39 protein-coding genes and 1 other RNA gene (1 of these 40 running past the window's edge) are annotated in these 57,671 nt (G+C 34.3%); 15 read left to right on the plus strand and 25 right to left on the minus strand.

All coding sequences use genetic code 11. The features are described from left to right. The coding region (locus ACYSNV_RS07610; protein WP_461761967.1) for a transposase at nt 1-210 on the minus strand (210 nt) is incomplete at its 3' end. 93 nt (nt 211-303) lie between these two features. Continuing rightward, nucleotides 304-623, minus strand: an RNA gene (gene rnpB, locus ACYSNV_RS07615) — RNase P RNA component class A. A gap of 201 nt (nt 624-824) precedes the next feature. On the opposite strand from rnpB, the gene murQ reads away from it, so the two are divergent. From murQ to ACYSNV_RS07635, 4 genes are read left to right on the plus strand one after another with little or no spacing between them, the layout of a single operon-like run. After that, complete coding sequence (murQ, locus tag ACYSNV_RS07620) at nt 825-1,640, plus strand: N-acetylmuramic acid 6-phosphate etherase (RefSeq protein WP_461761968.1); 816 nt, start codon at nt 825-827, stop codon at nt 1,638-1,640. 2 nt (nt 1,641-1,642) lie between these two features. After that, nucleotides 1,643-1,873, plus strand: a complete 231-nt coding sequence (locus tag ACYSNV_RS07625; protein ID WP_461761969.1) for a DUF6095 family protein — start codon at nt 1,643-1,645, stop codon at nt 1,871-1,873. 8 nt (nt 1,874-1,881) lie between these two features. Next, entirely contained in the window at nt 1,882-2,268 is a 387-nt protein-coding gene (locus tag ACYSNV_RS07630; RefSeq protein WP_461761970.1) for a DNA topoisomerase IV, read from the plus strand. 11 nt (nt 2,269-2,279) lie between these two features. Continuing rightward, nucleotides 2,280-3,074: a TerC family protein gene (locus tag ACYSNV_RS07635; RefSeq protein ID WP_461761971.1), complete on the plus strand. Its 795-nt coding sequence runs from the start codon at nt 2,280-2,282 to the stop codon at nt 3,072-3,074. 138 nt (nt 3,075-3,212) lie between these two features. Here the strand turns inward: ACYSNV_RS07635 and ACYSNV_RS07640 are convergent, their stop codons facing one another. Then, on the minus strand, nt 3,213-3,938 hold the full coding sequence (locus tag ACYSNV_RS07640) for a TrmH family RNA methyltransferase (RefSeq protein WP_461761972.1): 726 nt from the start codon (nt 3,936-3,938) through the stop codon (nt 3,213-3,215). A 40-nt stretch (nt 3,939-3,978) separates the two neighbouring features. Between ACYSNV_RS07640 and ACYSNV_RS07645 the strand changes: the two genes are divergently transcribed. Next, complete coding sequence (locus ACYSNV_RS07645) at nt 3,979-4,683, plus strand: Sir2 family NAD-dependent protein deacetylase (RefSeq protein ID WP_461761973.1); 705 nt, start codon at nt 3,979-3,981, stop codon at nt 4,681-4,683. 107 nt (nt 4,684-4,790) lie between these two features. Here ACYSNV_RS07645 and ACYSNV_RS07650 read toward each other — a convergent pair whose 3' ends face one another. The 3 genes from ACYSNV_RS07650 to ACYSNV_RS07660 all read right to left on the minus strand — a co-directional run bounded on the left by ACYSNV_RS07650 (nt 4,791) and on the right by ACYSNV_RS07660 (nt 6,996). Further along, complete coding sequence (locus ACYSNV_RS07650; RefSeq protein WP_461761974.1) at nt 4,791-5,366, minus strand: YceI family protein; 576 nt, start codon at nt 5,364-5,366, stop codon at nt 4,791-4,793. A 244-nt stretch (nt 5,367-5,610) separates the two neighbouring features. Beyond that, entirely contained in the window at nt 5,611-5,844 is a 234-nt protein-coding gene (locus ACYSNV_RS07655; RefSeq protein ID WP_461761975.1) for a hypothetical protein, read from the minus strand. Nucleotides 5,845-5,850: 6 nt separating this feature from the next. Then, on the minus strand, nt 5,851-6,996 hold the full coding sequence (locus ACYSNV_RS07660) for a THUMP domain-containing class I SAM-dependent RNA methyltransferase (RefSeq protein ID WP_461762086.1): 1,146 nt from the start codon (nt 6,994-6,996) through the stop codon (nt 5,851-5,853). 110 nt (nt 6,997-7,106) lie between these two features. Between ACYSNV_RS07660 and ACYSNV_RS07665 the strand changes: the two genes are divergently transcribed. Together ACYSNV_RS07665 and ACYSNV_RS07670 are read left to right on the plus strand one after the other, a co-directional pair. After that, nucleotides 7,107-7,838: a class I SAM-dependent methyltransferase gene (locus ACYSNV_RS07665; RefSeq protein ID WP_461761976.1), complete on the plus strand. Its 732-nt coding sequence runs from the start codon at nt 7,107-7,109 to the stop codon at nt 7,836-7,838. Nucleotides 7,839-7,842: 4 nt separating this feature from the next. Continuing rightward, on the plus strand, nt 7,843-8,562 hold the full coding sequence (locus ACYSNV_RS07670) for a ZIP family metal transporter (protein ID WP_461761977.1): 720 nt from the start codon (nt 7,843-7,845) through the stop codon (nt 8,560-8,562). A 522-nt stretch (nt 8,563-9,084) separates the two neighbouring features. Here the strand turns inward: ACYSNV_RS07670 and ACYSNV_RS07675 are convergent. Then, entirely contained in the window at nt 9,085-12,264 is a 3,180-nt protein-coding gene (locus ACYSNV_RS07675; RefSeq protein ID WP_461761978.1) for a cytochrome c biogenesis protein, read from the minus strand. Nucleotides 12,265-12,470: 206 nt separating this feature from the next. Between ACYSNV_RS07675 and ACYSNV_RS07680 the strand changes: the two genes are divergently transcribed. Continuing rightward, nucleotides 12,471-13,670, plus strand: a complete 1,200-nt coding sequence (locus tag ACYSNV_RS07680; protein WP_461761979.1) for a pyridoxal phosphate-dependent aminotransferase — start codon at nt 12,471-12,473, stop codon at nt 13,668-13,670. Nucleotides 13,671-13,810: 140 nt separating this feature from the next. After that, nucleotides 13,811-15,181, plus strand: coding sequence for a Gfo/Idh/MocA family protein (locus ACYSNV_RS07685; RefSeq protein WP_461761980.1), 1,371 nt, complete (start codon nt 13,811-13,813; stop codon nt 15,179-15,181). Between the two features lie 91 nt (nt 15,182-15,272). On the opposite strand, the gene ACYSNV_RS07690 is transcribed toward ACYSNV_RS07685, so the two are convergent. The 3 genes from ACYSNV_RS07690 to ACYSNV_RS07700 all read right to left on the minus strand — a co-directional run bounded on the left by ACYSNV_RS07690 (nt 15,273) and on the right by ACYSNV_RS07700 (nt 22,673). Further along, the gene (locus tag ACYSNV_RS07690) at nt 15,273-15,728 is read right to left on the minus strand and encodes a PaaI family thioesterase (protein ID WP_461761981.1); all 456 of its coding nucleotides are present in this window, start codon (nt 15,726-15,728) and stop codon (nt 15,273-15,275) included. Nucleotides 15,729-15,820: 92 nt separating this feature from the next. After that, nucleotides 15,821-17,302 carry a hypothetical protein gene (locus tag ACYSNV_RS07695; protein ID WP_461761982.1) on the minus strand — a complete coding sequence of 494 codons (1,482 nt, stop codon included), beginning with the start codon at nt 17,300-17,302 and terminating at the stop codon, nt 15,821-15,823. A 34-nt stretch (nt 17,303-17,336) separates the two neighbouring features. Beyond that, on the minus strand, nt 17,337-22,673 hold the full coding sequence (locus tag ACYSNV_RS07700; RefSeq protein WP_461761983.1) for a beta strand repeat-containing protein: 5,337 nt from the start codon (nt 22,671-22,673) through the stop codon (nt 17,337-17,339). A gap of 671 nt (nt 22,674-23,344) precedes the next feature. Between ACYSNV_RS07700 and ACYSNV_RS07705 the strand changes: the two genes are divergently transcribed. Further along, the gene (locus ACYSNV_RS07705) at nt 23,345-23,983 is read left to right on the plus strand and encodes a nitroreductase family protein (RefSeq protein ID WP_461761984.1); all 639 of its coding nucleotides are present in this window, start codon (nt 23,345-23,347) and stop codon (nt 23,981-23,983) included. A gap of 475 nt (nt 23,984-24,458) precedes the next feature. Here ACYSNV_RS07705 and ACYSNV_RS07710 read toward each other — a convergent pair whose 3' ends face one another. From ACYSNV_RS07710 to ACYSNV_RS07765, 12 genes are all read right to left on the minus strand, one after another. Next, the gene (locus ACYSNV_RS07710; RefSeq protein ID WP_461761985.1) at nt 24,459-24,977 is read right to left on the minus strand and encodes a methylated-DNA--[protein]-cysteine S-methyltransferase; all 519 of its coding nucleotides are present in this window, start codon (nt 24,975-24,977) and stop codon (nt 24,459-24,461) included. 181 nt (nt 24,978-25,158) lie between these two features. Next, complete coding sequence (ilvA, locus tag ACYSNV_RS07715) at nt 25,159-26,403, minus strand: threonine ammonia-lyase IlvA (protein ID WP_461761986.1); 1,245 nt, start codon at nt 26,401-26,403, stop codon at nt 25,159-25,161. A 3-nt stretch (nt 26,404-26,406) separates the two neighbouring features. Next, nucleotides 26,407-27,453: a ketol-acid reductoisomerase gene (ilvC, locus tag ACYSNV_RS07720; RefSeq protein WP_461761987.1), complete on the minus strand. Its 1,047-nt coding sequence runs from the start codon at nt 27,451-27,453 to the stop codon at nt 26,407-26,409. Nucleotides 27,454-27,474: 21 nt separating this feature from the next. Next, on the minus strand, nt 27,475-27,993 hold the full coding sequence (gene ilvN / locus ACYSNV_RS07725) for an acetolactate synthase small subunit (protein ID WP_461761988.1): 519 nt from the start codon (nt 27,991-27,993) through the stop codon (nt 27,475-27,477). Between the two features lie 14 nt (nt 27,994-28,007). Beyond that, the gene (gene ilvB / locus ACYSNV_RS07730) at nt 28,008-29,705 is read right to left on the minus strand and encodes a biosynthetic-type acetolactate synthase large subunit (protein WP_461761989.1); all 1,698 of its coding nucleotides are present in this window, start codon (nt 29,703-29,705) and stop codon (nt 28,008-28,010) included. 13 nt (nt 29,706-29,718) lie between these two features. Beyond that, complete coding sequence (gene ilvD / locus ACYSNV_RS07735; RefSeq protein ID WP_461761990.1) at nt 29,719-31,401, minus strand: dihydroxy-acid dehydratase; 1,683 nt, start codon at nt 31,399-31,401, stop codon at nt 29,719-29,721. A 1,316-nt stretch (nt 31,402-32,717) separates the two neighbouring features. Next, the gene (locus tag ACYSNV_RS07740) at nt 32,718-34,685 is read right to left on the minus strand and encodes an OmpA family protein (RefSeq protein ID WP_461761991.1); all 1,968 of its coding nucleotides are present in this window, start codon (nt 34,683-34,685) and stop codon (nt 32,718-32,720) included. 14 nt (nt 34,686-34,699) lie between these two features. Beyond that, nucleotides 34,700-35,623, minus strand: a complete 924-nt coding sequence (locus ACYSNV_RS07745) for a PorP/SprF family type IX secretion system membrane protein (protein ID WP_461761992.1) — start codon at nt 35,621-35,623, stop codon at nt 34,700-34,702. 12 nt (nt 35,624-35,635) lie between these two features. After that, the gene (locus ACYSNV_RS07750; protein ID WP_461761993.1) at nt 35,636-36,952 is read right to left on the minus strand and encodes a gliding motility-associated C-terminal domain-containing protein; all 1,317 of its coding nucleotides are present in this window, start codon (nt 36,950-36,952) and stop codon (nt 35,636-35,638) included. 19 nt (nt 36,953-36,971) lie between these two features. Then, a complete protein-coding gene (locus tag ACYSNV_RS07755) occupies nt 36,972-37,613 on the minus strand; it encodes a hypothetical protein (RefSeq protein ID WP_461761994.1) in 642 nt (213 codons plus the stop codon). 101 nt (nt 37,614-37,714) lie between these two features. Then, nucleotides 37,715-39,013, minus strand: a complete 1,299-nt coding sequence (locus ACYSNV_RS07760) for a hypothetical protein (protein ID WP_461761995.1) — start codon at nt 39,011-39,013, stop codon at nt 37,715-37,717. A 25-nt stretch (nt 39,014-39,038) separates the two neighbouring features. Continuing rightward, nucleotides 39,039-46,904 carry a COG1361 family protein gene (locus tag ACYSNV_RS07765; RefSeq protein WP_461761996.1) on the minus strand — a complete coding sequence of 2,622 codons (7,866 nt, stop codon included), beginning with the start codon at nt 46,902-46,904 and terminating at the stop codon, nt 39,039-39,041. 1,632 nt (nt 46,905-48,536) lie between these two features. Between ACYSNV_RS07765 and ACYSNV_RS07770 the strand changes: the two genes are divergently transcribed. Next, a complete protein-coding gene (locus ACYSNV_RS07770; RefSeq protein ID WP_461761997.1) occupies nt 48,537-49,784 on the plus strand; it encodes a response regulator transcription factor in 1,248 nt (415 codons plus the stop codon). 281 nt (nt 49,785-50,065) lie between these two features. Here the strand turns inward: ACYSNV_RS07770 and ACYSNV_RS07775 are convergent, their stop codons facing one another. Beyond that, nucleotides 50,066-51,151, minus strand: coding sequence for an AI-2E family transporter (locus ACYSNV_RS07775; RefSeq protein ID WP_461761998.1), 1,086 nt, complete (start codon nt 51,149-51,151; stop codon nt 50,066-50,068). Between the two features lie 388 nt (nt 51,152-51,539). Here ACYSNV_RS07775 and ACYSNV_RS07780 point away from each other — a divergent pair, with 388 nt between their 5' ends. Then, complete coding sequence (locus tag ACYSNV_RS07780) at nt 51,540-52,814, plus strand: MFS transporter (protein ID WP_461761999.1); 1,275 nt, start codon at nt 51,540-51,542, stop codon at nt 52,812-52,814. Here ACYSNV_RS07780 and ACYSNV_RS07785 read toward each other — a convergent pair whose 3' ends face one another. Further along, nucleotides 52,815-53,417 carry a hypothetical protein gene (locus ACYSNV_RS07785; protein ID WP_461762000.1) on the minus strand — a complete coding sequence of 201 codons (603 nt, stop codon included), beginning with the start codon at nt 53,415-53,417 and terminating at the stop codon, nt 52,815-52,817. It abuts the gene before it with no gap. Between the two features lie 182 nt (nt 53,418-53,599). Here ACYSNV_RS07785 and ACYSNV_RS07790 point away from each other — a divergent pair, with 182 nt between their 5' ends. Then, nucleotides 53,600-54,091: a GNAT family N-acetyltransferase gene (locus ACYSNV_RS07790; protein ID WP_461762001.1), complete on the plus strand. Its 492-nt coding sequence runs from the start codon at nt 53,600-53,602 to the stop codon at nt 54,089-54,091. 48 nt (nt 54,092-54,139) lie between these two features. Here the strand turns inward: ACYSNV_RS07790 and ACYSNV_RS07795 are convergent, their stop codons facing one another. Beyond that, nucleotides 54,140-54,679 (minus strand): YceI family protein, encoded by a 540-nt coding sequence (locus ACYSNV_RS07795; protein WP_461762002.1) that lies wholly within the window; start codon nt 54,677-54,679, stop codon nt 54,140-54,142. A 379-nt stretch (nt 54,680-55,058) separates the two neighbouring features. Between ACYSNV_RS07795 and ACYSNV_RS07800 the strand changes: the two genes are divergently transcribed. Beyond that, the gene (locus tag ACYSNV_RS07800) at nt 55,059-56,048 is read left to right on the plus strand and encodes a diaminopimelate dehydrogenase (RefSeq protein ID WP_461762003.1); all 990 of its coding nucleotides are present in this window, start codon (nt 55,059-55,061) and stop codon (nt 56,046-56,048) included. A 715-nt stretch (nt 56,049-56,763) separates the two neighbouring features. After that, nucleotides 56,764-57,671, plus strand: partial view of a BCCT family transporter gene (locus ACYSNV_RS07805; protein WP_461762004.1) — the 5' portion only. Its footprint extends 712 nt past the window's final position; only the first 908 of its 1,620 coding nucleotides appear in the window; the start codon lies at nt 56,764-56,766; its stop codon lies off the right edge, out of view.

Genomic DNA, 57,671 nt, shown 5'->3' on the forward strand with positions numbered 1-57,671 from the left:
TAATTTTTCTTCCGTATTAAAACTCTTAGAAACAGAAGGTTTTTCCAAACCTTTTGCTCCATGATAGTGATATTGCTTACACCAAAAGTCAAAAGTAGCAGCGGAGACTTTATATTCTCTACAAACCGAATGAGCTGTGTACCCTTGCTTAACGACTAGTTCCACTAGTTTAAGTTTAAAATCAAACTGATAATTCTGTTTTCTACTCATAAAAAATGCCCAAAAAAGTGTCTAACTTTTTGGGGCATGTCTATGAAGCTTTTTTTTGTTTTTAACTTATAAATTATCTTTATAGGTATATAAAAAAAATGCAGATCTATAAGCCGGATTCTGTATATGCCAAAGGCATATCCTTATCATTTATCTAGGCCATCAATTACTTGATGGCTCAATCTGCCTACCCCTTAAGCATCGGACGAGTAGCCCTTAAACGCTAAATATACATGGCATTTCACTGTATAGAGTTTACCTGGTTTCACTACAGCATTACCTGTACATACTTTCTGTTGCACTTGTCCTCATATCTAGAAGATACGGATGGGCGTTACCCATTATACCACTCTGTAGTGTCCGGACTTTCCTCTGATCTTTTAATAAAAACCAGCGATAAGGCGATCTGCACCATGGGGCAAAAGTAAGCTTAAAATAAGTAATATAAAAGAATCTTTTCTTTTTATTATTTCTGTTTCTTTTAAAAAAATTCCCTGGATTGAGTTCCAAGGTATAAAACATCGTTAAAGCCTCTATATTACTGTGCTTTAAGTTGCGTAAAGCAAAGATTTTTACTTATTTTTGTCTGAACAATAACCTATTGCTATATAACCGTGGACTTCACAAAAACAACCGAGCAAAGCTCCCTTTATGACAATTTACAACACGCTAATGCCTTACAGATACTTACTTGGATAAATCAAGAAGATCAAAAGGTCGCAATAGCCGTAGAAAAGGCAATTCCACAGATTAATGTAGTTGTACAAAAGATAGTTGAGATTATTCAACAAGGTGGCCGCTTATTTTATATAGGTGCCGGTACCTCAGGGCGTCTTGGAGTGTTAGATGCCTCGGAATGTCCTCCAACCTTTGGGGTAGATCCCCAAATGGTTATTGGTATTATTGCCGGGGGAGATACTGCACTTCGTTATGCGGTTGAAAATGCAGAGGACAATATGGAGCAAGGTTTTTTAGACCTTCAAGAGTTTAAAATCACATCCAAAGATTTTGTAATTGGTATTGCAGCCTCAGGCACAACTCCCTATGTTTTAAACGCCGTTAAAAGGTGTCAAGAAAACCAAATTCAAACCGCTTGTATTACTTGTAATTTAGGTAGTCCCTTGGCTAAAATTGTCGAGTTCCCCATTGAAGTTGTCGTTGGTCCAGAGTTTATAACGGCTAGTTCTAGAATGAAGGCTGGTAGTGCTCAAAAAATGGTATTAAATATGATTTCTACCTCTGTGATGGTTTTACTTGGAAAGGTTCAAGGAAACAGCATGGTTGACATGAAAATGACCAATAATAAACTAAGGGAAAGAGGAATAAGTATATTAATGCAGGAATTAGATATTTCATACAAAAAAGCAAATCAATTATTAAATCAATACAAAAACGTACGCCAAGCCTTAACAGGCTATAAAAATAAATAAACATGCAAGAACATACCACAGATCGAAAATTATTATACAAAGGGGTTCGCTTTTTATTATTTGCTCTACCTCTATTTTTTATAGGTCCTATTATTTTTTACAGTTCTTTAAAAAATCAAAATCACCCTTTATTTATACCCGTATTTGCCCTGGCTTGTTTTTTAATGCTAGGTTCGATGTTTTTATTATTCAAAGGGCTACAAACCATTATTAAATCACTTTTTTCAAAATAAGTATTTTTATGAAAGCTAAATTATTTTATTTTCTTCCCGTATTAGCCTTAGTTGCTACATCTTGTTATAAACAAGAAAGAAATTGTCAAAATTTTAAAACTGGGAATTTTGAATTTGTCGCAACCATCAATGGAGAGGAGAAAATTTCTCGATTTACGCGTACACCAGAATATGAAATAGAAACTTTCGAAGGCAAAACAGACACCTCTTCTATTCGATGGGTGAATGATTGTGAGTACGTCCTTCAAAAGTTACATCCAAAAAACATGGCTGAGAAAAAAGCCGTTAGTATGAAAATAATTACCACCGATGGAGATCAGTGTGTATTTGAATACGGAATTTTAGGAGATTCAAGACGAGAACGTGGAACCTTAACCAAAGTTTCCGATCTATAACAAACTACCTCATGGAAGTATTATTTACCCCAGATGCCATTGTAGCGTTTTTAACCCTAACTTTTCTAGAAATTATTCTAGGAATAGACAATGTGATATTTATATCTATTGTAACGGGAAAACTACCTGAACATCAAAGAAAAAAAGCCACTAGAATAGGATTATTCCTAGCTATGTTTTTACGAATTGCCCTTTTATTTGGAATTACTTGGTTAACCAAAATGGAAAAAACACTTTTTAGTGTACACTGGAAATGGTTCAGCGCAGAGTTTAATGGACAAGCATTAATCTTACTGGCCGGGGGAATATTCTTAATATATAAATCTACCAAAGAAATCCATGAGAAAGTAGCTCATGTTCAAGAGCAACAGCCCGAAAAAACGGCAAGTAGCCTTAAAGGAGTTGCAACAAAGAGCTTTGCTAATATTTTAATACAAATCCTAATGATTGACCTTATTTTCTCCATTGATAGTATTTTAACTGCTGTGGGAATGACAAACGGGCTTCAAGGAGCATTGTATATAATGGTGGCTGCAGTAATAGTTTCGGTGGGTGTTATGATGGTCTTTGCTGTGCCAATTGGCAGTTTTGTAAATAATAATCCTACTATTCAAATTCTTGCCCTTTCTTTTTTAATCTTAATTGGCTTTATGCTTACCACAGAAAGTATGCATATCTCTAATGCTGTGCTTGCCGGACAACATATCGGAGCTGTACCAAAGGGATATTTGTATTTTGCAATAGCTTTTTCCTTAATTGTAGAGTTTATTAATATGAAAATTAGAAAAGGCACTAAAAATCACTAACTAGAATTTTTAGTTTTAAACTAAAAATAACCGTAAAATAGTTTGTTTTAAAACAGCGAAAAAAAAACAGGTATCTAAAAGCTAAATATTTGCTATTAGTTACCTGTTTTTTTTATCTAAGTTCTATGTTTAATTGTATTAAAGTCTTGGAAAATCACAATTGCTTTTTGTAATTAATTCTCCTTTTTCTTTAGCCTGTAGATATCTTTGGGTAACAAAATCGATATCCTTAATGGTCTTTCGAGCCCAATCAATTCTTTTTTCTATAATTTGTTGGGGTGTTAATTTCCAATTCAAATCACTTTTTCGAATACGCGAGGTTAAATTCTGAATTACCAAAGCCGCAGAAACCGAAATATTTAAACTTTCTGTAAAACCTACCATCGGTATTTTCAAATAAGTATCCGCATTTTGCATGATGTAATCCGAAAGTCCTGTTTTTTCTGTTCCAAAATAAATAGCCGAAGCTTTGGTAATATCAAAGTCCTCTAAATAACAGGCATCAACATGTGGTGTGGTGGCAACGATTTGATATCCTTGTTGTTTTAATAGCTCTACCGACTCCTGGGCGGAGTTATAACGTTTTATATCTACCCATTTTTGCGCGCCTAATGCTATTTCCTTATCTATGGTTCTTCCAAACTTTTGCTCTATTACTCCTAGGTTTTGAACCCCAAAAACCTCACAACTTCTCATAACTGCACTTGTATTGTGCATTTGGTAAACATCCTCTGCTACAATGGTAATATGATTGGTACGGTTTTGCAATACTTGTTCAAAACGCTCAATTCTATTTGGAGTTAGAAAAGTTTCTAAGTACTCTAGATATTCTAGATCTTGAAATAGCTTTTGTGAATTATTCATTTTATCTTTCGTTTTTTCAAAGTGCAAAGGTAACAATAATATGGAAAAACGTTTAGTTGTGCTCTCTGGAGCTGGAATTAGTCAAGAAAGTGGTATAAAAACCTTCCGAGATCTCGATGGGCTTTGGTATGGACATGATATTATGCAAGTGGCATCTTTACAAGGCTGGTTAGATAATAAACAAATCGTACTGGATTTCTATAATCAAAGAAGAAAACAAGTACTTTGTTGTAAACCAAATTTAGCCCATAAACTTATTTGTGAACTAGAAACATACTATCAAACTACCGTTATCACCCAAAATGTAGATAACTTACATGAAAAAGCAGGAAGTAAAAATATAATCCACCTCCATGGTGAACTACTAAAGGTTAGAAGTACACAAGATTCTAATTTAATTTATCCCTGGGAGAAAGATTTACTACCACATCACACCAATGAACTAGGCCATTACTTAAGGCCGCATATTGTATGGTTTGGGGAAACGGTACCGTTAATGGACCTGGCTATTGAAAAAACCCAGCAAGCCGATATTATTCTAATCATAGGGACATCCCTGCAAGTTTATCCTGCAGCTTCCTTGGTAGAATATGCAAAAAAAGGTGCTAAGATATTCTATATAGATCCCAATGCTAGTTTAACTACAAATAGCAATCAACCTATTAGGCTAATAAAAGACAAAGCAACCAGTGGTTTAAAGTCCTTAATGCCTGAGTTAATACAAGATAGTCAAAGTACAGATTAAAAATATTTTAAAACAAGCACAAACGCCCCGAAAAGTTTGGTACTTTAAGGGGCGTTGTTTTCACCTTGTTTAACAAAGCTTATTTTTCTTACTTAAAAGAGTTTAAATTATTTTACTTGATTAAACTCTAAATTAACTTGTATCTGAACATCTTTTGCTATAGCCTGTCCGGTTGGATCGTAAGCAATATCAAAATCAAATCGGTTAATTGTTGTATTGGCTTGAAAACCTATCTTCGTGTTTCCTTGTCCATCATCGGCTAATAATCCACCATAAACTAACTCGAAAGTTACCGGTTTTGTAATTCCTTTTATAGTTAAGTTTCCTTTTAAAGCATACTTATCTCCTGCGATTTTTTTAATGGAAGTACTTTCAAACTCCATATTAGTGTACTTTGCCGTGTCAAAGAAATCAGCACTTTTTAAGTGATCATCACGCATAGAAATTCCAGTGTTTACACTGTTTAAATCTACCGTAAAATTAAAACTTCCCTGGGTTAAATCCTGGGGATTACCAGTAAATTCACCTTGGTAAGAATCAAATCTTCCATCCACATAAGAAATTCCTAAATGTTTAACCGAAAAGTTTAAAAAAGAATGATAGGTATCTACATTCCATTTGTCTTGTGCGAAACTAGCCACTGAGAATAAACCAGCAACTAAAAGTAATGTTAGTTTTTTCATAATCTATATTTGTATTTTTAAATTCTATTGCAAAGATAAAGCCACAAAAACACAAACCCCTTAACCTACATTAAGAACGTACTATTTATAAAAACAATCCTGGATATTATGGGAATTGATATAAATCACAAAAGTTAGCCTACCCTTTTTTATTTATAAAATGCGTCAAGGGCTTGATCAAGTCAAAAAGTCCAAGATATAAAAACAAAAAAGCTATCACTAAACGCGATAGCTTTTTGGGAAATTAATTCCATACTTTAACTTTTTTCATAAAGATCCATTTCATACAAACCTTTTCTCCCTTATCGGTTTTAAAAACTTTAAATTGAGGAGCTAAAACCGTTGCCACAATCCCACTGACAATAGATAGCCACACGCCTTGTAATTGGGTCAAATTAGCCAGTAATACACGAGCTATTATAAAAAACACTGCAAAACTGCAGAACTGTAATAGTAAAGATTTTGTACTTGCTTTCATGTTTACTTATTCTTTAGTTAAATATTTTCCTTTTTTACTTCCTTGGTAAAGCTCGTATTTTACAAAACGAGACTCTAATTTACCATTAAATAATTTAATTTTCCTAGAGGGTCTTAAACCTACAAACTTTAATGCCTCCACATTACCGGTAATAAACCATGCCTGGGTACCTGGATAACTTTGTTTTAAAGTATCCCCTATCTCACGGTAAAAACGCTCCAGATTAATATCTAAGCGCTCTCCATAAGGAGGGTTAAATACCATATGTAATGGCCCTTGGGTGGTTTTCTGGGTGTCAAAAAAATTGACCTCCTGTATATCTATATAATCTTGTAAATTAGCATTTCGCACGTTATCTCTGGCCTTAGATACCGCAGAGGGAGCTTTATCATAACCTTTGATTGTATAGTGAAATTCACGAACCTTTTTCATTAAAGAGTCTTCAATTTTTTCATATAAATCGGCATCCCAATCTCTCCAACGCTCAAAGGCAAACTCTTTTCGATTAATATTAGCAGGAATATTACATGCAATCATAGCCGCTTCGGTTAGCAAAGTACCTGATCCACACATGGGATCTAAAAAATCAGATCGCCCATCCCAACCACTCATTAATAACATACCGGCGGCAAGCACCTCGTTTATCGGTGCGATGTTTGTGGCAGTACGATATCCTCTATGGTGTAAAGAAGCGCCGGAGGAATCTAAAGATACGGTACATAAGTCTTTTTGAATATGTACGTTAATTCTCAAATCTGGATAATCCTTGTCGATGTTTGGCCTTTTTCCGGTATTCTCACGAAATTGATCCACAATAGCATCTTTACTTTTTAAAGCAACAAATAAAGAATTGTTGAAATTATCCGAAAACACGGTCGCATCAATTACAAAGCTTTGATCAGCAGTTAAATACTGACTCCAATCAATACTTTGGATCCCCTTGTATAAATTAGCCTCATTATATACCGCAAATTGGTGGATAGGTTTTAATATCTTTAAAGCAGTGCGCAAAGCTAAATTTGCCTTGTACATAAAACCTTTATCACCCTGAAAGCTTACCATACGTACCCCAGGTTTTACATGCATTGCTCCTAAGATTTGCAATTCTTTAGCTAAAGTTTCTTCAAAACCGAAAAAAGTTTTAGCAACCATCTTAAAATTTTCCATCTCTATAAATATATTTAGGAATAATTTGTTTACTCGTTTTAATCCACAAAAATAAAGTAAATTTGTAGGCTAATAAAAGATTATAAAACAAAAGTATGCCTAAACATGAAAAAGCATGGTATAAGAGTTGGTTTGACACTCCATATTACCATACTTTGTACAAAGATAGAGATCAAAAAGAAGCTGAATTATTAATTGATAACTTAACACATTATCTAAACTTAGACCCTGGGGCGAAAGTTTTAGATTTAGCCTGTGGTAAAGGAAGACACAGTGTTTATTTAAATTCCTTAGGTTATGATGTAACGGGTATGGATTTATCCACCAATAGCATTGAATCGGCCAAAGAATTTGAAAATCCTACACTTTGTTTTCAAGTCCACGATATGAGAGAGCCGGTAGATCAAAAATTTGATGCTATTTTTAATTTATTTACAAGCTTTGGCTATTTCTGTGAACCAGAAGATAACCAAAAAACTTTACAAGCAATGGGCAGCGGTCTTAGTCCATATGGATTAGGGGTTATTGATTTTTTTAATGTAGAGAAAGTCTTGGCTAATTTGGTGGAAAAAGAAACCAAAACAGTACAAGGAATAACTTTTGATATTACCCGTAGATATCAAGATGGTTTTATTTACAAGGACATTAGCTTTTTTGCCGATGACCAACAACACAATTACACGGAAAAAGTCAAAGCTCTACAAGTAAAAGACTTTGAACAAATGATGCAAAACCAAGGATTGTACCTTTTAGACACCTTTGGAGATTATAAACTTGGTAAGTTTCATCCTAAGGAATCCGACAGACTAATTATGATTTTTAAATAAGCTAATGGTTTACATAATACCCTTTATTTCGGTTATAGCTGGATATTTAATAGCTATACTTATCCAACCTAAAAACAAAAAACACATCAAGCTACTTATGGCTTTTAGTGGTTCGTTTTTATTAACCATCACCGTGACTCATTTACTTCCTGAGGTATATGATTATCAAAGCGCACATCAAATAACCCACGATCTAAGTAATCATAACCATTCAGATCACAAGAGTTTTATTGGGTTTTTTATTATGCTTGGTATTGTGTTTCAAATTGTTTTGGAATATTTCTCCAAAGGTGCCGAACACGGGCATGTACATTTACATAAAAAACTGGATAAAATCCCTTGGCTTTTATTCATTAGTTTATGTATTCATGCTCTTTTAGAGGGAATGCCTTTAAGTAAGCACCAAGAGCTTGCCTGGGGTATTGGTATTCATCATCTGCCTATATCGGTTATATTAACCGTATTTTTTATTCAAGGTCAAATGAAAGCAAAAGCAATTTTGTTTTGCATGGTGGTGTTTTCTCTTATGACGCCCCTTGGTACTTTGCTCTCGACAAATGTGCAATTTTTAAATCATTACTACCCACAAATTTCTGCGGTAGTGGTAGGAATATTATTCCATATTTCCTCCACCATTATATTTGAAAGCAATGAGGACCATAGTTTTAATATCAATAAATTACTTGCTATTATAACCGGTGTTATCTTAGCTTATTTTATATAATTAAAATCTACTGATAGAAAAACCAGCGGTGTAGAATTAATACTATAAACTAACAAAACAGTAGTAGCTAGGCATGCCCCAAAAAGTTAGACACTTTTTGGGGCATTTTTTATTGCTATAGCCTGTTTGTTTTGTATAAATTATCGCGCTACTAGTAACAGTTTTTGCAGCCAAGATGCTTTTAAAGGTACCTATCTTTTTCAGATCCGATACCAAAACTTAATTGAGTATAATAGTCTTTAACCTAGAAACTATTTGTGTTTTTTTATGTTTTTAAAACAAAGAAACAGTCCTTATCAAAACATCTGTCTTTGTAAATATTCCCTAGGTGTATAAGTAATGGTGTTTACCGTGTAAACACCCTATAACTCCTGTGATTTAACAAGTAGTATAGTTAAACAAATAACAGACTCCTCCATTTTTTTATCTGCCTTTTCATCTGCCTTTTTATAGCCTTGTAAAACGAGAAAAAGGCCACTTTTTTTAAAAGTGACCTTTTTTTTATATTTTTTAAATATTTAATTATTTTTTCAAATATTTACGATAACCAAAATAAGAAGCTGTACTTAATAAGATACAGAACCCTAAAGAATACCACACTATCGACGGGGTGATTACCTGTTCACCTTGCGCATAAGAGTGTAGACCACTTAAATAGAAGTTTACTCCAAAGTAAGTCATCATAATAGAGTAAAAAGCAAAAACACTAAATACATTAAAAATCCATGTTCCTCTTAAAGCAGGTACAAAACGAGCGTGGATTACAAAGGCGTAAACCATAATACTAATTAAAGCCCAAGTTTCCTTTGGGTCCCAGCCCCAGTAACGTCCCCAACTCTCATTGGCCCATTGACCTCCTAAGAAGTTACCAATGGTTAAAAGAACAAGTCCTACTGTTAATGCCATCTCATTGATATAGGTAAGTTCTTTAATATTAAGATCCATTTTCTTTTTATTCTTACTGTTAGTTAGGATCATCAAGATTAAAGAAACCACCCCTAGAATCATCCCAAGGGTAAAAGGACCGTAACTAGCCACAATAACCGCAACGTGAATAATCAACCAATATGAATTTAAAACAGGTTGTAGATTAGCAATAGCTGGATCCATATAATTTAAATGCGCTCCCCAAAGAATCATTCCTACCACAAAGGCAGTAGAGGCAATAGTAAGCTCACTTTTTCGACCAAAATATAATCCAAATAATGCCGTTGCCCAAGCCACATAAATTACCGATTCATAAGCATCACTCCATGGAGCATGTCCTGAAACATACCAACGAACTCCTAATCCTGCTGTATGGATAACAAATAAAACAACTACAGCCCAAGTGAAAATTCGGATAAATAACCTACTAATTTTAGTAGACTTGATAATATCTGCAATAATGAAAACAAACATAAACAAGGCCACCAACATATAATAAGAATATAGAGTCTTGAAGATGTCATATTTATTATACTTAATCTCAAATTTAATCTTATCGGCAGAAGGCATCACTTGCTTACCCATGGTCTGTTGATAGGTTTTTATATGAGATAAAAACTCATCTGCTTTGGTGTAATCTCCCGTTTCTTTGGCTTGAAACAAGGTAGGAACATACATTCTTGGTAGAATACTTTTTGTAAAAACAGAATCCATACCTGTTATTTCCACGTCATTTAACTCAAGTGGAGATACCCATTTATTATTCTCATCGCCTGGAATTGGAAAAACAGTCAGAATACGAGTCGTAAAGGCTGCATTTAATAGCGCCATTTTCCCATCCATATCCAAGAAGTCTTTATCAAATTGATTTTTAATCGGTGAGTGATTTGCATCCTCAACCACTTGTGTCAACTTATAATTACCTTGATCGTCGAAAAAGTCCATAAAAGCGGCATGCTTTGTTCCCTTGGACAGACCTAAGATATCGGTCATCTTCTCATTACCTCTTGGTAGAGTGATAATAGGAGCATAATACCAATAGTTAGGAGCTCCTTGAATTTGCTGAGCGACTGTAAATTGAGTCATGGATAAGAAAACTTGATCGGGATTTAACCCCTGATAAGTTTCTTTTTTATACACCTTTCTTAAGAGTTCAGAAGCGAAGGTATTAATGGGTTTCATACGTCCTCCGTAATCTTGAATAACAAGCTCTCCGAATTTAGCGGCATGCTCGGCAGATACAGCTGTACTTTTAACAAGTGAATCTATCACAGCAGGTGCTGGTCGTGAAGGAGTCTTGTGCTCATGTTGTGCAAAAGCACTAACAGAGAAAAGCAAAACTAAAACACTTAATAAAGAGGCTTTCTTGGCTCTAATTTTATCTAGTTTGCTTCTTAAATCACCAAAACGTGTGTTTTTATCAAATAAAATTGCTAACATACCAATGTATAAAAAGAAATATCCTACATAAGTAACCCAAGTTCCCCAAAAGTCATGATTGGCCGAAAGAATAGTACCTTTCTCATCTCTATCAAATTCTGCCTGGAAAAATCGATATCCTTTGTAATCTAAAATATTATTCATGTAAATTCTAGCATCGAAAGATTCGCTACCATCAATAACTGTAACCTGACTCTCAAAAGAAGAGTAACTGGTTTGTGTTCCAGGATATTTCGCTGCAATGAATTTATTTAATCGTATTTGAAATGGAGTTTGGTAAATCTTACTACCAAACATAAGGGTAAATTCTAAATCTCCTAGTTCAATACTTTGCGGCTCTCCTACTCTTCCTGCCTTACCAATTAAAGTTACATCTTGCTCTAAACCTTGACTTTTTACCGTCACTATTAAAGCATCTGTGTTGTGTCTGTTTTTGTAATCTCCATCGGAAACCAAAATCATATTTCCTTTCACCGGTAGCTCCGGAAGTACAAATTGAGTACCAGCAACCGAATATAAAGAACGGAAATTTAAAGGCTGCTTCTCTCCTGCAAATACATCTCCTGTACTTTGATCGGCCATAACCATGTAATTACCACCAAAAGGAGATTCCATGTAAAAACCATCGGAATCTTCCAAAATATTAATGGCTCCATCTGTAGGTTTATTATAGGCAAAAAGCACATTGTGAATACTAACTACCTCTCCTTCTTTTAAAAAGTGTTCATGTCTATCGCCATCCCCACTCTCTACAAGTTTTAAAAACTTAGTACCATTTTCATCAGGCTGAATCTGCTCGACGGCTCCCATAATAAAGTCTTTGTAAACTACTTCAAAAGGAACTCCGTTGAACTCTTGATTGATGGAGAAATCATTTTTCCTAGGAGTTTGATCTGAAAAGAGTTTTTCTTTTTCAAAAGTTCTCCTTCTAACCTCTCCCTGATATTCACCATCGGTCATAACGGTAACAAAGGTGTCTTGTGAGTAAATGCTATCAGCGGTTTCCCCTTCTCTAATTGGCATCATTCCCTCAAAACTAATATAACGCGTGATAAACGCTCCAAGCATAATTAAAATAAATGCTGCGTGAAGCATTAATGTTGCCCATTTCTCTTTCTTCAATAGTTGGTATCGTTTAATATTCCCAATGAAGTTTATAAGAAATAACAACATAATCATCTCAAACCATTTGGCGTTATAAATTAGTATACGTGCAGTGATTGTGTTATAACGGTCTTCTATGAAAGTCCCGATAGCTAGAGCCACTGCAAATACAATAAATAAAACAGCCATTAATCTTGTAGATGAGATAAAAGATATAATTTTTTTGTCCATGAGTTGTTAATACATTGTTTTACAATGCAACAAAAATAACCAAAAACACAAGTACTACGAGCAATTTAACTTATTATTTAGTTATGATTTTATTGTGAGCGCACACTAAAATGCTATACATTTGCATTATTCAAGAATTTTTAAAGAGCAGAAAAAATATTTTTCTGTCTTTATATTATGATATTCTAAAATTAATCATATTAACTATGCCAAAAATTTCTCAGAAAGGCTTAAATATGCCAGAATCACCAATTAGAAAATTGGTTCCTTTTGCTGAAATTGCCAAACAAAAAGGAAATCATGTTTATCATTTAAATATCGGACAACCTGATATTAAAACACCACAGGTAGCATTACAAGCTGTAAAAAATGCTGATATTGAAATTTTAGAATACAGTCATTCGGCTGGTTTTGAAAGTTATCGAAAAAAATTGGCAGCATACTACCAATCACATAATCTAAATGTCGATGCTTCAGATATTATAATCACAACCGGAGGATCCGAGGCATTAATGTTTGCTTTAGCTAGTACCTTAGATCAAGGGGATCAAATTATTATTCCTGAACCTTTCTATGCAAATTATAATGGATTCTCGACAAGTAACGGAGTAGAGATAGTACCTGTTACAAGTAAATTCGAAGATAATTTTGCACTACCTCCAATTAGTGAATTTGAAAAGCTGATTACTCCAAAAACCAAAGCTATACTTATTTGTAACCCAGGAAATCCTACCGGTTATTTATACTCTGAGCAAGAAATGGAGCAATTAACCCAATTGGTTATAAAACACGATTTATTTTTAATTGCCGATGAAGTTTATCGCGAATTTGCCTACGATGGATACAAACATATCTCTGTGATGAGTATTCCAGAATTAGCACAGCACGCCATAATGATTGACTCGGTTTCTAAAAGATATAGTATGTGTGGAGCTAGAATTGGATGTATTGTTTCAAAAAACAAACAATTAATTCAAACAGCCATGAAGTTTGCACAAGCTCGCTTGTCGCCACCTACTTTTGCCCAAATTGCATCTGAGGCTGCCCTTGAAACTCCTGCATCCTATTTTGAACAGGTAATTGGCGAATACAAACAAAGAAGAGACATCTTTGTTAAGGCCTTACAAGAAATACCAGGAGTAAAGGTAGCGGTTCCTCACGGAGCTTTTTATTGCGTTGCTCAATTTCCGGTAAAAAGTGCAGAGGAATTCTCTAAATGGTTATTAGAAGAGTTTGAATTAGACAAACAAACTGTAATGCTTGCTCCTGCCGCTGGATTTTACAGCACACCGGGTAAAGGAGAAAATGAGGTTCGTATGGCTTATGTTTTAAAGCAAGAAGATTTACTTGCCTCAGCTAAGATATTAAAAAGAGCCTTAGAGGTTTATAAAGACATAGAAAAATAAGTTAAAATTTAACATAGAATAGAGGTCTGTTTTTCAAACATTTACAATTAAGCATTGATATTTAATCAATGCTTAATTTTTTTATACCAACTATTACTTTAAATTTGAATAAACCTAACCTTAAAAACTCATTATAAATAATGAACAGACGAAATTTCATCCAGACCTCTGCCGTAGCCGGATTTGGTTCTTTAATTCTACCCAATTCTTTATTTGCGTTTAATAAAGATGCTAAAAAAGTTAGAGTTGCCATGATTGCTGTGGGTATGCGCGGACAAGTACACCTAGATGAATTACTTAAACGTGATGACGTGGAGGTAATTGCCATGGCCGATCCCGAGCCTAGAATGATAAAAAGAGCACAAAAAATTGTGGACAAGCACAACAAAAAACAACCTGTAGTTTATGCAGACGGTGATTATGACTACCGTAAAATTCTACAAAGAGACGATGTTGATGCTGTTATTATTTCCTCGCCTTGGGAATGGCACGAGATTCAAGGTATTGAATCCATGAAAGCAGGAAAAATTGTTGGTATGGAAGTGTGTGGAGCTATGACCTTACAGGAATGTTGGAACTACATTGATGCCTATGAACAAACAAAAGTGCCTCTTATGATGCTTGAGAATGTATGTTACCGACGTGATTTAATGGCCATCTTTAATATGGTTAAAAAAGGAAAGTTTGGAGAAATGATTCATGCCACAGGAGGATATCAACACGATCTACGAAATGTACTTTTCAACGACGGGGAACAACCCTATGGAAATGGTGTTGAATTTGGAGATAAAGGCTTTAGTGAGGCCACCTGGAGAACGGACCATTATGTAAATAGAAACGCAGAGCTTTACCCAACACATGGACTTGGTCCAGTTGCGGCTATGTTTGATATTAACCGCGGAAATCGAATTACCTATTTAACTTCCATGGCCTCTAAGGCTAGAGGTTTAAATAAGTATATTGTTGATAACGGTGGGGCAGATCATCCTAATGCTAAAGTAGAATTTAAACAAGGAGATATTGTAACTACAACCTTAAAATGTGAAAACGGAGAAACAATTGTTTTAACACATGATACCTCTTTACAAAGACCTTACAACTTAGGATTTAAAGTACAAGGAACCGAAGGGATTTGGCAAGAATATTCCACTGGAGGTTTTGATAAAGGATTTATCTACTTTGAAAAGGAAATGGATCATTCACATCAATGGGCTAATGCCCAGGAGTATTTAACAGAGTACGATCATCCACTTTGGAAAAAAAATGAGGCCAAAGCTGTTGGCGCGGGTCACGGAGGAATGGACTACTTTATGATTAATGCTTTTATTGAAAGTATTAAACAAAATGTCGAATTCCCTTTTGATGTTTATGATATGGCCACTTGGTATGCGGTGACTCCTCTTAGTGAAAAATCAATTGCCGAGAATGGTCAAGTACAAGAAATGCCAGATTTCACAAAAGGCAAATACAAAAACCGTAAAACAATTTTCGGATCTAACGATCAGTACTAAATATAAATAGTTTTACTTGAAAACCTATCTAATACAAAACCCTGAGTCAAATGATTCAGGGTTTTATATTATATATTAAAATTAATAATTCTTATAGTGTAATGGCCAAAATCTCTGCCGTGGCACAAAGTGTGTTGTTTGCATACAATTCCATGCAAACCGTTACTTTACGTCTTTCAATGGACTTGAGTTTACCTTGTATAACAAGCTCCTGTCCCATAGGAGTTAAAGCTTTAAAACTTACATTTAAATTTCCAGTAACACAACGAAATGCTAAATTTCCATCTTTCAAATCATTTCCCTTATCTAAACTAGCAAATGCAGCTGCAGAGGCTGTACCGTGACAATCTAATAAAGAGGCAATTAATCCCCCATAGACACTACCGGGTATGGCTGTATATTTTAAATCAGGAGTAAAATAAGAAACCGTTGTATTGTCATCTTTTAAAAAAGTCTTTAACTGATGTCCCTGTGGGTTATTTTTACCACATCCATAACAATGTGCTAAATCCTCTGGGTACATATCCTGTATGGCGGTTTGTATCATATTTTTTTATTTTGGTTGATTTGCCAATATAATAATTACCTAATTAATAGCAATGCAAAGTACAGATAAAATCCACCTACTTTCTTTTTTTATTACTCGCCCCCAGGGCTTCGCACATTGGTATTTATAAAAGCACCACAGGCTAGGGCTTGTAATTCAATACTAGAGGCACTTGAGGTTTCTCCTGAGGTATTATCAACTATATAATTAACCTGCAGGGTTGTCTGGGGCGATACACTTGGGTTAGAAACAACTAAAGTAACAAGATTCTGGGTAGGATCATACCTCCAAGTCCCTACATAGTTTTGTTCATATACCATTCCCACCGGATTATTTGACGCGTCCAGGAAATTAAATGTACTAACATTAATATTATCCTTGTCCTTATCAAACGGCGTAATTTCTGCGGTAGCTCCTAGACTATTACCCGAATCACTTACACAAACCTGCTGGGCAACTGGTGGTAGATCAAAACCATTTCCCGAAGTAACTTTTAAATTCCCTATCATTACTTTTCCTTGGCTAGTTAAAGTAGCTGAGGCTGAAAAACCAATGCGAACTGCCTTTGGTATTATAGCACTCCCGGTGTAAATATTTCCATTTTGATCATAAGTTTGATAAGATTGCTGATAAATAAAGTTGTCTAATAAAACAGTAGTTTTTCCCTTATCATCCGTTGCTTCTATAAAAATTAACATAGCCTGATTGCCATCACTATCTTTTATTGGAGACATATCCACAGTAATTCTATTAAATACCGGCTGGGTGGACGTCCAGGCGCTACCAATGTCAAAATCAACAGAATTGGGATTGGCTTGAAAATTATACTGACCTGTATTATAATCTAAAGTTCCCATGCTAATTTGATCATTAGCCGTTTTCATACCTGGATAACTTTTTGTCACTAATACTGCCGTACCCCTATAATAGTTTCCTTTTTTTGAATTTAAAGCACCTCTAAGAGTTAAATGACTACCTGCAAATGGCCATTTAAACTGTTCTAATCCGGGATAACCTGCTTGTGTGAAGTTTGTAGCGGTTATTCCTTCACGGTGTTCGTAGACTTTACTTAATTTATCAGCTCCTAGATAAAACCTACCTGCAACATCCAAGGCAATTCCCAAATAGCCTCCTTGTAAACCATCGTGAAAGCCAACACCTGTTTGTTCATTATAACTATAACCAAGAGCTGAATCGTGATAACCTAACTGAAAGTTCACTTGAGAATCATACATGAAAAAAGTTAATCCCGCGCCTAAAGGAAATCCGTTTTCACCTTGGAAAATGGAATAATCAAACTCAAATCTGGCCCCTTTTCGAAGATCAACCAATAAATCATTAATCATAAAACCACCATAGGTATTTCTTGTACTAGTTAAAAGTATTCCATCGGGTGTGTATCTCTGTCGTCCTGTTGGTCCATTATTGTTTATTGCTGCAGCTTCTGTAATATAAGTAGGCTTTGATCCATCAGAGGAAGTAAAGCTGTATTCTTTGGTAGAATTTAAAGTCTCTTGTCCGTAGACAGAGAATACAAAAAAGGCACTTATTATAAAATATTTAAGTTTCTTCATATGTGTTGTTGTTACATCAGATTTCAAACAATAATTACTTAAGTTCTAAAACAATAGAGAAAAACGTCCTTGCTGTAGGCTTGGCGCCAGTTACAGTGGTATATTTCATGGTTCCATTTTCATCCACCGTAACACTAGTAAATACATTTTGATCATAATAAAGAACATGATAATTAAGGTTTTCTTTACTAGCTACAGGTAAAGCATTTTGGGAATTTGTGCTACTAACCATTGGTTTTCCAAATTGACTTGCATAGACCCCATATAAATCTAATTCACCACTAGCACCCGAAACTACATCTACATAAACTGGTGGCATATAAAAAAGCTTAGAAAATACATTTGTACTACCTGTAGAGGAAGGTGGTAAAAACTCAGCCCCTCCTTGACCATCTGAGGTTAAAATATAGCCTGTGGTACCAATTTCCGTTAAGAATTTATCTTGGGTAATGGTATTGGTGAGAATTTTCTGTCCCGTTACAGCATTATCGGCTATTTTACTTGTTGCCACCGACTTATCACTAAGCTTACTGGTTGTCACTGCCAAATCCATTAACTGGTTGGTTGCCACTGCTCCCTGATCTATATTAATAGTTTTAACTGCTGCATTTGCCAGATAACTAGAAGTTATACTTTTTTGGGCCAAAGACACGGTAACATCCTTGAATGTCGCATTTTCTCCATTAACTACAACAAGCGGACCGTTGACTCCGTCACCTATTAATTCACCACTTCCTTGCGATATGCCAGAGGCAGGTTTAAAACTAGCTGTGCCATCTCCCTCGGCCGTTAATACAAAACCGGAATCGGCATTTTCCGAACTAATCTTATTACTTGTTACAGCTAAATTTTTAATCTTAGATGTTGTAACGCTAGAATCAATAATCTTATCTGTAGATACAGAAGAATTAGCAATCTTATCACCAGTTACGCTATTTGTTGCTAAATTAATAGTTTTTACTTGTCCTCCTGCAATTTTTTCGGATACAACGGCGTTATTGGCTATTTTACTGGTGGTAACAGCATTATCACCAAGCTTATTGGTAGTTACAGCTAAATCCCCCAATTTATTTTCTAGCACGGCACTATTAGCTATTTTTGAACTACTAACGGCTAAATCTGCTAACTTTATTTCCGTTACTGCCTGATCTGCTAACTTAGTAGTTAAAACTGCTTTATCGCCAATTTTTGAGCTACTAACTGCCCCATCTATTATATTGTTTGTTGCCACTGCTTGAACAGCAAGTTTACTATTAACAATAGAGCCATCTAAAATCTTATCACTAGTCACCGCATTACTTATAATATTTGTACTATTTACCGAATTCTCAGCAAGTTTATCATTAGTAACAGCTCCTGTGGCAATCTTCTGGGAAATTACCGCTCCACTGGCCAGTTGCACAGAGCCAACTCCACCATCACTAATACTTACTTCTATATCTTGTAATACCGCACCGCTTCCATTTGAAATAGTAATACCTGTACCTCCTGTAGCACTTTTTCCCGTAGCAGTTATAAACGAACTTGGGTCAATATATTTGGTAGCTCCAAATCCATCGGCAACTAAAACATAGTTTTCAAAGACATCTTGACTTTGTGAAGAAATTTGATTAACATGAACAGCTTTATCACCAATATGTTTGGTTGTAATCCCCCCAGGAGCTACAACTATTTGAACATCTTGCAACACTGCTTTATTATCTGTGGCTACAAGTAAGGAATTATCTGTAGTTATTGACTTACCTTGTACAGAAGCGATATCTTGCAAACTAGAAAAGGTAGTATTACCTTGTCCATCGGCCGATAACACATAACCATTGGCTATATTTGTAGCAGAGGGTAATTTAGAATTTATTTGTGTATACCCCACCGCATTTAAATCAATATGCTGGGTTTTAATACCCTTTTGAGCTACTCCAATAATAAGCTCAGAAAGTAAAGCTTTATTATCTGGGTCCACAGAAATTGAACCGTCGGTATTTAATAAATCTTTACCTTGATCTGAAAAAACGGCAGGATTTAAAGGTTTAAACTCGACTTGACTGTTAGATGTAACACTTAAAACGCTATTCTCTAAGGCAGATTCTGGATTAATTTTAGCCACAGTAACAGACTCTTGAGCAAGTTTCTGTGTTGTAATACCAGCATCTTTCACATCAATAGTAATAGGAACCAAAACTGCTTTATCCGCATTTCCTTCTAACGATAAGGCATCCCCCAATGTTAACTTTGCACCATCGGCTTGTATAGCATCCAAGGTAGTATATTCAAATCCCCCCTGTCCATTTGTAACAAATACTAAATTAGCATCTTCTGACTCAGAACTCAGCTTTTGTATTGTAATGGAATGATCCGTAATACTTAATTCAACATCCTTTAAAACCGATCCATCCCCATTTACAACGTTAATAATTTCATCTCCATTTAAATTGGCCCCCATATTTGGAAGACTTTCTGCTATAGGTGCCCACTTAACTGTAGAGCTAGTACCATCCCCGAAACTTGTTAGTACCATTCCCTGAGTAGCACCGAAAGAGGATAGTTTATCGGCCGATATTTGTTGGGTACCGATTTTTTGATTAGTAATACTATTATCTATAAGCTGGGTAGTTCCTATACTATTATCGTTTAAAGAAATCGTTACATCACTTAACACAACACCATCTTTTTTTGACACCTGTATGATGCCATCTGTGGATACTTCTCCCACTGGTAAATCAGAAACTAGTAAAGCTCGGTAACTCACCTCTCCTTGGTCATTAGAAACTGCCACTCTATTATTATCCCCTAGTCCCCCTGTTAGTTTTAAGGCGGAAACAGAAGAGTTTTCTATAGATAAATTAACTTCACTTAATACCGAATTATCTCCACCTTCTATTTTAATAATACCATCACCTTGTATGCTTTTGGCAGAGGTTAATAAATCTACAGACAAGGGTTGGTAACTCACGTTGCCTTGTTGATCTGCCAAGGCAATACGCGTGCTATTTGTGTTATCTTGTCCTGCAAATAATTTATCCGAAGTCACAGCAAGAGGTGCTAGTTTATCCTGGGTTACTGCCTGAAAAGATATATACTTTTCTTTAATTCCACCCTCACTAATATCTACGGTTGTCGTTGCATTTCCAAATAAAACATTTGATCCATTATTAACCACAATAGGACCTGGAGAAGCTCCTTGTAAATCGCCTTGAGCTACGGCCTGGACTATGCTATTGGGAGCAATAAAACTTGCTAATCCACTACCATTAGATACTAATACTGAATTTTTTACTGCATCAACTCCATCAAGAGTTGAGCTAATTTTATCGGTAGTAACCCCTAAAGGTGCTAAATGTTTGTTTTGTATTCCAGAATCTTTAATTGATAAAGAAACCTCGCTTAATAAAGCCGTATTTACATCCCCTGTTGCTAAAAAAGAATCTCCCAGGGTTAATCCCTTTTTACTTATAGTAGAGTTTATATCCTTATAAACTACACTACCATCTTGTTGGGCCACAGGTACAAAATTTTCTTTGTTCAAACCAGCCGACATTTTCTCTTGAGTAATGGCACCATCGGCTATACTTAAAGTCACATCCTTTAAAACGGCTGCCTCTCCATTAGAAGCACCTCCTATAACAATACCATCACCTTGTAAATTACCGTTTTCTTGTTTTTGATTCTCTAATGATTCAATTCGATTAATAATGTCAGTAATAGCATCTTGAACATTGTCATAAACTATGGTATCTCCCTCAAAAATAATACTATTGGCTCTGGTATCAATAATTGCAAGGGGCGTGGTACTATCCATATCAGTAAAAACATAGATATTATCTTGGTCTTGGCTAATTGTTAATGTATTTGCATTAAAAGTTATCCCACCTATAGGATTTCCTTGAGAATCCACCGATGATTGCTCATTAAAATAAGTAAAAGTACCATTTGAATTATCTATTAAACGAGTAACTGTTTCATTGTTACGAATAATTTCCTCCCAAATTGGATTATTTTGCCCCACCCACTGTACCCTTGTCTGTCCGGTGGTTGAATTATAGGTGGTTGCCAAAACAGCATTGTCATTGTAGGGAATCATATTGCGAGTATCCACTGCCTGGTCTGCAATTTTTGAATTACTAATTCCCTTGTCGGCCACGGTGATATCTAATGGTTTTAGAAAAACTTTATTTGGATCGCTAAAAGCAATTGATTGATCTTGCGAACTGGCGTTTTTCCCATTTTCATTAACCAAGTTAACGATTTCATTTTGAACCGTTTCCGATTTCAAAATTGTCTCAACCTTATTGTTAACCACCCCTGGTATATCTATAATGGCAAGAGGAGTTCCATCATATCTACTTTGTCCATCATTGAAAACAAATACATCATTTAAATTATCTATTTGTAACGTATTTGAATTAATAGTAACACCAGGTCTATAAATATCTCCTTCTTTATTGATCGTTGCTTCATTGTAATATGTAAACTTACCATCGATTTCTGGATCGGGAATTAAAAGAGTTATTTTTTCCTGACTATTAAGTCCCCATCTTATAATATCAGAAACAAGCCTTACCCATCTTACCTGTCCATTGGTGGTTGCTAAAATATAATTCCCATTTTGATAATTTTCTTCAAATTGGGCCGGCTCAATTTTTATAGGTGCTATTCCTTTGTCTAATACATCAATGGATAGTTCAGACAATAAAGCAGTATTGTTCTGGGGCATTATACTTAAAGAAGTACCTGAGGTTTGTAAAGGTCTTCCATTACTTGCTATTATGTTAAATAGGTATTGCTGGTATTGAACAATTTGATTTTGGATTTCTGTTATAACACTTTGATCATTTAAAATCTCTGAAATATTATTAATCACATCCCCCGGTACATCCACCAGGGTTTTGGCACCACTCTCATCCGTGTAGAGATAAACCCCGTTGGGCTCTTTGGTTAAAGTACTTAAAATATTAATTTCCGATAAGGGTATAGATACACTTTTGCCATCTGTATCAAAAAGCTCTAGACTTTGGGTTTTAAGATTTACAACAAAGCGTTCATTAGAAACACCCCCAGAGCCAGTGGTATCCTCTGAGTTTATTAACCGAACCCATTGTTTACCGAACCAATAATAATATCCAGGTTGTAATACACTATTTGAAGTTGTATTATAGATTAACAAACTCTCGGAGTCACCATTAATAGAAATAGTGGTGGTATCTGTATTGGACTCCAATGGTATACGAGGAAGCAATACCCCTTTGTAATCTTTATCCTCTACTTTCACATCTAAAAGTGCCGCCGCATTAGGCTTAAGGGTTCCTATTCCAACTTGGGCTAAAAGACCTGTTGAAATAAACAACAAACCAACAGATAAAATTTTTTTTTTCATAAACCTTTTCTTAATATTTATTTTGCATTTTTCCTTCTCTAGAAAATAACCATCCTAAATTTTTACCAGTATTTAAAGAGCCTTTTTCATTTTTTATTTTTGATTCTTATAATTTATAAAACCGTTTTTCCTTGTTTCATTTACCGTGAAAAATGGCTTTTGAGGTATTAACCAAATTTAATCATTTTGAAACTCTTTTTAACATTAATTTTTTCTAATTTAACAAACTAAAGTAAAAATATCAAATGAAAATCGAAAAAAATCATATTCTTTAACAAATTTTAATGTAAAAAAACATATAACAAACATGGGGTTTTAAGAGCTATTAATAGAGTGAGAATAGCTTTTTTTTAAAAAAAAGTAAAAAGGCAAGTACCTGTAAATTATACCACTAATAGACATTTAAACATGAGGGTTAAATCCTATTATCTAAAGTTTTTTATTTATTTCAAATTAAAAAGTCTTTCAAAACTAGCTAAAGTGGCCTTTAAAACGGGTAAGTATCCTCTGTAAATGATTGTTTTTTAAGGTTAAAGTAATCCAAAGTATGTACTAAAAGTTTCTAAAATTTCAATTAATCGAGATAAATATTTCTAAATAAACGCTAATCTGAAAAAAAACTATTTATCTTTAAAATATAAAGTGAACAAAATTTAATTAATAAGTCGATTATGAGTTTAATTGAAGATTTAAAATGGAGATTTGCTACAAAGGCCTATGATCCAACAAAAAAAATAAACCAAGAAGATTTAAACAAAATTCTACAAGCCATAAATTTAGCACCCAGCTCATCGGGCTTACAACAATATCGAGTTGTTGTTGTACAGGATCAGAAAACAAAAGATTTACTAACCCCTGGGGCTTTAAATCCTGAATGTATGAAAGATTGTTCGGCCATTTTAGTGTTTGCTGCTTGGGATAAATACACCGATCATGCAATTGATCAGGTATATGATCAAACAACCGATGCTAAAAATTTACCAAGAGGTAGATTTAATTCCTACACCGATGGTTTAAAAAAAGAACTTGCAACCTGGGAGGTTCAACAACAGATTGATCACGCAGCAAAACAGGCTTACATTGGTCTTGGCTTAGCCATAGCGCAAGCAGCTGAACTTAGAATTGACAGTACCCCGGCTGAAGGTTTCGATCCCCAGGTGATAGACAAAGTATTAGATTTACCTGCCAAGGGACTTCGCAGTACTGTATTGTTGTATTTAGGTTACAAAGACCCTGAAAAGGACTGGAATTCTCAATTGCCTAAATTTAGAATTGGGGTGGAGCAATTAGTAGTGGATTATAAAAAATAGTAAACTTTATTAAAATAAAGTTTTAGTACCCTTTTTAATTTAATTGTAATTTAAAAAGGGTATTTTTTTTATTCAAATAGCCAAATCTCCAATACCTATGATAAATACAAAGTAACCTATTAAAACTATTGGTTTTGTTTATCTATATAAAAGCTAATTGTTATAACTGCTTTTTTTGACTAATTATCTATAAAAAAAAAGTTCCCTAAACAGAATTGGAAGCCTGTCTAAGGAACACATCAGCAAAAATAACAGTCTTTGCTAACACTGCAATATTACAACAAAATAAGGCTAGTTCAACCCATTTTTATATTACAAGACTACCATTTAATACTATAAAATCATAACCGTCTGCTTTTAAAACTAGTATGAAAATTATTTAACACAATAATTAACATTACAAAGGTTTAAAAAACCTAGTAATTAACTGGTAAATCCCGTTACACAAGCTTATTTATTAACCAAGATGGTTATTTTAAAGATCTAAAGTGAAAGAATTACTCTCTAAATCTATCAAGTATTTTTTTCTACCAACCCCACCGGCATAACCACTTAATTGTCCATTGGAACCAATAACGCGATGACATGGAATTAAAATCATAATTCTATTTCTAGCATTACAACTAGCCACGGCTCTACAGCCCAAGGGCATACTTAAATCTAAAGCTTGTTTTTTATAAGAAATAAGTTTTCCACTGGGTATTTTTTGTAATTGATTCCAAACTTTTAATTCAAAGTCGGACCCCGTAAAATCTAAAGGAGTTTTAAAAAAAAACAACTCTTTATTGAAGTATTTATTTAATTCCAGCCTTAAATTACTTATATGATCATTATCTTTTTTTAAAAGCTTTGTGTTATATCTATTTTCTAATTTTTCAAGATCTTCATTTAAATTTTTCCAATCTGAAAACATTAAATAGCAAATACCTTGTTTGGAGGAAACAGCTGTTATTTGCCCTAAAGGACTTTCTAATTGAACCAAGAACAAAGCCATGAGAATTGATTTTAAATTTACAATTAGGTAAATATCTTAAAAACATTTTTAACCAAAAAAGTTGTTTATCTTTTTTTATAACATTTTGAAAATAAAAAATAAGGTTAACTACATCAGTAATTAACCTTATTGATTATATAACAACACTAAAATTATTTTTTCTCTAAAAAACGCAGCTTTCCTAGCCTATTAAATGGGTAAAGAGATCATCATTTTGATTTAAATATTGATAACTATATTTAAAGTAAGTCAATTGAGACTCAATATGTGCGAAATCTTGCTTGTTCTTTAATTCTATTCCCACCACAGCAGGTCCACTTTCTCTATTGTTTTTCTTAGAAAATTGGAAATAAGTAATATCGTCATTACTACCTAAAACCTGGTTAACAAATTGTTTTAAGGCTCCTGGTCGTTGGGGAAAGTTTATGATGAAATAATGTTTTAATCCTTGATAAAGCAATGCTTTTTCTTTAATTTCTTCGGTTCTGGTGATATCGTTGTTACTTCCACTTATTATGCAAACTACCGTTTTACCTTGAATTTGACTTCGATAAAAATCCAAGGCTGAAATAGTTAATGCCCCTGCGGGCTCTACCACTAAAGCTTCTTGATTATATAAACCAATTATAGTACTACACACCTTACCTTCTGGGACTAAAATAATATCTTCTAATGCATCCTTACAGATTTCAAAGGTTAAATCCCCAACTCGCTTGACAGCCGCACCATCCACAAAAGTATCTAGGCTTTGCAAAGGCGTATTAATTCCTTTATCAATTGATGTTTTCATGGAACAGGCCCCAAGAGGTTCTACTCCAATAATTTTGGTTCTCGGACTTAAATGTTTAAACACAGTACATAATCCCGCAGCTAAGCCTCCTCCTCCTATGGGCACAAACACATAATCAATATCACAGGGCATATCTTCCAAGAGTTCTAAGCCAATAGTGGCTTGTCCGGCAATAACCAAAGGATCATCAAAAGGATGAATAAACACCCCTTGGGTTTGCTGACAAAACTCTGTTGCTTTATTGTAACATTCATCGAAGGTATCAGCATGTAGGATAACATCTACATTGTTTTTGCCAAAAAGCTTAACTTGTTTTACTTTCTGCATTGGGGTGGTTTTAGGCATAAAAATCGTTGCCTTTATACCAAGTACACTACACGCATAAGCTACACCTTGGGCATGATTTCCCGCGCTAGCACATACTACTTCCTTGCTCATTTGCGATTTAGTTAAACTAGAAATTTTATTGTACGCTCCTCTGATCTTATAGGAGCGTACAGGTTGTAGGTCTTCGCGTTTTAAATAAATGTTTGCTTCAAACTCACTGGACAAATTAGTGTTTTTAACCACAGGGGTATGTAAAACTACTTGAGATATATTTGCTTTGGCCTTATATACTGTATCTAATAAATTCATATTTTATGATTTGGATGGTCTAAGTTTTCGAACCTCGACTCCGGTTTGCCAGATTTCACTCTCACGAAGTTCTTTTAATTCTTGTTCTAATTTTTCACGGTAATCCGCTTTACTATTGGCTTGAATGGTTATTTGAGCCTCATTGCCACTAGCCACACTATTGTACAACTCCTCTAATACTGGAGTATTGGCGTCTCGGAATTTATCTTTCCAATCAAGAGCCCCTCTTTGAGCAGTTGTTGAACAATTAGCATACATCCAATCCATACCGTTTTTTGCCACTAAAGGCATAAGGCTTTGGGTTAGCTCCTCTACGGTTTCATTAAAGGCCTCACTTGGAGAATGGCCATGTTTACGCAAAACATTGTATTGGGCTTCAAAAATTCCAGCTATAGCTCCCATTAAAACACCTCGTTCTCCAGTTAAATCACTATAAGCTTCTTTTTTAAATGTGGTTTCAAAAAGATAACCTGACCCAATTCCAATTCCAACTGCTATGGCTCGTTGTTTTGCTCGACCTGTAGCGTCTTGCTCGATAGCATAACTAGAATTCAAGCCACATCCTTCTAAGAAAAGCGTGCGCAAAGAAGTTCCCGAGCCCTTTGGCGCAACTAAAAACACATCGATATCATTTGGTGGAACAATCCCAGTTCGCTGGTTAAAAGCAATTCCAAAACCATGGGAAAAATAAAGAGCCTTTCCTTTGGTTAAATGCTTTTTCATATCTTCCCAAGCCTGAATTTGCCCAGCATCGGACAGTAAGTTCATTACAATGGTTGCTTTCTCACAAGCCTTTTGTATATCAAAGAGTGTTTGATCTTCCACCCAACCATCTTGTAGTGCTTTATCCCAACTTGCTGATCCTTTTCGCTGACCTACAATAACATTAAATCCATTATCTCGTAGATTTAATGCCTGTCCGGGTCCTTGAACTCCATAACCAATTACTGCTATTGTTTCGTCTTTTAAAATCTCTTTTGCTTTGTCTAAAGGAAACTCTTCACGTAAAATCACGTTTTCAATTACTCCTCCGAAATTAATTTCTGCCATTTTTATATACTTTTAAGTTAGTTAATTTAATGTTTGTAAATAAGTACTTATTTCATTCATGGGTCTGGTTATAGCTACCCTACCACTTCGGGTAAACTCCAAAATCCCAAAATCATATAAGTCTTCAAATAATTTTTGGGTATCGTTTTTATACCCGGTCTTTTCAATTACCATGAATTCTTTGTCAATAGATAATACACGAGCATGATTAAGTCTAATTACACGTTCAATTTTAGGATAATCCAACTCACTTGTTTTTATCTTATAAAGGGCTAATTCTTGAAAAACAATATCTTTATCTTGATAATAGAATACTTTTAAAACTTCGATTAATCGCTCGATTTGATGGGCCACCTTCTCTACCTGTTCTTTGGTTGTTTCCAGTACAATTGTATAGCGATAAACATCCTTAACTTCAGATTCGCAAGCTGTAATACTATTGATATTTAAATGTCTTCTGGTAAAAATATTTGTTATACGAGTTAGCATCCCTACACTGTTTTCTGTAAAAACAGTTAGAGTAAACACTTCTTTTTCCATTTGCTTGTAATTTGTTATTCGCTTAATCTAACTTGAGATACACATGCTCCAGCAGGTATCATAGGAAACACATTCTCTTCTTTGGTAACCATTACCTCCAATAAATAGGGGCCTTTGCTTTGTAACATAAGATCAATTCCTTGGTTGATTTGGTCTAAATTATCGATACGTTGACCTTGGATATTATAACTTTTTGCCAAAGCAACAAAATCTGGACTACTAATATTAGTATGACTATAACGCTTATCAAAGAAAAGTTGCTGCCATTGTCTTACCATACCTAAAAACTTATTGTTTAAAATCACTATTTTAACATCCACATCATTTTGCATGATTGTTCCAAGTTCCTGTAGAGTCATTTGAAAGCCCCCATCGCCAATAATTGCAATTACTTGTTTTTTGGGTGCTCCATATTTTGCCCCAATACAGGCAGGAAGCGCAAATCCCATGGTGCCTAAGCCGCCACTTGTAATATTATTATTACTAGTATTAAAACCATAGTACCTAGCCGTAATCATTTGATGCTGACCTACATCTGTAACAATAACAGCTTGACCGCTAGTTTTATCAGATAAGTACTTCACCACTTGATTCATCTTTATTTGTTGGGGATCGTACCCTTGATAATTTTGATTTAAACAAGCAACTTCATATTGTTTTTCATTTTTAAACTCCTGTAACCAATCTAGATGACTATTGGGTTTTACTAATGGCAAAAGCGCGGTTAAGGCCTGTTGGGCATCTGCATGAATTCCTAGGTGAGTCTTGACATTTTTATCTATTTCTGCTTTATCAATATCAATATGAATCACCTTTGCTTGCTTGGCATAAGTTTGTAGGTTTCCTGTTACTCGGTCATCAAATCGCATTCCAATGGCAAGTAAAACATCACATTGATTGGTTTTGATATTTGGGGCATAATGACCATGCATACCTAAGAGTCCGACATATTGCGGATGAGTACTAGCTAAAGCACCTAAACCCAAAAGTGTACTTGCCACAGGTATTCCTGTTTTCTCAATAAAATTTTTTAATTGATCTTCAGCCTTAGAGAGTATAACCCCCTGACCTATAATTATAAAAGGTTTCTTTGCATTATTTAATAAATCACTAGCTAGTGCTATTGATTCCATATTAATTTGGGGAATTGGCTTATAACTACGAATAAAATCACATTTTCCTGTCAAATAATCTACCTTTTCAAACTGAGCATCCTTTGTAATATCTATTAATACTGGACCTGGTCTACCTGAGCTGGCAATATAAAAGGCTTTGGCTAACACAAATGGAATTTCACTGGCCTTGGTTATTTGGTAGTTCCATTTAGTTACCGGCAGGGAAATACCAATAATATCGGTCTCTTGGAAGGCATCTGTCCCTAATAGGGCGGAAGATACTTGCCCGGTGATACATACCAGTGGGGTAGAATCAATAAAAGCATCGGCTAAACCCGTAATTAAGTTAGTCGCCCCTGGTCCACTAGTGGCAAAGACAACTCCAGGTTTTCTACTTGTCCTTGCGTAGCCCTGAGCTGCATGAATAGCACCTTGCTCATGGCGCACTAAAATATGCTCTAAAGAGTTTTGATAATCATAAAGGGCGTCATAAATAGGCATAATAGCTCCTCCTGGATACCCAAAAATAGTTTTAACTTTCTGTTCTACAAGTGTTTTAACTACTGCTTGGGCTCCACTAATTCTAGTTGGTTCCATATTTTTTTGGTTATTAGGGTTGGTAATCAGTTATACATCCTAAAGAGGCATCGGCAACACTCTGCATATATTTATACAATACGCCTTTGGTTGCTTTTGCATCGGGTTTAATCCATTTTTGCCTTCTTTTTTCCAGCTCCTCCTGGCTCACTTGTAATTCCAGTGAATTTGTAACGGCATCTATTCGAATAATATCGCCATTCTCTACAAGTGCAATAACACCACCCTGATAAGCCTCGGGAGCTATATGGCCCACTACAAAACCATGACTACCTCCCGAAAATCGCCCATCGGTAATTAGAGCTACGCTATTGCCGAGTCCTGCTCCAATGATGGCCGAAGTTGGCTTTAACATCTCTGGCATTCCTGGACCTCCTTTTGGACCGCAGTAGCGAATAACAATTACTTCACCTTTTTTAATTTCCCCATTTTTAACGCTTGCAATAACAGCGTGTTCATCATCAAAAACACGTGCTGGTCCTTGAAAAAAATCTCCCTCCTTACCACTAATTTTTGCCACACTACCCCTTGGGGCTAAGTTGCCAAATAAAATTTGTAAATGTCCGGTTTGTTTAACGGGATTCTCTAAGGTTTTTATTACTTTTTGACCTGGACTCAGATCATCTAAATGCGCTAAATTCTCTTTAAGGGTTTGTCCTGTAACGGTTAATACATCGGGATGCAATAACCCTTTTTCTAAAAGATATTTCATCACCCCTGGAACACCACCTACTTTATGTAAGTCTTCCATTAAGTATTTCCCAGAAGGTTTCAAATCCGCTAAAACTGGAATACGATCGCTAATTTCTTGAAAATCCGAAAGATTAAGGGTGATATCCACTGAGTGGGCCATCGCAATTAAATGTAAAACAGCATTGGTTGACCCCCCTAATACACTAACAATTACCATAGCGTTTTCAAAGGCCTTTCTTGTCATAATATCTTTGGGTTTGATATCCTTAACAAGTAAATTTTTTATGGCCTTACCAACTTGAAAACACTCCTGTTGTTTTTGCGGACTTAAAGCTGGGTTGGAAGAACTATAAGGCAAGGACATACCTAATGCCTCGATGGCTGCGGCCATCGTGTTTGCCGTATACATTCCTCCACATGCTCCTGCTCCAGGACAAGCATTTTTAATAATCCCTTTAAAGTCTTGTTCAGAAATACATCCTTTTAGCTTCTTACCAAGAGCCTCAAAGGCCGATACAATATTTAAATCTTCACCTTTGTATTTACCCGGGTGAATGGTACCTCCGTAAAGCATTATCGAGGGACGATTAATTCTACCCATAGCCATAATAGAACCCGGCATGTTTTTATCACAACCAGGTACGGCAATAATAGCATCATACCATTGTGCACCTGCGACAGTTTCGATAGAATCTGCAATAACATCCCTTGAAACAAGGGAATAACGCATGCCGTTAGTTCCGTTAGATATACCATCACTCACTCCTATGGTATTGAAGATAAGACCAACAAGATCTTGGTCAACAACGCCTTGCTTGACAGATTTTGCAAGGTCGTTTAAATGCATATTGCAGGTGTTTCCTTCATAACCCATACTTACAATACCTACTTGTGCCTTATCAAGGTCACTTTCACTAAGACCTATTCCATAGAACATGGCCTGGGCGGCAGGTTGGGACTTGTCTTGGGTAACAGTTTTACTGTACTTATTTAAGTTTTCCATTATCAAACCGAATGTTTAATTATTTACTCTTTATTTAGTTATTTTATAGGGATCTCCATATAGTAAAAGGCTTTATTTGGGGAATAAAGTGGTATTACTACATGTTATTGTTCTACAACAAAACTTACTTATCTTACTTTTTATTGGCAACTAAAAAGTTTCTTGTTTTATAATATCATTCTAAAAAATTGATTTTAATAACAAAGTAAGTCTTGGGTTTGCTTGCTTAAAGAATCTTTCAAAGCAAAGCACTAGCTCATCTATGGAGCGTTAACTCGGTGGTACAAATCGGCATAAACTTGTAATGTATATATATTCATGGTTCTAAAAATGGGGTTTAAAAAAAGCCTTACTCACATAATTTGAGAAAGGCTGCTAAAAATTTTTCAATATATAACCTAACTCAATATGGTGAGCAAATAATAATAAGGACAATCATAATGATGTTAGATAATACTTTCATAGTTTAATTAACAGTAATATTTTATTTAAAAAAAAGCCTCCTTAAACAAGGAAGCTAGATATTTATTTATTTAAAAAATAGTAACAAGCTTACCTTATTGGTTAATGAATAATCACCAGCACAATAATAATAGCAGCAAGAAGGTTAACTATATTTTTCATTTCTTTTCGTTGTTTATACTGGAACAAATATAGGCATTCATTTAACAAAACAAACCAAAATTGAAAGAAATTTTTAAAATGCATTAAAAAAATAAATAATCGCAATACCTATTTTAACATAAATTTCACACAATAATATTACCTATTTATTTACCCCTAATTTTTAAAATAAATCATAAAATACTCATTAACAATTCTTTATATATCACAACCAAATACTAAGCCACAATCCTTAAAAAAAAAGATTTGCTAGATTAAAAAAAAGAAGATTTTTTTAAAAAAAATAGTATTAACTAACCAAAAACAAGCTACTTTCTTGTATTAAATAATAAAAAAACACTATTAACAAGTCAATTACACCATACAAAACACCATTAATTGTCTTATACTAGGGCTAGGTAAAAGATAAACTTTAACCCTGGTTTAAAAACATACTGTTTTATCAGATACTTTTTTAAGAAAAGATTGACTCTTAAATACGCCATAGTTAGATTTCTAACTGCTTTGCTTTTTTAAATAACTACTTTTTGATTATCTTTTTACTATCTGATTAATACAGAGTTAAAATGCAGTTTACACCCTATTACAATATGATTAATTAAAACAAATAAGCATAAAAAAAGGGCCGTTTAGCATATGCTTCACGACCCCTTAGATAATAAATAAATTGTATAATATAAAGCTCTATTACATTAGATTTCTAATATAATGAATTCGCTACGTCTGTTTTGTTGGTGCTGCTGAATTGAGCATGGAACATTGTTCTTGCAATCATTCACAAGCTCCGTTTCTCCATATCCCTTACCTGAAACACGACTTGCATCAATACCATTGTCAATAATCCACTTCATGGTTGCTTTTGCCCTACGATCTGATAGTTTTAAATTATAGGCATCACTACCACGGCTATCTGTATGAGAGCGTACATCAATCTTAATTTGTGGATACATATTAAGAACCTCCACTACTTTGGCTAATTCCACTGCAGCATCGCTACGAATATTGGATTTATCAAAGTCGAAATAAATTGGATCTAAATTTAATTTTTTAAATAAATCATCCTCTTTCTCAATAATTTCCAGAACCGGATCTAGTCCAATATTTAATTCTTGAATATCATTAAATACTCGACCTAAAACTATAGATTCTTCACTTGTGTGGTAATCTGGCGCCTCCACCTTTAAACGGAATTTTTGATCACAGTCCAAAGCCATTGTTTGATAGTTCCCTTGTTGGTCTGTAGATAGGGTTTGTAGAACATTATACGAATTATCATATAAAGTAACCACGGCATTTGCAATTGGTTGATTTGTGCTTTTATCAAAAACATATCCCTTAATTACCTGTTTGCAATCCACAACTTGGAAGAAATAAATATCATCCCCGCCAACTCCAGGTTCTCTGTTAGAGGATATAAAACCTTTACGGTTTTTTTGATCGATATAAAACGCGAAATCATCTTCCGGACTATTTAAAGGAGCCCCAACGTTAACCACTGCGCCAAGCGAACCGTCGAAATTTAATTTAGCCATAAACACATCTAAACCACCTAGTCCAGGGCGGCCATCACTTGAGAAATATAAATAACCATCATTAGATACAAAAGGAAATGTTTCTCTACCTTCTGTATTAATTCTAGCCCCCAAGTTTTCAGGCTCGGAATAAGTTCCGTCCTCATAGATAGCAACTCTAAAAATATCAGAGTTACCTATAGTTCCTTGTCTATCGGACGAGAAATATAGCCATTTCTGATCTGGTGAAAGTGCCGGATGAGCTGTATTAAAATTATCTGAATTAAATGGTAGTTCCTCTACATTACCCCAAGAATCATCATTTTGATTTTTAGTTGCTTTATACAACTTTAATAAAATAGAATAGTCTTGGTTATGCCTTTTTTTACCATTAACCACATTATTACGAGTAAAGTACATTGTCTGTCCGTCTTTTGTAAACACAGCCGAAGCCTGATTAACCTTCGATACAGATTCAATAGGTAAAATAACTGGCTCACTAAAGGTACCATCACTTAAAATGGTAGAGCTATACAAACTCGTGTAAGCCTCGTTAGTCCATTTATGTAGCTTTGCGTTTCTTGTATTTTCAGTTTCCCTAGCAGAGGTAAAAATTAAATTATCTCCTAAAATACTTGAACCATAATCAGAATACTCACTGTTTATAGATAAAGGTTGTAGTTCATAACGTTGAACACGATCTGTGATATCTTTCAAATAAGTGGTCTTATTATCTTGAAACAACCTTGCACGATGATCCTCTTCTTCCATTTTTGAAAACAAATCCATATAATGATCTGCCAATTGGTAATCCTGCATGGATTTTAGAGTCTGCGAATATCTGTAATAGTATTCCGAGGCTAACTTATCACCGCTTTGCTGAGCATAATCAAAAAGCTCCGCATACCATTTATTTGCATCGGCAAATTTGGCATTAAAGTAATAAGCATCACCAAGTTTTGAAAGGGTATTCACACTTTTAAATCCCTTTTCTGCTATTTTTTCGTAAATCTCAATAGCATTAACGTATTCGTATAATTCAAATCTACTATCTCCTTGTCTTTCTTTACCACTTTGTGCTAAACTTGCACTAGAAATAAAAAACAGAGAAGTTATTGCAAAAATACCTTTTACTATTTTCTTCATCATTTTTCATTTTTTTTTTAGAAGAACCTTGGTGTATTAGTCTTCTTTTGGTGGTTAAATAAATCAAATCTCAATAAAAACTCATGAGATCCTGAATTGTAGTTTCTTAACTTAGTGGTCTCTGCGTCATAGGAATATCCGATAAATAGATTCTCATTGATTTGAAAACCTGCTAATCCACTCACAGATCCATTCCAGCGATAAGCCGCACCTAGGGTAAACTTATTCATAAACAAGGCATTTGCCGTTAGGTCCATTTGTAAGGGCGCACCTGCAACTGCCTTAGCTAAAAAGGCTGGCTTTAATTTCACATTATAACTCAAGTCAAACACATAGCCTCCCATTAGATAAAAATGTGCCTTTTGTTCTACCGTTAAAAACTCATTATCATCGTATCTATCGGTAGATAGAATATGAGGTACAGATAACCCTAAATAACTTCTATCGTTATAAAGGTAAACCCCCGCTCCGATATTTGGGGTAAACTTACTCTTTATGTCAGGATAATTCTGTGGTCTCTCGAAAATATTTAATTCACTGTATTTTACATCTAACAAATCACCAGTTGCCTTAATACCAAAAGCTAATTTATATTCTCGATTTAAATCAATTGTATAGGATAGATCCACCTCTAGGGTATTATCGCTCATTGCACCTATTTTCTCATTTCTAAAAGAAGCTCCTAATCCCAATCCTGAATATCCCAATGGTGTATTCATAGAAACCGTAGCCGTTTTTGGAGCTCCATCTAATCCAACCCATTGCGTTCTATACTGCCCAAAGAAACTCATATGACCTTTACTACCAGCATATGCAGGGTTTATCACCGTGGTATTATACATATACTGGGTAAACTGAGGATCTTGCTGTGCTAGGGCATTTAATCCGCCTATTGTAAATAAGCAGATTGTTACTTTGTTTATAATTCTATTAAAATTCATTTACTTCTTGTTCTAATTGTTTTCTAAATGCAAGTAACCTGCCTTTTTCACATTTTTCATTACACCATCCTTTTGATACTGATAGGTAATAACATAGTAATAAGTTCCCGTTGGAAGCTTAGCATCTTTATCCACTGTAATTTTTCCATCTGAATATCCTCTAAATACATTGCCATTAGAGTTATAATTAGATGTTTCATACACTTTAGATCCCCAACGGTTAAAGATCTCAACTCTATTATTAGGGTAATGCTCCAAGTGCTCGATTCTAAAGTAATCGTTGTTACTTCCGTCATTAGGAGAAACTAAGTTATAAATCACCACGCCACCCTCAATAATATCTTCAACCTCTACCACACCAAGGGTAAAATAACCATATCCCCTTACTTTGGTTGGTGTTGTAATTGTTTTATTGGCCAGGTCAACAATACCTCCCTCATTAAGCCATATTTGTAAATTAGGGTCCCATCTTAGAATTGCAAATTCACGGTCATCATTGGATTTTGGAATAAACTCTGCTGGGGTGATTCGATCATCCCATGTCAAACTTAAGATGATATTGGTTTGGGTATCTTTAGAACTCTCGATAATCCAGTACTCTTTATTATCAATATCTTTAATAATTCCCTCTGTATTATCTTTGGTTGCAAAGACCTCTTTTGCATCAGCTGCCCCGTAGTATCCACTAAACAAATCCGTATACTTCCCTTGGGTTTCTGCTGCTATCATAGCAGGACGATGAAAGTTATTTTGCTCGCCGGTAACTTCATTCAAAAAAACATCTCCAAAAGGATACGTAAAAGTATTACTACCTTGTTTATCTACCCTTCCTTTAACATGTCCTTCATCGTGAACATAATTCACTTTTGAACCATGTAAAAAAGTAATCGATCCGGTTTCTTGTTTAACAACAACAATTCCATCTTTAAACTCTGCTGCTCCTTGAATATCTATATCAGAAAGAATTTTAAAGGCTTCTTTATCAGTTGTATTATCAAACACAATATCGTTAAACTTCATATAATCACCCGAGATATGCTGTAGTTTATTACCTTTAAAAATAGTAACCCCTTGAGGCAGTTCTCCTTTATAATCAAAGAATTCTCCTTGATTTTCTAAATTTTGATATACGTGAAATTCACCATTGTTACGAAAATCTCCTCCTTGTTTATTAACAAAATCGTATTTTGTAGAAAGCACCCCATTAGGGCTTATATATAATTGCCCCTTATTATTGGCCAAGGGAGCTGAAGTACTCCCAGTATCCTGCCCAAAGGCAGTAAAACCAGATATACCAGCTAGCAATAAAAGTGTTTTATAATTTATCATATCAATACACTTTTAAAGGTTATGGTTTAACCACAAACACAATATTGATGATTGACGCGTCTGTAGCTGCTGCTTTAACATTATAAGTCATTACTCCTTGTTCACTAAGAGATACTATTTCAAAAACTTCTGGATCTAAATCCGTTACATAGTAATAAAGATCTGTAGGGTTTTCAAAATAAGGAATAAAATTAGGTGCACCTTCACTTGCAAAATAGGTTTTAGGTTCACCAATAACAGACATTCTACTTTGTAGGTCAAATTGTCTTTTATATTCTGCAAATAAATCAATCACTACATTTTCTTTATCCTCCGAGGTATCAAAGACAATACTAGGCATGTAGAAGAATTTAACAGCCTTATTATCATTGGTTACCATTTGAGACCACTTTTGTCCATCATTGTAATAAAACCCTGGAACTATATCCCCGTTAGTTGCCGTGTTGTAAACAGTCATACCAGCCACGTGCTCCTTTAAAGGGGCGTGATCATCTAAGGCTACTAATTCTACACGAGGTAATAAAAGTCCTTTATTTGTTTCTGAATCAATCTCTAGCATAGCCGAAGGATTAATATCAGGACTATTTCCACCGATTTTACTTTGAGCAAAACCAAGGCTAGTAATTAAACCAAATGCTAATGTTAAATAAATCTTTTTCATTGTTGAGTTTGTTTTTTAAATAAAAGTACGGGCCTAAAGTTAGACCTTACAACGACCCGTACTAGTGAGTTTGAAAATATGTTGTTTGTTGTTGCTCTTAATTATGGTTGTTGTGTTACAGGAGTTGAAGGCCCTAAAATAGTAGCAGGCACATTAGAACTTGTAAATTCAACAATCACATTATATTCACCCTGTGGTAAAGCTGTATAATGATTACCTGTACCAATATTAAAGGCGATGTTATTACCGGTAACCACAACATTAGTAGCATTTGTTGCTACAACGTTTTTATTAGAATCCAGTAAGGTAATACTAACAAGACCTGTAGCATTAGAATCTGCTGGTAAACCAACACCCGATGTAGCTGCAGATGGAACCCCAACTTGACTTCCTACTTGTGTTTTACCCATATATTTAAATACCCATTCTCCATTGATTGTATCACCGGTATTTATAATAGTATCACCATCTACTTGAATTTTATCTCCCAACATATTTTTAATGCGTTGGATATTTTTTTCAATTAGTTTTAAAATAAATGAATCTGGGAAAACGATTTCCGTTTTATTTCCATTATCATCAATTGTATATAAAACATCCCCTGAGCTTGGGTTATTATCATGGTCGCCATAGTAAACATTACCACCCTCACTTAAGAACTTAGTAAATGAATTTCTTAATTCTTCATTGTTCTCAATGGCAAAAATAATATCATCTGTCATGTTGATATAATCTTTACGGTTAGAATCTTCACTAGTGTATTCATAGAAAATCTCCCCTTTTTTCACTGCACTTGGATCTGGGGCAACACTTGTTTGTTCAAAATCTACCCAAACACCATCGGCCTGTATTTCACTGCGCTTTAACTGAGTGATTGTTTCTAAAGAATTGAAATCTATTTCTTCTGATTCGTATACATTGGTAACCGAATTATAAGTAACTGTTTCAAATTTCTTAGTAGTTGTATTATACACTACAGTTGTATGCGGAGGTTTTTGCTGGTCATCCTTATCGTTATCAGGATTTGATGGCAAAATAAAGTCAATTATGTTTTGAATATTTGTAATATCTCCTCCTATTTCCTCTACAATAATGTTAAGTTCATTTTTGTTCACCACACGGTTCCACATATTATCCTCCCAATAGTAAAATCCTGGGGCAATATCTGTGTCCTTAACCTGTGTGATATTATAGATTAATAAACTTTGTTGGGCATCTCCAACAATTGGTTTATAAGAGGTTAAATCAGTTAAAGCTACTCGAGGAATTAAAATACCTTTTGAATCACTTTTAACCTCTAATTCCGCTGACAAAGCAGGATCGGGAGTACCGATACCTACTTGCGCATTAGCGAAATAAACTGATCCTAATAAGGCTGCTACGATTGTTAATTTTTTCATGTCTTAATATATTTATTATTGTTGTTTACTTAATTTGTTGAGTCACATTTAAATTCGATTTTACATTCGAACGTTTTGCTATTTCTACTTGAATAATATCACCGTAAGTTGAACACTGGAAATTTTTTCCTTCTTCTTTAGAAATTAATAATGCTCGAACCTTTACGATTTTACCACTATAATCTACCCCATCTATGCGACCGTTTCTAGGGATATTCATCGTTAATTTTCCTTGTTGGTCTACATCTGCAAAAGCAACCGGTACCCAAATCGTATTGTTTTGATCTTGCGGATCTACTGTTTCCATTTCCCAAGCAACACTTGTTGTCTGACTTGGAACAGGCATTACATCAAGAGTTGATTTTTTATCGCCTCGGTGTACCTTAATGGCATATTCTTCATTAACATCTTTTGTTAACTCTTCACCGTTGAATAAGTAATGATTAAACTCTGGACTCTCATTGATATAAATATTGAAAGCAACTCGAGGTCCAACCTCACATCCATTACGAATACTTTGTACCCATAGGGTGTGATTACCTAATGCTAAAGCTGATATATCAAATCTATTTCCTGAATCATCACTCTCTGGCAATAAATCCGTACCATCTTGTGTTGTATAAACTTGGAAAGTAGTACATCCATCAAATGGTGTTAGATGTAAAACACCTCCATCACAAAGCTCATAAACGTCCTCTGGTTCTTCATTACCTTCATGGAATCTAGGTACCAATCTCACATCATAGACCTTGGTGAAATCTCCTAGAACACCCACCACACTTCCGTAAGAAATCTCAACACGATCGTATGGTTTATCAAATGGTGCTACAACAATCTTCATACGATTATTATAACCTCCAAGTAATCCTAATAACTTTAAATTTAATATGCCACTATTGTGATCCAATGCAGGGCCAACTTTTGTGTCTCCCAAATAACGCTGGATTGTAAAACCTTTTATCAGTTCTAAACTAAGTACTGGGTTAAGTGGTTTTTCAATAACAATCTCTAACTGGTCACCCGGAGTTGCTTGTTGTTTAAAAACAACATTTAAAAAAGCTTGATTTAACACCGCTACCCCACGTGATATCATAGCGTAAGATTCCATATCATTATCAACGGCATTCCATGGATTAGACACAGAGGCCGTGGCACTAGCCACACCTAAACCTATATCTTTTACCCCGTGTAAGACATCTAGCACATTGGATGCCGTATTTTCAGTTACAGGCTCACAATTAATTGGTCCTTCTTTGGTAACATAAGCTCCATAAACTTTTGCATTTTGAGCAACACCTAATAACGAACCTTGAGAAATACGAACTCCTTTGTATGGTTTTGGTCCGCTAGAATTGGAAGGTACAAAAGTAAACTCCACTACGTTATCAGCTGCTAGTAAATCTAATAAGCCTCCTTTTACTGGTTTAATTACCCCTATATCTAAGTTATTCTCACCAATACCTACCACAGACAATCCTCCGGCTAAAACCAAACCACTATATTCTTTTCCAAGTTTAATAGTTACTGGAGTTCCTGCAGGCATAGTCTCAGGAAAATATAAATTCAACCAAGTTGTTCCTATTCCTAATAGCCCTACACCTGTTGTAATTGTCGCGTACGTATCAGGTCTCCCATCTACAGCACGATCTTTGTTGGAAACACCTCCAGTTAGAATTGATCCCGAACCATAAGTAGTTGCATATTCCCTTACCATTGTCGGTGGACAACTAGCAGGATCAAAAACAGTTACATTAATCTGTTCGATTGTTTGACATCCACCATTAGTGGCAGTAGCGATAACATAGAAAATAAATGTTCCTGGTTCATTAAATTCCAAGGTACGATTACCAGCGCCGTCGCTTGGAATCTCTTCATATTCACCACTACCGTCTTGCTTTGCTCTTAAGTATTGAATAGTAGAGTTACTTGCAGAGGCTTTAGGTAGAGAAATTTTACTACCCACATTAGTTAAGATATTTTTCTCATTATCAAAGGTTATAACAGGAGCAGGAAGCTCACTAATCACTATTTCGTTTGAAAACTCACTTAAACATAAATCTCCTGATTTAGCACGAACCTTGTAAGTTCCAGCAATTGATGTGGTTACTTTTGATTGGGTTGCAACCTTAGTAACATTTCCATCTTCATCTAAATCATTAAACATATTTGTTTCTTCCCCATTAAAATACCACTGGTAAGAGTCTGCACCTGGAGTAACTTCAAATTCTAGGCTACTACCAGAACATAGCTCTAAAGAACTAGATGTTAATGTAGGTTTACTTGTTGTAGTAGTTGAATCAAAGCTTATATCTACCTGCTTGGGCTCACCTACAAAACAATATCCATCTGCTTCCATAGTAACATAATAAGAAACACCCGAGAAAGCAACTGCTTTGAATTCATTTGCTGTTTCTAATAAATCAGTCATTTCTTTATCACTATACCATCTGTAAATTGCATTGGCATACTTGGAGTCTGCACTGGCGGTAAAAATAAATTCTTCACCTGGACAAACACCCTCAGAGGTTTTACTTACCGTAAAACTCTCGTTTGTTATAAGCTCACAAGAAGTTTGGAATCTATATTGATCAGTTGCCTGAGTTAACTCCCCATTTATTGGCGAGTAGTATTCTACTTTTGCGAAATTCAAAATTTCTCCCTCTCCGCTAGAAGGAACATTTATCACTTTTGCTGAAAGAGTTACCTCTTTGGATTCTCCAGCTTTTAATTCTCCAATGAAATAAGTTACAACATCACCGGCAATTACCCCTTGATCTGCTTCAATAATCGCTACACTTACCTGATCTGTATTTTGAATTTCATCTTCTATCTTAAAATTACGAATAGTCTTATTACTTTGATTTGTAACAGTAATGGTATAGGTTAAAATATCATCTAACCCTGCAAGACTATTTGCAGTTGAATTATTACTAACACCAAGTTTTTTAATACTAACCTTATCAGTTGCTTTAACAGCAATACTTGTTCCAGGCACTTTTGAAGTATCGGGCTGGGTTAAATCCGCTGTATTGTCCACAGGTGGGTAACTATTTGTTACAGATCCCAAATCCCCCTGAACCTGGGCTATGTTTACAATTTGATCAATACCATCTAAATCTTGATTAACTGTTGCTTTAAAAGTAAATGTTTGCGTCTGACCTGCTGCCAAAATAGCTGGGTTAGTGAAAGTAACAATGCCATTTTCAAAAGATGGGCCTGTTTGTCCTGAAACAAAAGTTAACCCCGCAGGTAATACATCTTGAATTGTATACTGCTCTATATCAGAATCTCCTGTGTTTTTAACATGGATTGAGTAGGCTATTTCTTCACCTCCTGTAACAGAATCAACTTGCTTATCTCCATTTATAGTATAAGATTTCCAAGAAACAAACTGCTCGTCTAAATTTTGACACGTGCGACTTACATCATATATCTGTAATGCAGCTCCAACATTCACCCCTACTAAGGATTCCAATGAAATTGAAATACGGTCATAACTTGCCATTGGAGAAAAAGGTAAATCAACTACCTGACCATTTTGAATTAGATCTAAAACATTAACTCCATTAACTATTCCATCTCCACCAAATACAACCTGATCTACTTGGGTATCTCCTTTATAAGCAACTATCTTTAATTTACCTAATAAATCTAGATTAGCAGTCCCACCATTGGTTTTAAACCTAATATTTACAATTTCGTTAGGTGCAGAGTCCGTGTTAAAATAAAACCATTGGGTAACTTTACTTCCCACACCTAAAGTACCAACACTCAATTGCGAGAAATTAGTAGAATTATCATCTATAGCTCTCTCTGGGTTTGTAACACCTGCATTTCCAATACCTTCTAAGCCAAGATCAACACCTTCCAATTCATAAGAAGTTGCAAAAACATCTTGACAAGTATTGTTAACAGATTCATAGCACATTCCATATACATTCATACTATTAGATGTCCCTAAACCTATAGCTGCATTTGTCTTTGTCACAATACGTACAGACTTATAATCTTGACTAGGGGTAACAGCCAAATAGCTACGACCTAATTTATCAATCATAATTCGTACAATTCCTTCTTTTATCTGACTATTAGGATTAAGACTATTACCATCTAAAATAACTGCACCACTTGGATCCTTTACTTCTAAAGTAAAATAGTGATTTCCTATAATTAAAGAACCTAAGACTCCTTTTACAATGTTACCTAAACTTCCAGATACTAACTTTTCTAGTAACTCATCCTCTAGATCAAAACGAATATATGAGGTAACACCTGCGGGAACTGTATGGTCGTATCCCAATTCTAAAATTCCTTCTTCACTGCCAATACCTACAATAAAACCTGCACCAGAATGAAGTGTAGCAAACGCATCGAAATCATCACTAACAAGGTTACTTACCTCACTTACGTTGTTAAATTCACTAATTTCCGTAGCGCACACTGGCTCTTCAAAGGGATGTGCTGTAATTAATTCAGGGCAATTAGGTCCCACACGTTTAACATCATATAATCTTAACTCAGAAGAAGTATTAACCGAAGCAACATTGGTTACTACCACCTCCACGCGATCATAAGCCTGGGTTGTTTCATAACTAAGGGTTTGTATACCTCCAGCTTTAAATAAAGCCAATAAGTCAAATCCATTAAGAATTCCTTGTTGGAAAGTAAATTCTTCTTTTTTATTGTTACCTAAATAAGTAATTACTTTATATCCTCCCAAAAGCTCTAGGTTAAGAACCCCACTGTTTCCAGATTGAATTCTAACTTTTAACTCATCACCAACTAAAGACGGCTGACTAAAATAAATCATTTGTCTTACAGAAGCACCAACTCCTAAAGTACCAGCTGTAATTTGAGAATAATTGGAAGAATTCCCATCAATAGCATAATAAGCATTGGTAACACCTGCACCTTCTAACACGCCAACACCACTACCTAAACCTAAGTTTAAACCAGATTGCGTGTATGAAGTAAACTGAGCAGGAAAACAAATATCCATACCTGTTTCATAACACATATTAAAAACCTTTAAAGTTTTCACTCCTCCAGCTCCTAATAATCCGCTTACTTTGGTTGAAATTTTCACACTATTATATTGCGTGTTTGGAGACACCGCTAAATAGTATCTACCTATATTATCTTGTACTAAAGTAACCCCGCCATTTGTAGAGGATTCAAATCCATCACCACTTGTAGCCTTTAATACTTCATCTTGATCATTATATGCCTGAACTGTAATAACATGACTCCCTAATAAAGCCTCTCCTACACCTGCAACAACTTTACCTAAACTACCTGATAATAAGGCATCTAATAAATCTTTATCAGAATCTATACGTATATAAGATGTTGTATTTGCAGCCAGAGTTTTACCATATCCCATATGAATCATAGCCTGGGTACCACCAACATTTAAAATAGGGCCATTGGAGGCTACTAAAGTTGCATAACTCTCGTTATTTTGATCAACAGCTAAGTTTCCAAAATCAACATTACTATCCTCTAATAAGATACTCGAACAAGATGGATTCTCAAAAGGACTATCAGAAGGTGCCTTAATGTCCAATAATGGATTTGGACACGCATTTCCATAACGTTGCACGTTATAAATTCGCAATCCTTCACCTAATAAATTAAGACCAACTCCTTGATTCACTTTAACTTCTATACGATCATAAGGTTGACTTGGTCCAAATGCTACTGTAAATTTTTCGCCTCTTTCCAATAGACCTAAAAGGTCTGTCCTGCCTATTAAACCATTAGATAGTGGCATAGTGTAGACAAGATTTGTACCATTATATGCCAAAATCTCCACTCCACCTAATAAATCCAATCCTACAATTGATTTATTAAACTGCAAAGTTAAATTAAAACTTGAGCCAATTTCTGAAGCTGTTGCAAAGTCAAAGCTTTGAGAAACGCTTCCTAAAAGATTCACTCCTAATATACCACTATCTGCTTGCAAAGAGGAGTAATCGGTCTCTACCTCATTAATAGCGTAGTGGAAGTTATTATTCATTAATCCTCCTAATAAAGAAATATTAATTCCAGTTGCATCAAAAGAAGTAGATATTGGGCGTCCACACATAGCAGATGTTAAGTCATTCTCGCGACACATATCATAGACCTTCATGGTAAAAGCTCCTTTTTCTAAACTTACTAGTCCTGAATCAACTTTATTAGTAATTTTAATACTATTATATTCCGTGTTAGGTGCCACTTTTAAATAAAAGCGTCCTAAATTATCTTGTACCACCGTAATACTTCCTTTTGAATTATCCCCAAAAGAATTCTTACTATTTCCCGACAAAATACTTTGTGAGTTACCTACTTGAAAGACATCTACTTCGAAAAAATATTGTCCTAACAAAAGATTTCCTACACCTTCAACTAGGTTACCTAAAGCTCCACCTAATAATGCATTTAACACTTTTTCATTGGTATCTATGCGAATATAGGTTGGCGTATTTGCAGGTATATTACTATCCCCCCAAGACATGTGAATCATACCACTTACATCTTGATTGCCAACAATACCTAGAAGTTTACTATTAGCTGCAGTTAAAACGGCAAAACTTTCATTATTACCATCTACAGCATAATATGGAAAATCTACATTTTCAAAACTTACAAGCCCACTTTCTTGTACACATGCAGCATCATAAAAAGGACTTTGAGTTTGATCTGGCTTTTCCAACAATGGATTCTCACATCCAAATTGTTCTCCACCGAATCGTTGTACATCGTAAATGCGCAATCCTGAGCTTAACAAACTAAGGTCTAGTCCGCCATTAGCCTTAACCTCAATACGATCAAAACTAGTCCCTGGCATAAAAACAATAGTTGCTTTTTGATTGCTTTGTAAAAGACCTAAAAGATCTATTCCATTAACCAAACCAGTACCTAAAGATTTAGTATAAACTTTTTGGTGACCGTTATAAGCACTGATTTCCACGCCTCCAAGTAATTCTAAATTCAATGCAGAACTACCAAACCCTAGGGTAACGTTAAAAGTAGCATCAGCGTTAGAAACATTAGGGAAATAGAAAATTTGAGATAAACTCACTCCTACATCCAGACTTAATAATCCACTAGATTTTAAATTTGAGTAAGTATCTGAAAAGTCAGTACCACTGTCTATTGCAGCTCCTAGATTTTGGTTATTTACATCAAGTAATGTTAACCCTAAACCACCCGTACCATCAAAACTTGTACCTATTGGTTTACCACACTGATTGTCTATGGCTCCTTCTAGAGTGTAAATTTTACTAACAGAAACCTTAAATTCATTTAATAAACCTACTACAGAACTAGCTTTATTTTCGATTTTTATTTTTTGATAAGCTTGTGTTGGTTTAATTGCTAACACATTTTTACCCTCTCCATTTACAAATAATCTTGACTCATTACTAGAGAATCGCTCGTTACTTGAAGTTGTAAAAACGGCATTACCTTGTGCATCCAAAGCGCTTACAACAATATTCTGACTTCCAAAAAGTACATTATCTAAAAGCGCACCTAAAGCATTTCCAAGACTACCTCCAAGAATCATGTCAAAAAGTCCTTGATCTCCATCAAGTTCAATATAACTCCACTGATCAGGTCCAACTGGCTGTTCGTAGCTGGCAATTATATGACTATTATACTTAGAAATCACCAATGCTAGACCAGGAGAAGCATATAGAGTAGCTACTTGATCATTGTCTTGGTTTATATTTGTACCACCTACCACGGCAGGACCACCTATCCCCAATAATCCACGCTTACTATCACTTTGACTTTCAAATTTAGCCAGAACTTTTGCTTGACCATAAGAATGGAGCATTGGAGTTATAAGCACAAAAAGCATTAATACCCACTTAAAGAGGGTAAAAGTATTTTTTTGTTTCATTTGTTGTTTGTTTATATTGTTTGTTTGAGTTTGTGTAGTTATAACCTTTATATATAGAATATAAAAAATGCCTATAACTGTTTTTCTATAACACTTTATCTTTATAGATTTACTTTTTATGTGAGTTAAAAAATAATCCATCACAAATGTCCTTTCTTGCAATTACTTCATTTCTGAGATAACTTTTAAGTACATAAAAGTGTTATCATGTAACTTTAAATACCTAGAGTTAAAGTTCACATAACTTATTTTCTAATTAAGTTTTCTTTGAGTTTAGTAGTTTTCTTATCATATCAATTATTTATAAATTATTCTTTTTAAAATCGGTTTTAATATTCTTTAAAAAAAATCTTTACAACTCTTAATATTTGGTTCTTTCTAATAATTTGCAAAATTACATTGTCTTGGGGTGAGTTTTTCCCAAGCTTATATTAAAGAAATCCCAAATTGTCTGTTTTTAAAATTTTAACTCAAAAATACTGCTTAAAGGTATCTAAGTTCCTATCCTAATGCCTAGGTGAGTTATTAAATTATGGGCAAAATGTGCACTTAACTAACCCGACCATTGGTATGGTTATCTCTTAAAATGCAACAAATTAAAAAACACAAATACCTAATAAACAGTAAGTTGCAGTTTTTAACAACGTACTGTACCCAATATTTTAGATTGATTCTAAAAATTGGCTATTTATGCCATAATGCACAAATAGTCATAAATAAAAATTTGCTCCTGATTTCTAAATGAAACTTTAATTTCTCCCAAAAAAACAGGTATTTATATTAATTTCCCATCCGACAAACCAGCATTTATGGTAAAAAGTAAAGGTGCTTTTTACATGTTATAGTTTATAAAAAAGACAAAAAAATTAAGAAAATCATTTTGCTAATTCCGACTATTTCATCCAATAAACTCTTGTTGTAATTGCTATTAGTTTTGTAAAAATTAGGTAAAAATCAATTATTAATTATCCTAATTTGAAATACGACCCTCTCTAAAAAACACAAAACCTTGATTATTTAACACTTAATAAAATTCACTAACATTTTATTAAGGCTATTGTAAAATAAGATTCAAAAACATCTAAACTTATTCTTATATGATTTTGTACGGAATTTTTCCCCCAGCCAAGTAGGTAAAGCAAACACATATCATTATTTGCTATGTATTTGACACTTAAGTAAAAACCGATTTAAAATAAAGTCCATTTTATTTAAATAAAACTTAAACTTTTGCTAACTTGCACCCAAACAACAAAAACAACAACAAAATGTCTCACAAAACTCAAAAATCTAAAAACCATATACTTACAAGCTACTCACTTGTAAATTGGTTGTTAATTTCACTAGCATTGCGGATAGTTTCTAGAATAAATTGGAGCTCTAAGAGATTAAGGCTTGATTTTAATGTTCAATATCTTATTGGCGCGTCATAAAATCTTCCCTACTTTTTTGAAATAGTCTACTATCTTATAGTTCTATTGTTTTTTCATGGTCTATATAAGCCAACTGCGTTTTATATAAAACCAGTAGCATGCCTATTTTTAAAAAGTAGTGTCTAATTTTTGGAGAGAACCTAATGAATATAACTAGGTTCAATTTTTTACGTATTGTAATTAATTTATTTCTGTTAAGATGGCATCTAGAAACAACAAAAACAGCAAATTCCTACCGGTATTATTAATATGTTTGGTAATGGGACTACTACCCTATTTCACTTGGTTTACAACACAATATAATAGCCAAAACAAATTAGTGGATAACCATACCACACAAATACAATTAGAAAAAAATAGCACAACTCAACCCAAATCACAAACCTTATCAGGTAGTATTTCTCCGGAAATTTCTACATATAATGATTTTAAAACTGGTAATCCAAATCCAGACTTGATTCGGATAAGTCCAACAGATTTTGTCTCAGGAATTTTCTATGGGGTAATGATTCTATCACTTATTTCTACATTGAGCCTTTACTTGGTTTATAAACATCGGAAATGGGCCGTATTTTTAACTTTTCAAGGTATTTTACTTGCTGGATTTTCTTATGCAGATATAGGTCAATGTATTGCAAGAAATGACATTTACTACTTACTGCCTTACTTTCAGCACTTAATTGTTATCTCGGGTGTGATGTATAGTATTTATTTGTTAAGCTACTTTTATAGCTTTAAAATTAAGCGAATCGCCTACAATTACCAATTCAAGTTATATACGCTAATAACGCTTCTTGGCCTTTGTGTTTTAGGGTATAACTCTATTTATCACAGCATGTTCCCTTTACTACTTTACTTATCGGTAATTGTACTTGTAGGAGTAACACAAGTAGCTCTTTACAGAATTTCTCTGGCTAAAAGAAAGGTAATGCCTATCTCTTTGCTAACAATTCTAATTATATTATATACCTTAATCTATACCGATCTACACCCTATATCTAGTATACTTGATTATCAAAATACAATAACAATTTATAAATTAATTATTATCCTTGCCATATCGGCAAATCTTTATTTAAATTACTTGTTATTAATCAAGCACTACATCAATAACAAACAAAATGAAATATTTGTAACCCAGTATATTTCGTTAATCAAGAATTATCATAAACTTTTAATTCAAGAGAAAAGTAATCAAAACGATAACACCCCTTTTATTTCACAGTTTAAAGATAATTCACAGGCTTTGGAGGAGTATTTAAAAAACAACTACAAGTTAACTGACCGTGAATATGATGTTCTATTATTAGTCTGGGAGGGTTGTAGTAACAAACAAATCTCACAAGAGTTAAGCATTACCCTTAGTACGGCAAAATACCATATAGGTAATATTTACATTAAACTTAATGTAAACTCCCGAGCCCAAATATTTGCTCTAAAAGCATAACCTGACTTATTGGTCGAAGAAACTTTCGTTATAAACAAGATTTTTCAATTATGCTCAGAATCGCATATTTGCCTTGAAGAAAAAAAAAATCGAAAATATGCGAAATTTACCCTAGCTCACTTTTTTGCCTTGTTGAACTAATCAAGGAATCTACACATGTTAAAAAAACAGCTGGGAAAATAATTAAAAATAAGGGGTTGGGTATAAAAAAAGCAACAAGGTATTTTTATTACATTTACCTTGTTGCTTACTATATTACTTTTGCTAATGTAATTTTCTTGTTAAGTTTTAGGTTGTTCTTGGCTTGTGTTATTGGATAGTGTTTCTGGATTTTGCAAATCCACGGTATTGGTACCAAACTCTAGATTATAAAGCTTCACAAGCCAAATAAATAAAGAAATTAAAATTGGTCCAAATATAATTCCTATAAAACCAAATAAGTTAAGCCCTATAATAACCCCAAATATGGTAATTAACGGATGGACATTGGCCATTTTCTTTTGCAATAAAAAACGTATTAAATTATCGGCCGATCCTACAATAATAATACAATAAGCTAATAACCCTATGGCATTACTAGTGTGATTTTGCGCAAATAAAATAGCACATACCGGTAGGTAGATTAAAGATGCTCCCACCACTGGCAACATAGCGGCAAAAACAGTTAATACAAACAATAGAAAAGCATCCTGAACCCCAAAAATTAAATACCCTATGTAGGCGATCACCGCTTGTAGAAATGCAGTTAAAGGCACCCCTACAGCATTAGAAATTACTAATTTTTTCATTTCCTCTCCCAAAGCCTGTAAATTGGTACGCTTAAAAGGTACTACACGATATATCCAACTTTGTAACTCCCTGTACTGCAGAAAAATAAAAAACAGTAACAAATAGGCAATTCCCAATTGCATAACACTATTTACCGACGCGTTTAAAATCGATTCAGCTGCTTTACCTCCAATATCAACAAATCTCCCAAGGTTAGATTCATTAAACACATCCACATGGTATCTATCATTCATAATTTGAATTAAACGATCCACAGATGCCTTTACTTGCGCTTTATCTTGAACTAAAGCCAAAACTTTATTAGTCAATACATTTACTAATAAAAAAAGTGGTCCAATTATGAAGATTATGCTACTTAAAAACAGTAAAATAATACTGACTATTTTATTTATCTTTTTATTTAACGTTAGCCAATTAAATGGTTTTAATAACAATACAAACAGACATATAGCCCCTAAAGCTCCTGGTATAAAAATAACAAGGTTATAGCCCAAGACCATAAAAATAAAAAGAATAACGGCAAGGAAGATAATCTGCCATAAAATGGTATTGGAAATTTGTGTCCCTGAATTTTTCATATGTAATTAAAAATTATTTTTTAATTTAATTTGCCTTGCCCTTATTACAGGCTTGATTTTCAATGCTAAAATACATCGTATATTAATAAGAACTAAATTTAGTTAAAATAACCTATATATACGGAACTAATCCCTATAATTTTTTGTGTTTTACACCAGTATTACTTAAAAAAGGTATAGATAACATCCTTGTTGGTGGATTTGCGAAAGTTACTAGTTGTATTCCATGATTTAAAGCCAAAAGTTTTACGTACTTTTGCATGCTGCAAATTAATTTTTTAAAAGCATCTCTTAAGAAAAATCAAATGCATACTGATAAATAAGTTGTCTGAATTTTACAATCAGGCGCCTTACTTTTTTGAACAAAAACAGACTTATCACATTAAATATGTCACAAAATACAAATAGTAATTTTACAGGTTATCAAAAATTTGTAATATTCATCCTAGCAATAACCCAATTCACTGTAATATTAGACTTCATGGTCATGGCTCCTTTAGGAGATTTACTTTTAAAAACAATAGAGGATATGAGTACCCAGGACTTTGGAATAGCTGTTTCAGCCTACGCCTTTAGTGCTGGAGGATCGGGATTATTAACAGCTGGATTTGCCGATCGTTTTGACCGTAAGAAATTATTATTGTTTTTCTATTGTGGCTTTATTCTAGGCACTTTATTTTGTGGTTTAGCATACTCGTATCCCACATTATTGGCCGCTAGAATATTCACAGGTTTATTCGGAGGGGTAATTGGTTCTATTTCCATGGCTATTATTACCGATATTTTTACCCTACAGCAAAGAGGAAGAGTAATGGGGTTTGTACAAATGGGCTTTGGAGCTAGCCAGGTTTTAGGTATTCCAATTGGTCTTTATGTAGCTAATTTATGGAACTGGGAGGCTCCTTTTTTAATGATTGTGGCCCTTTCTGTTTTTATTGCAATTGCAATTGCTTGGGGACTTAAGCCAGTTAAAGATCACTTATCTCTTGAGAAACCCAAAAATGCAATTGGCCATTTACTAAATACCTTAAAACACAAAGATTACCGCGTAGGCTTTGCCAGTACCGCCATTATGTCTATTGGAGGGTTTATGATGATGCCTTTCGGTACCGTTTTTGCGGTAAATAATCTAGGAGTTACACCCGAGCAATTACCAATTATGTTTATGATATCCGGGGTTTTCTCCCTTACATTAATGCCTTTTGTAGGTCGATTAAGTGATAGGGTAAATAAGTTTCACCTCTTTAGCATTGCATCGGTATGGTTAATGATTGTTTGTGTGGTTTACACCCATATGTTCGAGATTCCTTTTTGGCTTGTAATTACCATTAATATATTGATGATGACAGGTATAATGAGTAGAATGGTACCCGCCACAGCTCTTGGAAGTGCTGTTCCACAGGCCAAAGACAGGGGAGCATATATGAGCATTAGCTCTTCCTTACAATCTATTTCTGGAGGAGTTGCAGCCGCACTTGCCGGAACGCTAGTATATCAACAAACCAAAGATAGTCCTCTTATGAACTACGATGTGGTTGGATATGTGGTTGTGATTGCCTCTTGTTTAAGTATCTATTTAATGAGCCGAGTAAATAAAATTGTAGTGAAAAATACAACTCATAAAACACAACAGACAGATACATCAACCATAGAATCTATATAATCAAGGAGAAATTAACTTGACCTTTTTATTATTATCTACTATAAAGTGAAAACTATAATAATTGTAAGTTCCTATCGAGAGATGAGAAGTTTTTGCTTGGTTTTGGGTAACAGCATTTAAAATAAACTCTTGTTTTATACCTTTTTGTGTATCCACCACAAAATCATATCGGTATAAACTTATTTGAGCATATTTTTTATCTAACAGCTTTTTGGCCTGATCCACATAAAAAGGAATCGAATCTAATGGAAATTTATCTATGTTTTGTCCTATTTGTGCATCGGGTGTGAAAAATGGGTCAATTTGTTTAAAAACTTGAATATCTTTTGTTGTAAAGCTCCCGGCTTCTAATTCATAAAAGTGGTTTGTTGCCTGATTGTTTTCAATATAGGATACACAAAACCCCCCCAGTTCACCATCGAGAATATCTTTGGAGAAAAGACGTAGGTTACCTACTTTTCTACCGTCTTTTAATTGCTGTGTTATACTAGATACCAACTCTTTATTACTACTGGATTTTTGCGGATAAATTCCTTGGGTTTGACAAGAAATTAAAACCATTGCAATAAGACTTATACCCAAACCAATTAAAAACCTAATCATAATTAAATCCAATTTATTTTTAGTGTGTGTTGTGTGTGTTTTAAAAAAAAATTCTAACTCTTGCCTTGAATTTAGTAAAATTACTACCTTTAAAAAAGCAATAGGGTAAACCGGTGGTTTAACTTATAATTTTTAAAAAAAGCAAAGGTAGTTGAATCACTAAATAAAAAAAGCTTTTAAAGATGATTATTTTGACAATTAATGACTTTACAGAAAAAGACACCCCAGGACTTATTGAAATCTATCATAACAAACTAAATACCGAGTTTATTCCGCAAGATTTATCTAAAGTATCAGCTTGTCAAGTAAAGCAAATGTTTGAAAAAACAAATCAAAAGAGGCTTTGGGTTATTAAAGATCAGTTTGAGAATTTAATTGGACAAGCTGGTATATACACCTATGAGCAAACAAGCCATATTTACGAAGTTGGCTATATAATTGATTATAAATATTCTAATCAGGGTTTAGCCACGCGTATTTGTAAAATGCTACTGGATATAATTTTCTGTGAATATAAAGCTACAAAAGCCATTGCAAGAATGTATCAAGATAATAAAGCGAGTGAAAAAGTATGCTTGAAAAACAACATGACTTTATTAAAAAAGGATACCCTTAAAGACCAAAGGGTACGTCTTACCTATATAAAAAAAAATCCCCTATTAGTTAAAAACTAAAAAAGGGATTTTCACTTTTATAATTAATCAGACAAATTCGCAATTCGATTATGCTTTGTTTTCCACAAATTGAACCTCTGCATGAACACCAATCTCTTCTGCAATTAAAAGACCTCCTTTTTCTAAAACAGCATTGTAAGATAAGCCAAAATCTTTTCTATTGATTTTTCCATTTAAGCTTATTGCTATTTTATTATTTCCCCAAGGATCTACCATAACAGAACTTACTTGAGCCTGTAGGGTTATAGAGATGCTCTTATCCAACATGGTTAATTGTCCTGAAACTTGGTAGTGACCATCTTGCGTTTTACTAATATGTGTGGATTGAAAATCAATAGTAGGATACTTTTGAGCATCAAAGAAGTCCTGACTTAAAAGGTGATTATCTCTATCTTTATTATTGGTATTAATAGAGGACACTTGCGCGGTAAAACCTAATTTTGCGGTTGTAAAATCTTGCGTATTATTTTGCATCTGCGCTGTAAATTGGTCAAATCTTCCAGTGATAGTAGTAAAAACCATGTGTTTTACCGTGAAGATTACTTGAGAATGAGTGGGATCAAAATCCCAAATTAAATTAGATTCCATATGTTTTTATTTTTTTTAATTAATAGAAGTAAATCTAGTTATCTACAACCTTATTTTTGCCTTTATGATAATTATTAAATTACTTATTTATAACCTATTATCAAGATTGCTAGATAGCTTTGAATTATTACTTATACAAAAGTACATTTAAAAAACCTGTACTACACTTAACCTAGTTTAAGTAATTTCCATTTGATAGATTATTAAAAATCATCCCTTGAATTTAATTGAAAATACCCAGAAACTTAGGTTTAAATAAAAACCATGCATAAGAAAATTGTTAGAGCTTTTTAAAACTTTTAGTATTTTAGCAGCATCGTCTAATTTTAAAAATTAAAGTCTTTTTTAAAATGGACAAAACAGCTAAAAAAACACACACATGCAAAACACAAGTAAGCAAATCTTAAGAGTCGGGATAGTCGGCTATGGAAATTTAGGAAAAGGAGTGCAAATGGCAATAAGTCAAAATCCAGATATGGAGCTAGTTGGGATTTTTACCCGACGAAAGCCACAAGATTTAGACACCAAGGCCAAGGTTATTAGCTTAGATGATATTGCACTGTATAAAGGCAAAATAGATGTAATGATACTTTGTGGAGGATCGGCAAAAGATTTACCTAGTCAAGTTACCAATATCAACAAGATGTTTCATACAGTGGATAGTTTTGATACCCACGCTAAAATACCAGAATATTTTGACATGGTAGATCAATCCGCAAAGCAAAATGGTACTTTGAGTCTTATTTCAACTGGCTGGGATCCTGGATTGTTTTCTATGGCTAGATTAATAGGTCAGAGTATCTTACCACAAGGTCATGATTATACTTTTTGGGGTGAAGGCTTAAGCCAAGGACATTCTGATGCGATAAGACGCGTAGAAGGTGTAAAAGATGCTGTGCAATATACCATTCCTAAACAAGAAGCTATTGACTTAGTTAGATCAGGTGAAAACCCACAACTTTCCACGGCAGATAAACATCACAGAGTATGTTATGTGGTAGCGCAAAACGATGCAAACACGAGCTTAATTGAAAAAACGATCGTTGAAATGCCTCATTATTTTAGTGATTACCAAACCACAGTACATTTTATTGATCAAGAGGAATTAAATAAAAACCATAGTAAGATGCCTCACGGTGGTATTGTCTTTAGATCAGGACAAACCGCTAGTGGTAATAAACACCGTATTGAATTTAGTTTAGCCTTAGAGAGTAATCCAGAGTTCACCGCAAGTGTTTTAGTTGCCTTTGCAAGAGCCGTTGGAAAACTTGCCAAACAAGGTCAAACTGGTGCCTTAAGTGTATTTGATATTCCACTAGGCTACCTATCTAGTCAAACACCACAGGAATTACGCAAAAGTATTTTGTAGTACTGCTTGTTTGTAAATAAAGCCTTTATTAAAAAATATAAAAACCTCATAATTCACTTATTATGAGGTTTTTATATTTTTTAAAGCAAAGTGTAAAGTTATATACCACAAAGCCATGCCTACTTTTTAGGATTTATAAAAACTTTCTGAAGCTATTTTTACTTTTAAACGCCACACCCTGCCCCCTTTTTAGTTTATAGAGCCTTTATCTGATTAGTAAAAAAACGGCAAACATTATATTTAAAGAACAACAAATATGGATTGAAGCTTTTAGTTAATCCTATTTTTACCATTTTAATATATTTTTAACACATTAACCCCTGTTAATTAAAACAAAAGGCCAAATTAACAAAGGTAATCACCAAGGATTAGATCGATAAATTTCGTTTTTTAAAATACTGAAAATCAATACTATAAATAAAAGTGCTTATCTTGCTCCATTAAAGGTTGATAAATGAAGGTTTATTTATCTTTTTAGCGCGCAAAAAAGTTCAGTAAAATAAAGCTGTTCAAACTAAATTACTTCTTTATCTAGGTTGAAAAAACCAGATGTCCTTATTGACTATAAAAGAGATTGTAGTCAATTCATTATCACACTCATTTTTTGAGTTCTATGGGCTAATTATATGCTGCCTTTTTCAATTAAATAACCAGATGACCGGTAAAGGGTTTATCTAAAGGATTTTAATTTTAATTATTTTAAAAGAATTTAACTGTGGAGAGTAAAAATACAAATCACAAAAAAATATTGGGTTTAACGGTAAACCCTCCGGTATTTATACCAACAATTTTAATACTAGTAACCAGTATTCTACTGGCCTTGATATACAATCAACAAGCTCAAGTCCTACTGGATAATTTACAAGATTTAGTCTCGCAAAAAGCAGGATGGGTATATACCATATCGGTTAATTTTTTCATTGTCTTTTGTTTGTATATTTCATTAAGTAAATATGGAAATATACGCATCGGAGGTGAATCAGCCGAACCAGAATTTAAGGGAATTGCATGGTTTGCCATGCTTTTTAGTGCTGGGATAGGTAACGGATTAGTACTCTTTAGTATTGCCGATCCGGTTAGAGACTTTGTTACCCCTCCTCGTTTAGCCATTGGCAGTGACCCTAGTTTAATTGGACAAGAGGCCATCAATTTTGCGTTCTTACACCATGGTATACACGGTTGGGCAATTTACTCGGTAATAGGCTTATCCTTGGCCTACTTTACCTACAACCGCAAAATGCCCCTTACCATTCGATCTGCTTTTTTTCCAATTCTAGGCAATAAAATTTACGGCTGGAGAGGTCATGTTATTGACATTGTGGCTGTGGTGGCTACTTTGTTTGGTCTAGCAACTACATTGGGGTTTGGAACCGGACAAATAAACGCGGGATTAAATCATGTATTTGGCATACCACAAAGCTTACTGTTACAGTATTTAATTATTTTCGGTATTACAGGTATTGCCACCATTTCAGTTGTCTCAGGAGTAGATAAAGGAGTTAAGTTCCTTAGTGAATTAAACATAGGAGCTGCCCTGGTGCTATTTTTACTTATTCTAATTTTAGGCCCTACTGCTTATATATTAAATGGATATTTTCAGAATATTGGAAGTTATCTGACTAA

The sequence above is a fragment of the Myroides sp. LJL119 genome (assembly GCF_054871605.1).

Excerpts from the sequence above, each read along its gene's own strand:
- ACYSNV_RS07625 (WP_461761969.1), top strand. The coding sequence starts at position 1,643 with ATGCAAGAACATACCACAGATCGAAAATTATTATACAAAGGGGTTCGC.
- ACYSNV_RS07630 (WP_461761970.1), top strand. The coding sequence starts at position 1,882 with ATGAAAGCTAAATTATTTTATTTTCTTCCCGTATTAGCCTTAGTTGCT.
- ACYSNV_RS07635 (WP_461761971.1), top strand. The coding sequence starts at position 2,280 with ATGGAAGTATTATTTACCCCAGATGCCATTGTAGCGTTTTTAACCCTA.
- ACYSNV_RS07640 (WP_461761972.1), bottom strand. The coding sequence starts at position 3,938 with ATGAATAATTCACAAAAGCTATTTCAAGATCTAGAATATCTAGAGTAC.
- ACYSNV_RS07645 (WP_461761973.1), top strand. The coding sequence starts at position 3,979 with ATGGAAAAACGTTTAGTTGTGCTCTCTGGAGCTGGAATTAGTCAAGAA.
- ACYSNV_RS07650 (WP_461761974.1), bottom strand. The coding sequence starts at position 5,366 with ATGAAAAAACTAACATTACTTTTAGTTGCTGGTTTATTCTCAGTGGCT.
- ACYSNV_RS07655 (WP_461761975.1), bottom strand. The coding sequence starts at position 5,844 with ATGAAAGCAAGTACAAAATCTTTACTATTACAGTTCTGCAGTTTTGCA.
- ACYSNV_RS07660 (WP_461762086.1), bottom strand. The coding sequence starts at position 6,996 with ATGGTTGCTAAAACTTTTTTCGGTTTTGAAGAAACTTTAGCTAAAGAA.
- ACYSNV_RS07665 (WP_461761976.1), top strand. The coding sequence starts at position 7,107 with ATGCCTAAACATGAAAAAGCATGGTATAAGAGTTGGTTTGACACTCCA.
- ACYSNV_RS07670 (WP_461761977.1), top strand. The coding sequence starts at position 7,843 with ATGGTTTACATAATACCCTTTATTTCGGTTATAGCTGGATATTTAATA.
- ACYSNV_RS07675 (WP_461761978.1), bottom strand. The coding sequence starts at position 12,264 with ATGGACAAAAAAATTATATCTTTTATCTCATCTACAAGATTAATGGCT.
- ACYSNV_RS07680 (WP_461761979.1), top strand. The coding sequence starts at position 12,471 with ATGCCAAAAATTTCTCAGAAAGGCTTAAATATGCCAGAATCACCAATT.
- ACYSNV_RS07685 (WP_461761980.1), top strand. The coding sequence starts at position 13,811 with ATGAACAGACGAAATTTCATCCAGACCTCTGCCGTAGCCGGATTTGGT.
- ACYSNV_RS07690 (WP_461761981.1), bottom strand. The coding sequence starts at position 15,728 with ATGATACAAACCGCCATACAGGATATGTACCCAGAGGATTTAGCACAT.
- ACYSNV_RS07695 (WP_461761982.1), bottom strand. The coding sequence starts at position 17,302 with ATGAAGAAACTTAAATATTTTATAATAAGTGCCTTTTTTGTATTCTCT.
- ACYSNV_RS07700 (WP_461761983.1), bottom strand. The coding sequence starts at position 22,673 with ATGAAAAAAAAAATTTTATCTGTTGGTTTGTTGTTTATTTCAACAGGT.
- ACYSNV_RS07705 (WP_461761984.1), top strand. The coding sequence starts at position 23,345 with ATGAGTTTAATTGAAGATTTAAAATGGAGATTTGCTACAAAGGCCTAT.
- ACYSNV_RS07710 (WP_461761985.1), bottom strand. The coding sequence starts at position 24,977 with ATGGCTTTGTTCTTGGTTCAATTAGAAAGTCCTTTAGGGCAAATAACA.
- ilvA (WP_461761986.1), bottom strand. The coding sequence starts at position 26,403 with ATGAATTTATTAGATACAGTATATAAGGCCAAAGCAAATATATCTCAA.
- ilvC (WP_461761987.1), bottom strand. The coding sequence starts at position 27,453 with ATGGCAGAAATTAATTTCGGAGGAGTAATTGAAAACGTGATTTTACGT.
- ilvN (WP_461761988.1), bottom strand. The coding sequence starts at position 27,993 with ATGGAAAAAGAAGTGTTTACTCTAACTGTTTTTACAGAAAACAGTGTA.
- ilvB (WP_461761989.1), bottom strand. The coding sequence starts at position 29,705 with ATGGAACCAACTAGAATTAGTGGAGCCCAAGCAGTAGTTAAAACACTT.
- ilvD (WP_461761990.1), bottom strand. The coding sequence starts at position 31,401 with ATGGAAAACTTAAATAAGTACAGTAAAACTGTTACCCAAGACAAGTCC.
- ACYSNV_RS07740 (WP_461761991.1), bottom strand. The coding sequence starts at position 34,685 with ATGATGAAGAAAATAGTAAAAGGTATTTTTGCAATAACTTCTCTGTTT.
- ACYSNV_RS07745 (WP_461761992.1), bottom strand. The coding sequence starts at position 35,623 with ATGAATTTTAATAGAATTATAAACAAAGTAACAATCTGCTTATTTACA.
- ACYSNV_RS07750 (WP_461761993.1), bottom strand. The coding sequence starts at position 36,952 with ATGATAAATTATAAAACACTTTTATTGCTAGCTGGTATATCTGGTTTT.
- ACYSNV_RS07755 (WP_461761994.1), bottom strand. The coding sequence starts at position 37,613 with ATGAAAAAGATTTATTTAACATTAGCATTTGGTTTAATTACTAGCCTT.
- ACYSNV_RS07760 (WP_461761995.1), bottom strand. The coding sequence starts at position 39,013 with ATGAAAAAATTAACAATCGTAGCAGCCTTATTAGGATCAGTTTATTTC.
- ACYSNV_RS07765 (WP_461761996.1), bottom strand. The coding sequence starts at position 46,904 with ATGAAACAAAAAAATACTTTTACCCTCTTTAAGTGGGTATTAATGCTT.
- ACYSNV_RS07770 (WP_461761997.1), top strand. The coding sequence starts at position 48,537 with ATGGCATCTAGAAACAACAAAAACAGCAAATTCCTACCGGTATTATTA.
- ACYSNV_RS07775 (WP_461761998.1), bottom strand. The coding sequence starts at position 51,151 with ATGAAAAATTCAGGGACACAAATTTCCAATACCATTTTATGGCAGATT.
- ACYSNV_RS07780 (WP_461761999.1), top strand. The coding sequence starts at position 51,540 with ATGTCACAAAATACAAATAGTAATTTTACAGGTTATCAAAAATTTGTA.
- ACYSNV_RS07785 (WP_461762000.1), bottom strand. The coding sequence starts at position 53,417 with ATGATTAGGTTTTTAATTGGTTTGGGTATAAGTCTTATTGCAATGGTT.
- ACYSNV_RS07790 (WP_461762001.1), top strand. The coding sequence starts at position 53,600 with ATGATTATTTTGACAATTAATGACTTTACAGAAAAAGACACCCCAGGA.
- ACYSNV_RS07795 (WP_461762002.1), bottom strand. The coding sequence starts at position 54,679 with ATGGAATCTAATTTAATTTGGGATTTTGATCCCACTCATTCTCAAGTA.
- ACYSNV_RS07800 (WP_461762003.1), top strand. The coding sequence starts at position 55,059 with ATGCAAAACACAAGTAAGCAAATCTTAAGAGTCGGGATAGTCGGCTAT.